This is a genomic window from Pseudomonas sp. J452, assembly GCF_024666525.1.
GTDB lineage: Bacteria > Pseudomonadota > Gammaproteobacteria > Pseudomonadales > Pseudomonadaceae > Aquipseudomonas.
The window spans coordinates 3743002-3798291 of the sequence record NZ_CP088294.1; the positions used below are offsets into that span (position 1 = coordinate 3743002).

The window sequence follows — 55290 nt, forward strand, 5'->3', positions numbered from 1 at the left end:
TCCAGCGGCGAAAGCCGTAGTCGCGCAAGGCGGCTCGCAAGTGGTGTCTGGATCGCAATATTCAAAAAAGGTGCCTATGGTGCCTTTTTTCGTTTCTGGCTACCGTTTGGTCGAAACTGGCTCCCCCGCATACACCTTTGAACACAGCAGACCAAACGCCATTCGGCCCGACAGCTGAGGCGCAGACATGCTCGGATCCTGCGGATAGGCGCTCTCAACCACTAGGTGCAGATCCTGTAGGCAGAGACTCCTGATCGGATAGATGCGCTTGTAAGCGCTTGGGATAGCGACGCTCCGAAGCCCCCAGCGAATTAACCTGTTCTCGCGCCTCGCCTGCCGCTACACTGGGCGCGCAGCCCAAGAGCTTCCTCTCCCGGGCGCTGTACCGGTGATGAAACTTGGTTCGAGGCGGCCCCTGAGGCCGCCTTTATCATTTCTGCCCAGCCGAAAGCGGCCCTAGCCTGTAATCGAGGAACTGAAGACGGGCCCCATAGCTCCCAGCGGCAAGGTCTCCGACTGCTCTTCTATTCGCCCCGCCAGGATCACATCGTCCTGTGTCGGGAAATGCCGCAAAAGGAACTTGGCATCTCGCCGCACCTTTTCAGGCAGGCTGCTATCTCGGGACAGTTCAACGAGAAAATCTCGAGTCTGCACCACAGCGCGAGAGCGCTCATTCGGCATTGTCATTCCCATCTCCATCAAAACCACGACTCCTCTGGCAGCATACGCCTGGATTCCTGATAAGTGGCTGATGCTGACGCAGTTGGACGCTGAGCCAAACACCCAAGACCTTTTGGCCGAGAGTAAGAGCAGCAACTTAGTCAAGCCGGCAGCCCGTACTCAATAGCGAGCAACACCTGGCGTACAGCTCGGCCACCGACCTCGGTGCTCAGCAGGGAAACGGGTTGCACGTTTCCTAACGCAATATTGGGCCGCGTGAGCCAGCGAGACGCCGCGACTTGATCTGACTCCAAGGCGTTCATCAGCACGTCGACAAGGTTAGCCAGTCGACAAAACGCATCGCCCTCAGCTGGCGTCATGAGGGAAGCCCTCTGGAGTAATACCGATCCAGCTTGCCACGACGCAGGGCTCAATCCCCAGCTCCTCCGCCAAGCGAGTGGTTAGCTCGACTTGGAGTCTTGCCATGGTCGCCTGATGCAGGCTCTTTTGGCTTTGGGGCAGCCCGAGTCGTTCAAGACTTTTCATCATGGCAACCACTGGTTGTGATGTTGGCACCAGCCCCGACACTGGTGCTGGTTAATTCATGGGCCGCCCTAGCGCTGCAGATGGAGGTTCATTTGTGCGCTGAAACTGCTCGCAGACCGCGGGTCTTATGCGAAGCAGCCTTATTTGAGCTGCTTCGCTTCACGCCCCTTGAATTCTGGCTTGATGGCCTCATTTGATCTTAAAGAGCCAGTACGTATCTGCGATCCAGATGCCCAAGGAGGGCAAGTGGAAAAACAAGAAAAGTCTAAGCCTGCCAACGGGCGGTACGATACCGATAATGAGACGAAGCGCATCGTCTGGATCCAATCAGCTGGTCATTGCGAGCTCTGTGGCACGGACCTCACGTACGATTATCGTGCAGGAAAGCCCATGAAATGGGGCGAGGTAGCCCACATCCTGCCAGCCAGCCCGAAGGGGCCAAGGGGGCGAGATGATCATGATGAGGCCAAGGCCGAGTCGCTCACCAACGATACCGCTAACCTCATGCTGCTCTGCCCTGGCTGCCATGAAAAAATCGATCGCGATGCTGATGGCTACCCAGAAAGCGATCTGAGCGGCCTGCACCAGGCATATTTGGAGCGAATCCGGTTGGCCGCAACCACGCCTGACGGCGGCAGAGCCATTCCGGTGATAGTGCAAAGTCAGCATTTCGCGACGATCAACGACATCCCTGTTCGTGATCTGTTGGGGGCAATGTCCGCAGAGGGACTAACTGCATTCGATCATGCCATCAAGATCACTTTCCCTGCCCCGAGTCATCGTGGCAGGGATGCCCACTACTGGCAGAGCATCCAGGACAGCGTTCAGCACGAGTTAGAGCAGCAGCTAAAGCGTCGTGGAGGAGCCTATGGCGATGCCCCTACCTTGGCCGTGGTGGGATTGGCAGACATCCCTGCGCTGATGATGCTGGGACAATCCTTGGGCGATCGATCCAAGCGTCTGCTCTTCTCGTTCAACCGCGAGCATCAGCTACGTTGGCCTAACCAGTCAGCTGAACCGCCGGAGTTTGTGTTTACCCCACCAGCGGATGGAGATGGTCCGCTTGCACTGGTGCTGTCTATTTCCGCTCAGGTCCCGCTTCGCGACGTCGAAGTGGCATTACCTGGCGCACGTATCGCAGAGTTAAGCATCCCAGAACCGAGTTACGCGATGGTTCAGAACCGTCGCGTGATTCACGCTTTTCGCGACGCCCTACAAATGCACTTGAGCCGACTTGAGGCCGCGACGGCAGACACAATTCATGTGTTTGCGGCCATTCCAGCTGCGTTGGCGATTGAGTTTGGTGCCTTGCTGACCACGCAACATCGGCATCCTTACCTGATTTTCGATCGAGACAAAGACAACCAAAACAGGTTCACGCCAACACTACAGTTGGGCCACCAGGCCCAGGAGGTCCGCTGATGTCCATGAGCAATGAGCAGAGCAAGCGCGGGAGCTGGGAACATTTTCTGCTCCGTGCAGCACGGGAGGTCTCACTGTCGGAAGCACAGTACGAGAAGATCAACGATCGATACTCCCAGCTGCAGAAAATCCTTAATGCATCCGACAATCCGCTACTGGCGGAGGCGCATATTTTTGTTCAGGGCTCCATGCGCCTGAAGACGACGATCAAACCCGTTTCTGGTGCTCCCGAAGATTTGGATACCATCGATGCGGACGCCATTATTTGGCTTCCCCATGCCCAGGGGGCTGGCGCTCAAGAAGTTCTGGATGCTATCGAAGAGCGATTCAGGACAGGCAGCCGCGTCCAAGAAGAAATCAAGCCGCTGCGTCGCGGCATCCGGATCGTCTATGCCGACGAAAACCCCGGATTCCATATCGATGTCACGCCAGCGCGTGCCATCAATGGGAACTCTCAAGGCAATGGCGAAGGTAAGCTGGAAGTGCCAGACCGGGAGACAGGATGGAAGGCGAGCAGCCCTATCCCCTACTCTAACTGGCTGCAGGTCGCTTCTACGCAGACGATCTCCTTCGAGGAGCATCTGGCTGTCGCGAAAAGTCAGCGTGCCTTTGATGCCGCCACTCAGGATCCGCTGCCTCAATATGAGGAGTACCTCGATCAAGACCCACTTAGGGCGACGATCAAGCTGCTGAAGCGGCATCGGGATGAGTGGGCCATTCGGACAAAGAATGAGAGCTTCCGACCTATTTCAGCAGTCATCACAACACTCGCCACTCATGCCTACCTGGACGTGGCGAAAGAGTCTCAGTCGAAACCGCTAAGGCCGCTGGACGCGATCCTCGAAATCGTACGGAGGATGCCGGATCACGTCAAACACCGGGGGAACGAATGCTTGGTCTGCAACCCCGCCGACAGCGGTGAAAACTTCGCGGAGAAATGGAATAGACCGAGCGAGGGGCATCGCTACCGCCGGGCGTTCCAAGACTGGCACTCGAATGCCAGCGCATCCGTATCACTGGGGCTTGAGAGCTTCGAGTCCGCAGAGGCCTTTGCCAAGGCGGTCAAGGAAAACTTTGGCATGGGGCCTGCCTTCATTTCTGCAGTAAATGGCGAGATTCCGTCCAACTGGACGATGCCAGGCCGCCCGGACGGAACCACCCGAAACTCCACGTCGATGGGCGCACTGTTTGGCGGTGTCAGCGGAACAGCGAACTCACAAGAGGATGTGAAGCCAGTTGGGCGTCTTGGTTGATCAGATGGAGACACCTCTGCAGCGGGGCATAGCCGCGCTGCGAGGCGCTCTTGGCGAAGATGCCGCACTTGCACTGCTTCAGCCTGTGACCACACGGTCTGACGAAGCCGCAAGTTATTACTTTCCTTTGCCCGTTGACTATACGGGCACGGAGCGGCGGCTACGTATCAGCTTTCCGAGGAATTTCCCCCGCGGCGGATTAAGGCTTACTGTCGAACCTTCGCCATGGCTTATATGGCCCCACGCCATGGAAGTCGGGCTCTGCCTGCATGGCTTCCAGGAGCGCCCAGTGATGGGCACCCCTGAATACGTGGTGTCGGATAGCCTGGCTCGGTTACGCAAGATCGTAAGCTTGTCCCAAATGGGGTCATGCGCGGCGGCGCGGGATGCCGAATTTCGGCGCGAAATCACATCCTACTGGTCGAGGCAGCAGGGACTGTCTCTACAGAACCTTATTCTTCTGGATCGCCCCCAAGCTGCCTCGCAGCTGTTTGCCCTAAGCGATCCTCGCCAAGCGTTGCCGTCCGGCCAGGAAACAGTCTGGCTCGCAACAGATCTGTCATCACTGAAAAGGCACTGCAAGCGCACGATTGGCCGATCCCCCAGGATGCGTGCTCCCGAGACCCCAGGCTTCTACGCAAAGCTTCAGAGTTATCCGGATCTGCGCATTCCGGCCCCTGAGTTACTGCTCACATGGCTCATTCCGCACCTTACTCCCGGCGACCGCACGCAGCTGTTGGCTTGGTTCAATGAGCGTGGCTCGCTACCTAACCGCTGGATCGCTTTGGAGCTTCCGGGAGATACCGGTGCTCCGATCTACTGCCTTAACGTTCGCGCTTACGGCCCACAGTTGGATCGAGGATCAAAGTTTTACCTACGTTCAGCGCGGCGCCGGCCAGCAGTCGCGGTAAGCCACCCCCCAGTTCTGATCCGAGCAACGACCCTGGATGTACTGGATCGGACAGAGATTTTGTCCCGTGACCTCAGCGGTGTGGCGCAGAACCTGGAAGCGGCTCGCGTAGTTTGTGTTGGGGTCGGCTCGTTGGGTAGTACGGTTGCCATACAGTTGGCGCGCTCGGGTGTTGGGCATCTGACACTCATTGACCCGGATCACTTGGTGTCGGCGAATCTCGGCAGGCATGTGCTCGGGGCCGATGACCTAGGCCTGGCCAAGGCCGAAGCGCTGCAGGAGCGAATTCGCAAAGACCTGCCTACCACGGAGGTCGCTGCGTTCGCAGACTTCGCTGAAGTGGTGATGTACCAGAATTCCGAGGTATTTGATAAAGCGGATCTGGTCGTAGTTACCACTGCGGATTGGCAGTCAGAGGTGGCTCTGTGGAGCGCCAAGTCGAATGGCACATCCTGGGGTCTACTCCAGGCCTGGAGCGAACCTCATACGCAGGTGGGGCATGTGCTCCTTGCACCATCGGGTGCATTTGATGCTCGAGGCCTATTCACAGAAAACGGTGAATTTAGGCACAAGTTCACCGAGTGGCCGGAAGGTGGTGTCGTCGCCCTTCCCGCCTGCGGAGAGAGTTTCATCCCAGGAGGTTCTCTGGGAATGGTGAACATTGCTTCAATGGTCTCTCAGGCCGCATTACGAGCATTGAGCGGCGGCACCGGAACCCCGATCTGGGTGAGCAGCATCAATAGCCCTCACGACGTGGCGACGCTGGGAGGGCAGTATCTGGGTCCTGAACTACCTACCGGCATGCAGCACGCTCAGGTGGAGCGCGATTGGCCGGAGCAATTGGAGACAGCTCGATGACGGCCATCGCCTGGCAATGGAGCTGGCCCGGGGTGGACACTCATCTGTTGGTATCGCAGGACGTTGCGAGCCTGTTGGAGCGCTATCGGCAGAGGCACTTCGATGTGGAGCGTGGGGGACAGCTATTCGTCGACCCCGCAAGCGCTGCCGGACTGGTACTTGCCTTAGCGACGCCCCCCCCATCGAGATGACCGGGCTGGAAGAACTTGGCTGGAGTTGAATGCTCACCGCTGCCGAGACGAAATTGAACGAGCCAATGCTGCCGGGCTCCGACTGGTGGGGTACTGGCATACTCACCCGCAAAGCATTCCTATGATCTCCCCCACTGATGTCGGGAGTTTTTCCAGGTTTGCCGCGCGCTACACACAAGATCTGCCGCGGCCGCTGGCAATCATCGTGGGCAACTCCAGCAGCCCTGAAGGCATAAAGGCTTGGTCCTTCAGGGAGGGGCGTTATGTTGAAGCTGCATGGGGTAGCTGGCCAGGTTAGCGGTTACACCCGCCTGCCAGCATTAGCGCGAAAAGCTCCGCCTGAAATCGTGCATCGTCCAACGCATTATGGTTGGGTGAGCTTTGGGGTTTGAGCCGAGCGGTCATTTGGGAGGATTTGGTTTCCTTCCAGCGGCAGCCGGTAGCCCCCATGTAATACGCCTTCATATCAATTGCGGTGAACCCAAAGGGGTTTGCCCCAGCATACTTGTGGAAGTAGTAATTGATGAAGGACCAGTCAAATGGAGTATTAAGCCCCACGAAAACGACTTTCTGATCTGCCGGGCATACCTGGGTCAGCCATTGCTCCAACTTGAGCATCGCGACCTGCGGAGCAAGCCCCTCGCTTTCTAGCCTTGTTAGATCAAGGCCAGTTACGGCCACTGCTTCCGGATCGTGCTGTATACCGTCAGGCTGAAGCTCAAGATAAATAGAGCTGGCAGGCTCACTCACGAGGCAGGCCCCAATGGAAAGCAAGCTATAGATGCCCGGCACCGGCCCGGAAGTTTCTACGTCGACGGAAACATAAAGCTCATCGCTCACCATTTTACCCCTTTATTTAGTCCGATCCATTCGGACAGTATGCGGTGAGTTGTATAAGCCGAACACCCACCCCCATGGAGACGTCAGCGTCATGGACAACGCTCGTGATCGTATTACACAGGAAATTGTTGAGGCCGAGGACCTTAAACTGCTGGTGGCAGTGGATACCTATGGCTACCAATGCCCTGGTTGCAAAACTCAGGCCTTCCCGCGCGCCTACCGCCAGGAGAACTTGGTTCGGGCTCACTTTCAACTTCGCGACCCTCACGTCTCAGGTTGTGAGGTGGAGGGCGAAACTAAGGTTATAGCGCAGGGCAAGCGCGGCAGTGTTCAGCAGGAATTAGAGACCTCGCCAGGTTTATCACCCGCCCGGCTGCAGCTGGTTGAAGACCGTACCATCGTCGATCCTGCGCTACCTCACACCGAGTGTCAGACACAGAGCGTCAGACGGTTGGATGGAGCTACTGGCCTGGTGCGACGAGAGGGACGACGCGCTGCGAACAGTATTCGTCCTATCTGCCGTGCTTTTTTGCGTTTCCCCTTCGATAGGCATCTTTCTTTAGCTATCCCGGGTATTGCCCCAACGACCTATCAAACCGCCTTCAAGAAACTTCGGGCGAAAGGGTTGGAGCCATGTCCGAATGCACGCATTTTCTATGGAGAACTGGCCTGGACGCCAGCCGCTGAATCGCCCGAACACATAACCATTTCACTCAACGCGGGCGAATGGGAGGAGAAAAAACTAACGCCTTACCAGGTGGTCGTCCTCTGGAGCGAGTGGTCAGCAGTTGCCTGCGGGCGGCTGAAAAACGAGCTGGAAATAGCCCGTCAAGAGAACATGAAAGCCAAAAAAGATAAGCAGGCATCCCGCAGTTACCTCTTCTTTGTGGGCGCCCAGGATGCTAAGAACCCTGCAATTTTCCATGTGCTGGACCATCGACTCATTTGCACCGCACATGACGAACTGGTGTTCCCAGTGCGCAGCTAGGGGCGGATCGGGGCCGCGGAAGGCGGTCTTATGGCAGTCCCTCGGGCCAGTTTGAGATGTGTTGTAGCGCACTCAGCTGCCCAGGGAACACCCCTGTGCTCTCGACATAGCGCAATGCCGATTGCCCATCGCTCCAGCCTACGTACTGCATCAGCGCTTTGAGATCCCAGCCGCTGCGGGTGGCCCAGGTGGCAAACCCGCGGCGCAGCGAGTGGCTACTGTACAGCTCCGAAGGCAGCCCTGCCGCCTGCAGTACGGCGCGCATGAGTGGGACAACGCTATTTGGGTGCAAGCCCTGCTCACCTAAGTGCCCCCAGCGATCAATTCCACGGAATACCGGCCCTCGAGCTATGCCCGCCACGCTGATCCAGTCGACGTAGGCTTGTACTGGGCACAGCCTGGCCAGCGCCGGGGCGTTGAAGGTCTGGCCTTGGTTGTCGCGATCACCTTTGCTCCAGGGCAGGAACAGTTGCATGCCCTCCCCGGTCCGCACCTGGATGTGTTCGACCTGCAGGCGGCACAGCTCATCGCTGCGAAACGCCCGCCAGAAGCCAATCAGCATCAACGCACGATCGCGACAACAGCGCAGCAACCGCGGCCAGTCGTCCTCCGCTCGTGCTCTCCCCTCGGCCTGCTCCAGCCACAGCACGCACTGCTCGAGTTGGCGTAATTGCAGCGGTTCAGCCTGCTTCTCCTGACGCGGATGCAGGGTACGGATGCCCTTGAGAATCTGACGAACCAATGGGGTCTTGGTCGGATCGGGGAAGCCTTGGCTGACGTGCCACTGCGCCAGTGCCGCCAGGCGCAGCTTGAGGGTGTTACTGGACAGCGTGGCGGCGTGATCGACCAGGTAGCGCACGATGGCATCGCTGGTCGCCGGCAGAAAGCCGCCCCAGGTGACTTCGAAGTGTTCGAGCGCCTGCTGGTAGCTGCGCCGGGTGTTAGCTCGGGTACCGGCCTGTAGGTACCGCTCGATGTCCTGGCTCATCTGAGCGCATCTCCCTGGTGTACCGGTGAGCGACTGCCAAACGACGAAAATGCCGCTTCACCTTGGATAATTCGTGATTACCCAATTCTAGATTATTGGCAGAAAAGAAGGGAAATTCTTGATAAAGTGCTATGTATCTACATGGTATGTACTACAGAACGAAATCGTTAGGAGTCCTCGTTATGGCCCGTGGTGGAATCAACAAAGCTGTCGTGAAGAAAGCGCGGAATGACCTCCTCGCCCGCGGCGTCCACCCCAGTATTGATGCGGTGCGTATCGAGCTGGGCAACACGGGCTCCAAGAGCACTATCCACCGGTACCTGAAGGAGCTGGAGGCCGAGAGCGAGCCGGCCTCGCCGGGAGATGCGTTGAGCGGACCGCTGACGAACCTAGTCGGCCATCTGCTGGATCAATTGAGGCAAGAAGCGCAGCAGTCCGTGGCCCAGACCCACGAAGCGTTGCTGCGCGAGCGCACGGCAGTACAGCAGCAATCGGCCGTACTCGAGCCTCGGATGCGAAACCTCGAATCACAGTGCTCGGGCCTGGCTCTACAGCTGCAAGCGGCCCAGGAGTTGGTTCTCCAGGAGCAGCAACAGCGGCAAACGGTCGAAATCGACAACGCTCGAATGGTTCAATCCCTGCGGGATCTGGAGGTACGCGTCAAGGAGCGCGAAGAGCGCATTCAATCGCTTGAAGACATGCATCAGCACGCTCGTGACGGCATGGAGCATTACCGCCAGGCCAGCAAGGAACAGCGAGAACAAGAGCAGCGCCGTCATGAAACCCAGGCCAGCCAGCTTCAGGCCGAGATACGCCAACTGCAACAAACGCTGATGATCAAGCATGACGAGCTGACACAGCTGAACCGTGACAACGCACGACTACTCACCGAGGCGCGACAACAGCAGAAAGATCAGCGTGCGCTGGAGCAGCTTCTCGCGCAGAGGAGTCAGGCGCTGGAAAACGCTCAGAGCACACTGGCTAGCATGGGGCGTACGAATGAAACACTCGAACAGCAACGCCAGGCCCTGCAGGGAGAAGTGACTCGGTTGGATGAAGCCCGCACAGCGCAAACAGAGCAAGTGCAGAGCCTGCAGCGACGGCTAGCCGAAACTACTGATCAATTGAAGGCACTCGGACATGTGTCGCCGCCAGCCCATGTGCCGATGCCTTCAAAGAGTTAGTACAGGCGACTGCCCTGATCAGTCCCTGCCCAAGTGACAACGATTATTGGCCCGCAACAGGAACATCAATGCCGACGAAAGACGAATTGCGAGAGATCCTCGCGCGCCAGGCAGGGGAATTTCAGCACGCCGGCGGTGAGGTTGTTCTCTATGCCGCCAAGAGCGAGCCCACCAAGAAGCCCTGGAAGAAGAGACCGAGCCTGCTCGATGAAGCCTTTCGCCGTGAGCTGGAGAAGTCGGAAAAGGAGCTTCGGGACAAAGAGTGCCCATGAGCCCGGAGCCCCACTCCTGCATCGCCGCCGGCCTGCACATCATCGTGGAGGCTATCGCCGTGTCAACCAGGTGGTTCACTGCAGATAACAAGCCCTGTGCAGTTGTCCAGGTCATAAGCAACAAAGGTGGGCCAATGGGCCATCAGATCCAGTCGCAGCCCTGCCCTGTCTTCGAGCTTGACGCCGAAATGGAGGCCTTCCGCGAGTTAGCTGTGTTCTTCGGCAGCCCCCAGCACGCCGGCCGGCGGTAAGTTCAGGGCCGATCTCAAGCCTGTGACAAGCTCGGGGCGCTACGTAGTGCATCTGCTCGAAGTGCCTGAGGTCCGCACCCCGGCCGAGCTATCCCCGCCCGCCCGATCCTCATAGGTATGCTCCGCGTCCAGTAAGTCATGATCGAGTCGCCATTGCTGCAAGCTGTGGCTTATGCCCCACCAGTTGGCGGCTTTCACCAAGCTTGCACTGGCCTGGATAGAGCAACTGCCAACTTTTCTTTCCGCATAGGCGGCCCGCTTGACGTTCTCCCCTGGAACCTTAGCCTCGCAGTGTGGGCACACATCACTCGGCATCATCGAGACCGGCATCCCGCAAGCTAGTAATTCAGTGCGAAGTGCCGCTGAGGCTAAGAGTGTTTTGTGGTGAAGCCAAAACGGCTCCCGGCTTGCTTCACCATTAATGATTAGCAGGGACGTGGCCTCATGGTCCCGCCTGCAGTAAAAGCAGTGCGCCGGCGAAGCGTACTGGTCGATCACCGCTTGCTCGCCTACCTGCATACTGCCAAACCAAAAACGCCGATTGAGTAATGCTCGTATGAACTGGGCTATGGGAATCCCACGCAAGCGGAAAATGGGGTTTGGTGGTGAGTCATCAGCTTTGTGATGGATCATCATCTGCTTGGCATAAACCTCATAAGTGCCGTCAGAGTGCACTCCGACTCTCACTGCGGGGATTTGCTCTCGCACCAGAAACTGCTCCTGGCGATGAAGCCAGAGGGCTTTTACACCAGCGGATTTGTATCTGGCATGCCGCTCAACAGTGACCTTGTCGCTTTGCCGGCTCCACTGAACCTCGATCGCAAACCTTGCCCGGCCGCGGGAAGCCATAACGTCGGCCACCCACAATTCGCCTTCGCGAGATTCACCCCGCACCTCCGTTTCAGCGTCCCATCCGCTCTCAATAAGCGCCTCGCACACCTGCAGCTTAATCTCCAAGTGCTCGGCAGACTCCGATGCCGAAGTGCAGGTACCTTTGACTTTGTGCGCGAAGAACCGGGTTCCGCGTTCGCTCTTCTTTAAGACTACGCCGCGGCCGCAGCAGGGCATGCTCAGGTGCCGAAATTGGGCATTGGACTGCCGCAGCGCCTCCCACTCCCACTCGCTCATCTTGAATGAATGGATGCTCTTCCTATCCGCGTCGACGCAACGTAGAGGCATAGCAACTCAACAGCCAGTAGGAGTGGGACGATCTGCCAGACCGGTAGCGATAAATGGAGGCGCATACCGGTTGTACTCTGGCGTTGGGCCATGGGCCAAGTGCAGACGAGCATCGCACCTACAACCGACACAATCATAGCTAAGCTCAAATACGAGCATGCGCACACCGCGAGGCCATGCCGTTTTCACAACAAGCGATCCTATAATGAACCAACCAGATGAAGACATACCCAGAGCAAGCGAGGCGGAACATTTCGCTTTGGACTTTCCTTATCGGAAGTCGGTAAGAATCCGACGCGATCTGAAGCACTTTGATCTCTGGTTACAAGCAACCTACGAAATCACGATCGATAGGCCAATCCCTTTAGCCTATATCTACAAAGACTTCTTTCTCAGCCACGTCGCGCTCTATCCAAGCTCGGCGATGCCAGGTCGCCTACTGTCGGCAGACTTGGAGAATGAATTGCTTGGGTCAGGGTTACTAGATGCTGATGAGCTCAGTTGCCAGCAAGTAGCCTCGATGGTTTTGTCCGTCCTTCGCTGGCAGCACCATCGATACAAGGCAATAGATGCTCAGAAACTGTTGCGCGAGTTGCTTCCTTTTTATCGGCAGGTCCAATGGATAACGCGCAACAAAGAACTCACCTATCAATCGGCACTAAAGTCTGCAAGAGTTCTAAATGTGTTCCGTCGCCATCAGGTAACAAGCCCTCAACCTGAGCGCGACCTAGCCATGATCTTGCTGACCTGGGAATACGACTTTAGTCCATCAGAACTGATTCAGTTGAGCTTTGATAGCATTCGAATAAACCGCAGACCTCTAGAGTGGATATACCTCCGCTCTGAACTTCCAGTAAAGCTGGATCATATGACAGCTGTAACCATCTTTACCCTCCTTTGCGAGAATGTTGACTTGATGGACCTCAAGTCCCACGGGTTTATGAACCGCCAGGATGGCGGGGCCTGGCGTGCCCTGACCGTAAGTGAGGTCGAGGTGATCCTGGAGCGCCATTACCGATATGCGGGTACCCTATATGGATTTGATCATTACTATGTCCCTGCCGGACCACCAACACCTGACCTCTTGCCGCAGGAGGAAGCGGCATTTACCAAAGCGTTAAAAAGGTTCACCAAGGATCTGTATGCTGGTCAGGGTTCGACTGAAGGGGAGCACGAGGACGATGACTGGGATGCAGCTGTCCGAAAAATGTCGCTACAGCGAACTTCAGCAGAGGCGGAATCCCGCATGAATGAAGAGCAAGTTGATTGGGATGCGGTCATCAAGAATATAGGCTCAAGCGTTAATTAGGCGGATAACCTTAAGCCAACTCTGACCATGAGGAGGACTTTCCTCGTCAGGTGGCAATTCCAAGGGACTTGGCTCGCGGCCCGTTTTCCATGAGTGAGCCGATATAAATGTCATGCTTGGTGGGCTCACGCTCCGCTCAGTGAGAACTACAGCCCAACATACGGGATGTAAAAGTCGCCGATATGGAATATCAGCATACTCCGGCGTGTCCACCCCCTTGGCCAGCGCCTCCCTCTGCTCCATCTGCCGCTTGAGCAGCGTAACAACTTCACAGCCAAGCATTTGTCGAAGCAACCAACGCTCGGCTGCAGGCGTTACCTGCCGGAACAGGCCATGCCCTTTCTTCTCCGCTATCCATGCGGCCACCTTCACCTTGCTGCCGTGCGTCGAATGCAGTAGTTCACGCGGCACTTTAGCCTGGCGCCAATAGCATAACCAATCAATGTAGACGAGCACGCTATAATAATTAGCGGGCAGCAAGGCCCCCCTCAATGTCGCGCCAAAACATTTCTAGCGAATTACTAGTTAAACAAATTTTCGAAATATAGTTTTTTTTGAAATTCCTAAAAATCGACTTCGAAATACTCACCAACTCATTGACTAAAATCTCACTGTCGGTGCCTGCCTCCTCTTGTTTAATTTTATCGGAGTGTAAAAATGTGGGGTATTGGCGCAGCGAAGATTGGAATGAAGGCGCACAAGCCATTGCTTGCAGGTCACGAAATAAATCTGCCTCTACTCGAGCAAACTGCTGAACGGAATGCGACAGTTGTAATACATTATCGCAATGCAGATCTGCGGGGCCGACAATATCGAACACAATGTGCTCGTTCTCTCCCCCCAGCATTCTATGGACCTGTCGCAAGCGCGACATACCCGGAGCGCTGATAAAACGCAACGATTGAGGGTCGCGCCCACTTCCAAGTTGGCGACCGCAGTGCCAACAGCCATAGAGATATTTAAATAAGGTAGCATTAAAATCGTAACTCATGGTTGCAGCGCAGTGCTGGCAATGATTAAGCAAGTCGATCGCATGTACTGGACATGTTTCAATGAGTTCATATTGAAATAGCGTATAATGCCGACCTTGCGACAAACAAATCGGACAATATCTAAGCTCAGAAGCCACGTGTCGGTCAGAGCCAATATAAGCAGGTGTAAGAAATAAGAATTTAGCCTGCTGCGAACTCAAGCCGAACAAATCTTGCAAACCAGCCATTCCCACAGACTCAATATGAGCTAGATTTTTGAAGTGTCTAGCCCTGGAGTGTTGAGAGCCGCAATGTTGTTTGATGATCTTAACTAGTGATCCACCCTTGACGACATTGAACAATCCAAATCTACAAATAACTGAGTAAATCGATTCATATGGAATATATCTTGGTCTTAGCCCACAGTATCTTTGGTTAGGACGTAGCAACTCTTCGCGCAGGGTGATAATCATATCTAGGCTAACGTGTTCGCCACTTTAGAGTTGCGAGCGGCAACCGCGAACCAGGACTCTTCGATGAGCGACATGCAGATCGCCGGGGACAGTGAGAAGCTCGCACTATCATTATCGCAGTATTCAGTTAGGAGGATTTCAATGGTTTTCGTAAAGTACTTCATCGGAATCTCCATATCAGCCTTTATTCCTAGCCCTTTGTAGGACTCTTTGAACGCATCCCAGAGCATATCTCCATAGTCTTGCAGCCGAAGTCCAGCCGCAAACGCATCAGGAAAGAAAAAACGCGTATATGTCCAATTACTTCCTTCCGGAAAAACGGCGCTATCATAATAACCAAGGCAATCTACGAAATCCTCTTTGCTGCGGATACCACGAAATGAGTGCTCATAAAGCAGAAAACGATTAACTATGGCTTCCCCTTCCTCACCAGATTTTAGCAAAGTTTCTTTATGGCCTAGCAACTGATTCTGCCCAACCAAGATAGGCAGCAACGTGACACTTTTCTCCATCAAAGCATTGTATATATCTTTGATCCAGTCATAGTGAATCGGAAGTAATCTTGATGCTTCATCAATGAACAAAATAAAAATTCTGCGCGGATCATTCAGCGCTGCGTCAATAATAAAGTTCTTTAACCTCGATTTTTTGATACTGATGCTGCAATAATCTTCCCATTTAGCATGACCAACGACTTCCAGTAGAGAGGTATAGAAGCCGCCCTTGCTGGGCGATATATCGCGTTCAGCAAAGAATATTGCCACTGGGATATTTGGGAAATCAATACTTAAACACTGCCTGCAGTAAAGCATAGCTCGCGTTTTGCCGTAGCGGACGCGTCCATAAATAACTAGCCCTGAGTCGAGTCGTTTGATTGCCTTCAACACCATGGCATAAGTTTCGCCAATAGAATACGTAGGCATCAAATAAGCTTTACTGCTAACAGGATGTTCTTCGATACGGATAGGCCGCATATCCTTGATATCCATATGCTATCCTCTCAGAGTGTAAAAACCTTGGTAAGTTTAATGCGCTCTGCATTAGTTCTCTCTGGCGCATCAGTGCCGCCAGTATTGCTTTGAGATGGCTCATCACTGACGCGCCCAGTCTCCTTATATAAGGTGGTAGCAACTCTTCGCGAAATCTCACCAGTAGACGATTTTAAACGCCGGAATGCCTCGACGGGAGCTTCGTCACGAGAAAATTGGAATTGGCCTTTCTTCGTTGCCTTCCACAATTCGCTTCGCACTTTAAGACTGTGCGGCTGTTGGTACCAAGGGTGAGGAGCTCTTAGAACTCCAACAAAAGCGCCATCCTCATCTAAGAGTCTGAGAAATGAAATATCGTCACGTGAATACTCTACGAACATATTTCTTCCAGCGGAGTCGCTTCTAAGGACATCGGGATTCTTGTACTTCAGATATGCAAAATTAACGTAAGCCCCGCCATATTTTGAAGAAGTTCGCACGACCACCGACTCCCGAGCCATTGCAAATAGAGTCGGATCCCTGAGAGCGTCAGGCAATGTGTTGGGTGGAAGAGAGTTCTGATCACCTCTCAGACAGAAAATCCCCAGCGGTGAATGCGCTTGCAACGATGAGTGAGGGCGACCATTGTAGTCAGAGATCAAGATATCAATGGTGCTTTTCAGCTCTTCTAGTGTCATTAGCAGTTTCAGAGGATTCTTTGACTTGGGAGATAAGCGTTCAATAATTTTATCTCGACTATCACTGCCGGTTGTGCCAATTATCCGGTGTGAATAATGTTGTACGACAAACAGGAAGAATCGCTCGATAATGGCTCGGTCATTAGGCGTATGGGGGCGCCCAAACTCAGTAACACACCCTACTCGATCGTGAAGAACCCGGACAACATTCGTGGCTTGGTGAGCCCAAGCATTATCAAGTTTGAGAGTTGACCATGTTTCCCAGGCATATCCGTGCTCACTTGGAAACCCGCCAGCGGTAGAGTAATGAATATCTGGAGTAACTTGGGACGGTCGTTGATGCGGTGTTAAGCTGTTAAATATAGCCTTTAAAAGGTCAATCTGGTCGTACGTATGGCCTAGAGCAATGGAGTATCCCAGCACACAGCGCGAAAAAACATCAATTAGCAAAATTAGCCAAACCCTTAAAATTTCGTATCTGATTGGCTGTCCAAAACTGTCTAATTCTTCAATGACTAATCGGATGTCGAGCATGTGGCCGTCAGTCTCCACCTGCTGCAGAATATCGGTAGGAGGAACATTGTCATTTATATCAGAGGCATTCCTATCTTTCTCATCTAACGCCTTTAATTCTTTGCTCTTCGACTTCAGATATTCTCTCAAGGCCGATCGGGCAAGTGTCTTTCGATTAAATGGATAATGATCTTTGCTGATCGACAATGATGTGCATTGCGCTAAAAAATTATTATGTACAACATCAAAGCTATCACCACCTTGGCTCCTTGGCTTATAACTTCGGGCAGTCTTATCTAACCATGATTGTATTTTTGGGTGTTCAGCTATTAGCTTGCTAAATGCCCCAGCATCTCCCTGAGCTGCTCCATCATTGGAGTCGCCTAGATCTTTCTCGCGATTATATTTTTTATCACCATTGCGTCTATATGGAATGGCTCCTTTGAAGCCAATAACCACTCCATCCGCATCCAATGCAAGACATCTATTAATAGATCTATACAGTGTTGATCGCGGTAGACCATACGTATCTTCTATCTCGCGCAGGGTTGCACCATTTTTCAGATAAGCTCTAATTGCTTTGATTCTATTGTCTGTCGCCCCTCTTATATTCTCGGCAACAAGCTCAATATCTATACCCCTCCACGCATCACATGAATACCCAGCGGCAAGGAATTCATTACGAGAAAAGCGAGTTGAGTCACTCATGCCTCACCCGAATTACACCTAGCTGAGTTAATCCGCTGATCCTTTTGTATCGAACATCAAATAGTTCTACCCTACCCCGCCTGACAAGCTCAAACAGTAGCGCCGCTGCGCCACCACCATATCCAGACTGCAAGTCACTTACTGAGTCGCTTATTGTTCCCTTGCTTCGATCAATCGAATGAAATGCAAATTCAAGGTTCTTCTCAGTAAATATCTCTCTATATTTGTTAATGTATGACAGCATGCAAAGCAGATTTTCTGCATACATCTGCTCTTCACTCAGGCATTTAGCCCCTAAGAACTCAGCTTTGATACCGTTGCTTTCGCAATACTCGACTATCTCAGCTTTAACATTTCCGGTGATTTCGCGGCTAGAAAAGACAAAATGTAAAACGCCATGCATTTCGCACTGAAGTGCAACTGATACTTTTTTGCGTTCCAGATTTAAAGTAGCCTGATTTACAAGTACATCTGTGGCATAGGGGTTAAACTCGAGCCCAGCCCAGCGCCAGAAGCTCGGTCGACAGTAAAGCCTTACCTGAGTATTCTTTTTAGGGCTGTATGCCAAAAACTCAGGCGCGCCCGCCGGCCTACCCTTTGCATCCAATGTAATAAAGGCTGCCATTCGTATGGCCTCTCAGCTTTTGCACTATAATTCCCTGGAAAATTAGCAATTTACGAAAGTTTCATATTTGCAGGGCAAGCGCGAAAGTTTCAAATTCCCAAGAATTATGGTGGCAATTTCTGCGCAACTCAGAATTTTTGGAGATAAGGAGGGGGTTGGTAATAATTAATTGAATTGAAAATCACCAAAAACTATCCAGTGAAAGGCGTTTTTAGCGACTAGGTGAAAGTTTCAAATTAAGTTGGTTGCACTATTACGGAGTCACAAGATGTCTTTGCATGCCGCCCCCCCCCCCTCTGATCAACCCTGCGCTTTGTCGCTCGGCAAATCGGCGCTGCCGTCCTCTACCTCTTCTGCATCGGTGTTATCCCAGATCAATCGCGGATCGAACGTCACTGCCGCGATCATGGTCAGGATCACCACGCAGCAAAACGCGATCGCACCGGGAGCCGCCTGGATGCTGGCGATGTTGCCGAAATTGACCAGTGCAACCAGGATTGCGATGACAAAGATATCGAGCATGGACCAGCGTCCAATCCACTCGATAAAACGGTACATCAGGATGCGCTGCTGGGCTGACATCGGCTGATGGCGTTGTACCGAGTACAGCAGCAAGGCGATACCCACCAGCTTGAAGGTCGGCACCAGGATGCTGGCGATGAACACCACCGCCGCGATTGGCAGCATATCGGCATGGATCAGTTCCAGTACGCCGCCCATGATGGTCGACGGCGCGCCGTTGCCAAAGAAGTTGATGGTCATGATCGGCAGCAAGTTGGCCGGAATGTAGAGAACCGCCGCGGTGATCAGCAAGGCCCAGGTCCGGGTGATACTGTCCGGGCGGCGCATATGCAGCCTGGAGCCGCAACGCGCACAGTGCTGTACTTGGTCTTCGATCAAGTATTCCAGCTGATGGCATTCGCCGCAGACCAGAATTCCGGCATCAAGTGCGCGCATGGTTATCTTCCTCTTCACTGAGTGCATCCCACACCTGATGCGGAGACATGGTCACCTCGAGCCACACCTGAGCCAGCATCAAGGCGATGAAACAGGCCATGCCAACGCCCAGATGCAGGTCGGCAAGACCGACCAGTTTGACGATCGAGACGATAATGCCGAACAAGTAGATTTCCAGCATGCCCCATTCACGCAGGTGGTGGTACGCCCGGTACAACTGTATGCCGAGGGGGCGCCAGCTTGGGAATGGCAAACTCAGCAGGACCAGAAGCTGGCACAGCAGCTTGAGCAGCGGGATCAGCATGCTGCAGAGAAAGACCACCGCGGCCACGGCTTTCATGTCGGACTGGTACAGCCCCACTACCCCGCTCCACACCGTGTCGACGGCGTTCTGGCCCAGCAGGTTGAGACTCATGATCGGCAGGAAGTTGGCCGGGATGAACAGCAGCAATGCCGTCAGCACCAGGGCCAGGGCGCGGCGCTGCATCTGCGCACGGTGCACCACCAGTTCGTAGCCACAGCGCGGGCAGCTGGCTTTCTGCTCCTCACCAACATGCGGGTGATGCATGAGCAGGTCGCACTCATGGCAGGCAATCAGATCTTTCAGCGGCGGTAGCGCTTGCCGGGTATCCACGGGTTGCCCCGAATCCTGAATCATCGTATTGCTCCGTACTCATCACAGGCCGGCTTGGCGGGTGCCATCATGCAGATATTACCTGCACAGGTGCAGGTTTAGCCCGCCTGGGGTTTAGCTTTCTGAATAATCTGTGCCGCTTTGCCACAGCCAGTGGGTGCTGGCTTCATGCTAGGGTTGGCCAATCGATAACCTGGAGACTTTTCCACGATGCGTCTGAAACCTGCCGCCCTTGCCTTGCTGGCACTGTTGGGCAACTGCGCACTGGCTCATGAGTTCACTGTAGGCGATCTGCACATCGAACACCCCTGGTCACGCGCCCTGCCCCCCAATGCCCCCAACGGCGGTGCCTATTTCGTCGTGCACAACCAGGCGCAAAGTGCTGATCGCCTGCTTGCCGTCAGCACGCCGCGAGCGGCCAAAGCCGAACTGCATACCCATCTGATGCTGGGTGAGGTGATGAAAATGCAGAAGGTCGACTCGGTCAGCATCCCCGCAGGTGGCGAAGTACGCTTCGCCCCAGGCGGAAATCACGTGATGCTGTTTGGCCTGACCCAACCACTGGTGGCCGGCGAGCGCTTTGCGCTGACGCTGGAGTTCGAGAAGGCTGGCAAGGTGGACGTTGAGGTGGCTATCGAAGCCGAAGCGCCTGTCGATGCACACGCCCACCATTGAGTGAAGTCGGCGCCTGGCTCAGTCGCGATCCAGCAAATGGAACTGCGGCAGGCCCAGGTGCCACTGGATGGCCGCCAGGCGCACACCGAGCACGGTCAGCATGGCTACCCCGGTATCCAGCCAGTGCGGTGTCTGCAGTTCACGCAGGCCAATGAACACCAGCGAGCCGAGAATGCAGGCGGTAGCGTAGATCTCTTTCTTGAAGATCAGCGGAATCTCGTTGCAGATAACATCGCGCATCACACCACCGGCCACGCCGGTCATCACGCCCATGATCACCGCAGTGCTGTAGGGCACGTTGTGCTGCAGGGCGACTTCTGTGCCGATCACGGTAAACACAGCCAGACCAAAAGCGTCCGCAATCAGCAGGCCGCGCTCGTGGATCGGACGGGTCAGGCGCACCCAGAGCACAGTGCCGATGGCTGCCAGCGAGGCAACCAGGATATAGGTGTCATTGCGAATCCAGCTGACCGGGTGGTTATCCAGGATCACATCACGCAGGGTCCCTCCCCCTAGCGCGGTGACGATGGCGATCACCAGCACACCGAACAGATCCATGGACTTGCGCCCGGCCATCAGGGCGCCGGTGATGGCGAATACGGCGACCCCGAACAGGTCGGCCAGGTAGAAAAGCTGTTGCATGGGAACTCAGGCGCTTACAGGGGTGCGCATGGTAACAAACTCCTCGGCGGCCGTTGGATGGATGCCCAGGGTCTCGTCGAAGATCTGCTTGGTCGCGCCAGCCTTGAGTGCCACGGCCAAGCCCTGGATGATCTCGCCCGACTCCGGGCCGACCATGTGGCAGCCCAGTACGCGATCGTTCTCGGCATCCACCACCAACTTCATCAGGGTTCGCTCCTGGCATTCGGTGAGGCTCAGCTGCATCGGCCGGAAACGACTCTCGAAAACTTTGACCACATGCCCAGCCGCCCTCGCCTGCTCTTCGCTCAGGCCTACGGTGGCGATATTCGGCAGGCTGAACACGGCGGTCGGGATCAGGTTGTAATCCACCTTGCGGTACTCCTGCGGGCGGAACAGCCGACGGGCCACGGCCATGCCTTCGGCCAGGGCCACCGGGGTCAGCTGTACGCGACCGATCACATCACCGAGGGCGAGGATCGACGGTTCGCTGCTCACGTAGTTTTCGTCGACCTTGATGAAGCCGCGCTCATCCAGCTCGACGGCGGTATTTTCCAGGCCGAGATTGTCCAGCATCGGCCGGCGCCCAGTGGCATAGAACACGCAATCGGTCGGCAACTGGCGACCATCCTGCAGCGTGGCCAGCAGGCTGCCGTCGGGCTGGCGGTCAATCCTGGCGATATCACTGTTGAATTGTAGGTCCAGCCCCTTGCGGGTCAGCTCGTCTTTCAGGTGCTGGCGCACCGCACCATCGAAGCCGCGCAGGAACAATTCGCGGCGGTACAGCAGTGATGTCTGTGCACCGAGGCCATGGAAGATCGAGGCGAACTCGACGGCGATATAGCCGCCCCCGACCACCAGCACGCGCTTGGGCAGCTCCTTGAGAAAGAACGCCTCGTTGGAGGTGATTGCCAGCTCCTTGCCGGGAATATCCGGCACTTGCGGCCAGCCGCCGATGGCGATGAGGATATTGGCTGCGCTGTAACGCTGGCCGTTGACCTCGACGCTGTGCTTGTCGAGCAGGCGGGCGTGCCCTTCCAGCAGCTCTACCCCGCTATTGAGCAACAGATTGCGGTAGATGCCATTGAGACGCTGGATCTCGCGGTTCTTGTTAGCGATCAGGGTGGGCCAGTCGAAGCTGGCTTGCTCACTGCTCCAGCCGAATCCCTGCGCCTGCTCGAAGGTCTCGGCCAAATGGGCGCCGTAGACCAGCAGCTTCTTCGGCACACAGCCAACATTGACGCAGGTGCCGCCTAGATAACGGCTTTCCGCTACCGCCACCTTGGCGCCGTAGCCAGCAGCGAAACGTGCGGCACGTACACCGCCGGAACCGGCGCCGATGACGAAAAGGTCGAAGTCGTAGGGCATGGGTTGTGATCTCCTTAGCAGGCTGCCAGCATACCCCAACGTCCTCGCCGAACGTTCGCCAGGAGTGCCTGAGATGCGCCCTAGCCTGACCCATATCGCCCTGCATGTGCCCGACTTGCAGGCCTGTATCGACTTCTATGAGCAATTCTGCGGCATGCGCATCATCCATGAGCGAGCCGGCAAGGGCTCGAAAATCGTGTGGATGGCCGAGCCGGGCAAGGAGCACCAGTTCATCTTCGTGATCATGCCCGGCGGAAGCGAGCGCCACCTAGCGGCGGACGACTACAGCCATTTCGGCTTCGCCCTGGACAGTCGTCAACAGGTCGACACAGTGGCCGAGCAAGCCGAACTGGCAGGCTGCCTGATCTGGGCTCCGCGTGAGGAACCCTACCCTGTCGGCTACTACTGCGGATTGCGCGACCCCGCCGGTAACTATGTCGAATTCAGCTATGGCCAGCCACTCGGGCCTGGTTCCGAGCACCTGCCAATCCCCTGAAATACAAAAGCCACCCGCAGGTGGCTTTCGCTGGCATGGCGCCTGAATCAGTAGGCCCGGCCGGTCTTGTACAGGTGTTCGAAGCAGAAGTTGGTCGCGTCGATGTAGCCTTCCGCGCCACCGCAGTCAAAACGCTTGCCCTTGAACTTGTAGGCGATCACGCAACCATCCTGAGCCTGTTTCATCAGCGCATCGGTGATCTGAATCTCGCCACCCTTGCCCGGCTCGGTCTTCTCGATCAGCTCGAAGATGTCCGGGGTGAGGATATAGCGACCGATGATCGCCAGGTTGGACGGCGCGTCTTCCGGCTTCGGCTTCTCGACCATGGTGTTCACCCGGTAGATGTCATCGCGGATCATCTCGCCAGAAATCACGCCATATTTCGAGGTTTCCTCCGGCGGCACTTCCTGGATGGCCACGATGGAGCAGCGGAACTGGTTGTACAGCTTGACCATCTGCTGCAACACGCCATCACCTTCGAGGTTGAGGCACAGGTCGTCGGCCAGAACCACGGCGAATGGTTCGTCACCAATCAGCGGGCGGCCGCTGAGGATGGCGTGACCCAGGCCCTTCATTTCGACCTGACGGGTATAGGCAAAGCTGCACTCATCGATCAGGCGACGGATACCGACCAGGTATTTTTCCTTGTCGGTGCCCTGGATCTGGTGCTCCAGCTCGTAGCTGATGTCGAAATGGTCTTCCAGGGCACGCTTGCCGCGGCCGGTGACCATGGCAATTTCAGTCAGGCCTGCTTCCAAGGCCTCCTCAACGCCGTACTGGATCAGTGGCTTGTTGACCACTGGCAGCATTTCCTTGGGCATGGCCTTGGTTGCGGGGAGAAAGCGGGTGCCATAGCCGGCAGCCGGGAAGAGACATTTCTTGATCATGGGAGTCCTGGATACAACTATGAATAAACTGTCGCGCAGTCTAATCAGGCGGCGCGGGCCTTACAATGGCACGGATAAGGACACTATCGATGCCAGGTAAATAAGATTATCTCGGGTACAAAAAACCCGGCCGAGGCCGGGTTCTTTGTGAGGCTACAGGGGCAATTACTTGGCCTGAGCTTCTACTTCAGCTTCTACGCGACGGTTAACAGCGCGGCCAGCTTCGCTAGCGTTGTCTGCAACCGGGCGGGACTCGCCGTAACCGACCGAGTTAACGCGCTCGGCGCCAACGCTGTACTGGTTGACCAGAACATCACGAACTGCGTTGGCACGACGCTCGGACAGTTTCTGGTTGTAGGCGTCGGTACCCACGGAGTCGGTGTGACCTTCCACGGTGGTAGCGGTTTGCGGGTACTGGTTCATGAAGTCAGCCAGGTTCTTGATATCACCGTAGCTTTCTTCTTTGACCTGGGCCTTGTCGAAGTCGAACTTCACGTCCAGTTCAACACGAACCACTTCAGCAACAGCCGGGCAGCCATCGGCGTCAACGGTGGTGTTGGCCGGGGTGTCCGGGCACTTGTCGACGTTGTCGCAAACGCCGTCGTTGTCGCTGTCGCTGCACACGTCAGCTACTGGCTCAACGGCCGGAGCCGGCTTGGAGCCGCCACCGAAGTTCAGGCCGATACCAACGCTCGGGGCCCACTCGGTGTCGCCCTGGTCGATGTTGTACTGAGCTTCAACACCAGCACGGGCGTAGAAATTCTCGGTGAAGTACATCTTGGCACCGCCGCCCAGGTTGGCGAAGGTGGAGCCGTTACGGCCGCTGTTGCCGTTCTGGCCGATGCTCTGATCAGAGAAACCAGCGGATACGTACGGGCGCAGGGTGTCGCCCGGAGCGTTGAAATGGTACAGGGCATCCAGAGCGGTGTTGGAGCCTTTGATGTTACGGCCGTCGTCGCTACGGGCGTTGTGTACTTCGTCGTAGCCCAGACGCAGTTCAACGGCATCGGTCAGGAAGTAGCCAACGGAGGCGCCGAACAGGTTGCCGTTGTTGTCGAAGTCGCGGGCGCTATCGAAGAACTCTTTCTTGGCAAAGCCTTCGATTTCTACAGCGCCTTGGCCTTGTGCCAGTACATTCAGCGAAGAAGCAGCGATCAGCGAGCCGATGACTACGCCCAAGGTATTTTTCAGTTTCATCCGTAAATCCCCATCATGATATTGCAGTGAGTTGCCCCTACGGTCATGCGGAGCAACTTGGCGGCGGAGTCTAGCAGAATGACCGGGCAGCGTGCTTGAGATAATTTGCCGCAGACTAAGTTTCGTCGACGCCAGCAAATTTCTCGCGCAGACGATCAAGTGCGCGCTTGTAGCGCATTTTGGTTGCGCTGAGGCCCATATGCATGATGTCGGCAATTTCCTGGAACTCCAGTTCGGCGACAAAACGCAAAACCAGGATCTCCCGGTCTATTGGATTGACATGCACCAGCCAGCGATCGAGACCACCACGCTCTTCGGCTTTGGGGGTCTTCTCTTCGGAGGCCTCTTCCAGCGGATCGAGACTTAGCGCATCAAGCAAACGGCGCTTGCGGCGCTCTTTGCGATATTGGGTAATGCATTCGTTATAAGTGATGCTATATAGCCATGTCTTGAACTTGGACTTGCCTTCGAAGTTCTTCAGGCCATACAGAACCTTGAGCATGACTTCCTGACAAACATCATCCGCATCACGCTCATTACCCAAATAGCGGGCACACACATTGAACAGGGTGCGCTGGTAGCGCCGCATGAGTTCTTCGTATGCGCGAGTGACGTGAAACAGCTCGACATGCGCCCGCTGCACCAACTCCTCATCCGAGAGTTCGCGCGGGTCGTAACGCATTGATAGCGATTGGCCTGTATTCAAAACGGGTCGTGCCGACAAAGAGGTCAGGTGGCAGCCAGCGCCCACAGAATGGGCACTGGCGGCATACATTAGCAGGGATTGACGGTCAGCGACTGCTGACGTGCTGCTCGAGCAGGGTGCGGTTAGCCAGCGAGACCAGCTCCCCGTCCTCGGTCAGGAGTACGGTTTTTACCGTACCAATCTCCTCGATCTGCCCTTCGACCTCACCCACCTTCACTTGTTGCCCGACTTCATAGAGTTCGCGCACATAAATGCCGGCGAGGATCTGCCCGGCGATATCGCGACTGCCCAGTCCCAAAGCCAGGGCGATAGCCAAGCCAATGGAGATCAACACGATGGCGATCACGTTGTTGAGCAGTTCGGTTTTCACTTCCAGCTGACCGATGGCCACCGAGATGCTGATAATGATCACCAGCCCCTGGGCAACGCGCCCCAGGCCGGCGGCGTAGTCCAGACCAACGCCTTCCGCGGCGCCGCGGACAATGCCACTGAGCAGCTGAGCCAACAGCACACCGGCCAGCATGATGGCTGCCGCGCCGAGAACTTTCGGCAGGTACAGGGCGAGTACGTCGAGGGTGGCGGATACGCGGTCCAGCCCGAGGGACTCGGCGGCGGAAACCAGGAAGATCAGCAGGACGAACCAGTAGACGATTTTGCCGATCAGGGTCGAAACCGGCACCTGAATGCCCACACGGGAGAGCATTTTGGTCAGCCCGGTACCCGACATCAGGCGATCCAGGCCAACCTTGGCCAGAAGCTTGGAGAGCAAGGTATCGAGCAGCTTCGCCACCACGAAACCGAGCAGCACCACCACCAGCGCACCGAACAGGCGCGGGATGAAGCCGGCGATAGGAGCCCACACCGAGCTCATGGCGTTAACGAGACTTTGAGTCCAGGGGTCGAATTCCATATTCAATCAGCCTTGTCTGCGGAGCGCGGGGATGAGGTGCGGGAAACCGGGGTTACATGGGCCGAGCCGTTGTTCAGCGCAATCATCAGGGCCTCGATACAGTGCCCCATGAGACTAAACAGATCGCCCACGCCAACCTGGCGGTTGGCCGTTTTCAGGACGCGACCGAGTGTGGCGTCGTCGTCATGGGTGGTCGTGTGCGACTTGAGCAAGTCGCGCAAGGATTCTTCGAACGGATCGTGCATGCGCACCTCGCGTGGATATGTTGCCTAGACGTGCCCCTGTCCGGCGGGGTCACATCTACAGCCAGCGTAATCGGCGGAACAGCCACCATTGGAATGTGGCAACAGCGCCGATCAATACACAGGCAATCAGGAAGCCATACGTACTGTCCGCACCAGGGATGCCGCCGACATTGATCCCGAGCAGGCCAGTGATGCAGCTGATCGGCAGGAAGAAACCGGTAATGATGCCGAGCCAGTACATGGTGCGTCCCATGTGCTCGCTCATGCGCCGGTGTTCGGACTCCAGCACCAGCCCTACTCGCTCACGAACCAACTCCAGCTCTTCCAGATAGCGAGTCAGGCGATTGTGCAGCTCGTTCCAGTAGCTGGTGTCGCTGGCAGCAAACCAGCTGAAACCATTGCGCAGCAACTGCGCATAGATATCGCGCTGCGGTGCGAGAAAGCGTCGTAACCCGGCGGCGCGCCGGCGAATCTGCAGCATCAGGCTGTGATCCGGTAGATAGCGCTCATTGCTGTCCAGACGCTCTTCTTGCTCGTCAAGCTGCTCGGACAGTTCGCTGACCAGGGTGTCGACACGATCCGTGAGGTTTTCCGCGAGGAACAGGATCAGCTCGGCCGGGCTCTTCGGGCCCAGGCCTTTCGCCAATTGTGCGATCAGCTCTTCGGTTGCGCGCAGGGGGCGCAAACGCAGGGAGATCACTCGCCGTGCATCAGCAAAGATGCGCACGGAGACCATGTCTTCCGGCTCTGCACCGGGGTTCAGGTTGATCCCGCGCAGAAACAGCAACAACTCATCGGCAGGCAGTGCCAGCACTCGTGGCCGGGTGTTTTCTTCCAGCAGCAGGTTGCAACTGAACTCGTCGAGCCCACTCTGGCTTCGCAGCCAGGCCTGCGCCTGCGGATGACTGCGATCCCAGTGTAGCCACAGGCTTTCCTCAGCCTTGAGCTGCAAGCCATCCAGCTCTGCACGGGTAATGCCACGCGCACCGCCCCGCCCATCGAGGACGAAGGCGTGTACCAGGCCCCACTGCAGGTTGTCCTGCTCAATCATCCGTAATCACTCTGTCTGGTGGCGAGCAAGCCCGCAGCCGGCCGGGCTTGGCACCTTTTATTCAGGCATCTTCAGGGCTTGCGGTGAAACGATGATGCCGTTGTTGTCGGCATACACGAACTCGCCCGGACGGAAAGTCACGCCGCCGAAAGTGACAACCACATTGAGATCACCGATGCCGCGCTTGTCGGTCTTCATCGGGTGGCTGGCCAGGGCCTGCACACCGAGATCGGTTTGCGCCAGGACATCGACATCGCGCACGCAACCGTAGATAACCATGCCTTCCCAGCCGTTCTTCGCGGCTTTCTCGGCGATCATGTCACCCAGCAGGGCGCGGCGCAGCGAGCCGCCGCCATCGACCACCAGGACTTTGCCCGCACCAGGCAGGTCGGCCTGGGACTTGACCAGGGAGTTGTCTTCGAAGCACTTCACCGTGACGATCTCGCCACCGAAGGAATCGCGCCCGCCGAAGTTGGCGAACATAGGCTCAACCACTTGCACCAGTTCCGGGTAGGCGTCGCACAGGTCGGGAGTGATGTATTGCATGGGAAAGCTCCTTTTAGTGAAGAACAGCGTCAGACGTCGATGCCTATGCGATCCCCCGCATAGGCCAGTTTCAGTTGCTTCAGGCCAGCACAGGTGGCATTTAGCGGCTGCCCGCTGAGCAGATCGAACTCGACCCCGTGACGCGCGCAGCGCAGCACCGTACCGACCAGCGTAGCGTTGTGCAAGGGTGCGCCCTGGTGTGGGCAGCGGTTCTCCAGCAGTACCGGCTGACGATCAATCACCAGCAACAACAGGCTGCGCCCGCTGACCTGAAAGGTCTGCCGATAACCATCATCAAGATTGATCAGGCGCTCAAGCGCTACAAACATGGCGGCACCATGCGGAGAATTGGCCGGCATTGCCCTTGCCTGCCATCTTAGCCGCAAGCTTGAGCGCTTGGCACCTCAGTCGTGAGCCAGCCCGGCCGGCAATTGCCCTTCGCGCAACCAGCGCTCAACCAGCGGCCAGACTTCCTGTTGCGCGTCCTTGCTGACCAGCATTTCAACGTGACCATAGTCGCTGTTGAAACCCTTGCTCTTGGCCAACTCGAGGAACGCCCGAGGGGCTGCGATGAATTGCTCATAGAGTTTGCGGCACGCCCAGGTCGGGTCCTGCATATCACCGGCGGCGCTCACCGCCAGCAATGGCATGCGCACCTCGGCCATGCCGGCCCACCAGTCGCGCTGCTTGTCGCCAAAGCGACCGAACAAGCGGTGCCAGCGCAGGCTCTCGCGCACCAGACCAATCGGCTCGTCTTCCGGGCCGCGTTTCAGGCGCGAACCGGAGACATGGCGAAAGCCCTTGAGTAGCAGACGACTGCCCCACTCCACCGGCGGCACCTTGAGCGGCCAGTAGATGCGACTGATCTGACTGCCAAACAGCGCCGCGGAAGCGACATCCTCCTCGCCCAGATAATGCCCGCCCAAGGCCGCCGCCAGGGTAATGCCACCCAGCGAGTGGCCAACCCAGTGGGGGGGCCTGGCCATTCTGCTCACGGACAAAGGCGGCAATGGCCGGCAGGTCGTAGCGGGCATAGTCGGCCACGGTGTTGCGACTGTAAGCCTGGTTACGTGGCGACAGGCCGTGACCACGCATTTCTGCGATCCACACATCGAAACCGGCACGCGCCAGATAAGGGCCCAGGCCGATGCATTTGGGCGAATACCAGAAACGTCGATTGGAGAAGCTACCGTGCAGCAGGATCACCGGCACGCCGCGATTTTCCTGGTTGGCATGACCGAGCCGGGTCAGCGCCAGTTCGACGGAATAGTCGGGGCTGTTACCCGGTTTGAGACGGTAGACATCCTCACTCAGATCGCCGCGTAATTCGGCGCTGATCAGGGCGACGGGGAATAACTCGCTACTGCTTTGCATAGTCGTTCTTGCACAAAAAAGTTGCCGGGAGCAATTGCTGGCGTTGCCCGCAGGGCCGGCCCAGAGGGTTTCTGCCACGGATGGCAGGACACAAAAAAGGGCGGAATTGCTCCCGCCCTTCAGTGCTGGTGGCGTTAACTCAGGCTGGCTGGCTTTCCGCGAGGAAGAACCAGGTATCCAGCACCGAGTCAGGGTTCAGCGACACGCTCTCGATGCCCTGTTCCATCAGCCACTTGGCCAGATCCGGATGATCCGAAGGGCCCTGGCCGCAGATGCCGATGTACTTGCCGGCCTTGTTGCAGGCCTGGATGGCATTGGCCAGCAGCTTTTTCACTGCCGGATTACGCTCGTCGAACAGGTGCGCGACGATGCCGGAGTCCCGATCCAGGCCCAGGGTCAGCTGGGTCAGGTCGTTGGAACCGATGGAGAAGCCGTCGAAGAACTCGAGGAACTCCTCGGCCAGGATGGCGTTGGACGGCAGCTCGCACATCATGATGACCTTCAGGCCATTCTGCCCGCGGGCCAGGCCATTGGCGGCCAGCAGATCGACCACCTGGCTGGCTTCGCCGAGGGTGCGCACGAACGGCACCATGATCTCGACGTTGGTCAGGCCCATCTCGTTGCGCACTTTCTTCAGCGCGCGGCATTCCAGCTCGAAGCAGTCGCGGAACGACTCGCTGATGTAACGCGAGGCGCCACGGAAGCCGAGCATCGGGTTCTCTTCTTCCGGCTCGTAGAGCTTGCCGCCGATCAGGTTGGCGTATTCGTTGGACTTGAAGTCCGACAGACGCACAATGACCTTTTTCGGCCAGAACGCTGCGGCCAGGGTGCTGATGCCCTCGACCAGCTTCTCGACGTAGAAGCCGACCGGGTCGTTGTAGCCGGCGATGCGCTTCTCCACGCTGTCCTTGATCTCCGCCGGCAGGCTGGCGAAGTTCAACAAGGCTTTCGGGTGCACGCCGATCATGCGGTTGATGATGAACTCCAGACGGGCCAGGCCCACCCCTTCGTTCGGCAACTGGGCGAAGTCGAAGGCGCGGTCCGGGTTGCCGACGTTCATCATGATCTTGAACGGCAGATCCGGCATGGCGTCCACGGAGTTCTTGCGGATATCGAAGCCCAGTTCGCCTTCGAAGATGAAGCCGGTGTCTCCTTCGGCGCAGGATACGGTAACGCCCATGCCGTCTTGCAGGACCTGGGTGGCGTTGCCGCAGCCGACTACCGCCGGAATGCCCAGCTCACGGGCGATGATCGCTGCGTGGCAGGTACGCCCGCCGCGGTTGGTGACGATGGCGCTGGCACGCTTCATCACCGGCTCCCAGTCCGGGTCGGTCATGTCGGAGACCAGGACGTCGCCCGGCTGCACCTTGTCCATCTCGGAAACGTCGTGGATTACCTTGACCTTGCCGGCGCCGATGCGCTGGCCGATGGCGCGGCCTTCGACCAAGACGGTGCCCTTCTCTTTCAGCAGGTAACGTTCCATGACGTTGGCGCTGCTGCGGCTCTTCACGGTTTCCGGACGGGCCTGAACGATATACAGCTGCTGGTCGTCGCCGTCTTTGGCCCATTCGATGTCCATCGGCCGGCCGTAGTGCTTCTCGATGATCAGCGCCTGCTTGGCCAGCTCGGTAACTTCGGCATCGCTAAGGGCGAAACGGGCGCGCTCGGCACGGTCGACTTCGACGGTTTTCACCGACTTGCCGGCCTTGGCTTCCTCGCCGTAAACCATCTTGATTGCTTTGCTGCCCAGGTTGCGGCGCAGGATCGCAGGGCGACCGGCCTCCAGGGTCGGCTTGTGCACGTAGAACTCGTCAGGGTTCACCGCGCCCTGCACCACGGTCTCGCCGAGGCCGTAGGCGCCGGTGATGAAGACCACGTCGCGGAAGCCGGATTCGGTGTCCAGGGTGAACATCACCCCGGCAGTACCGGTTTCCGAACGGACCATGCGCTGCACGCCGGCGGACAGGGCGACCAGTTTGTGGTCGAAGCCCTGGTGCACGCGGTAGGCAATGGCGCGATCGTTGAACAGGGAGGCGAACACTTCCTTGGCTGCGCGGATCACGTTGTCCACGCCACGGATGTTGAGGAAGGTTTCTTGCTGGCCGGCGAAGGAGGCATCCGGCAAGTCTTCGGCGGTTGCCGAGGAGCGCACGGCAACCGCCATATTGGCGTTGTCACCGGCCATGGCGGCGAAGGCGGTACGGATTTCGCTGTCGAGGCGCTCGGGGAACGGCGCGTCCATCACCCACTGGCGAATCTGCGCGCCAGTCTTGGCCAGGGCGTTGACGTCGTCCACGTCCAGCGCGTCGAGGGCGGCATGGATACGCTCGTTCAGACCGCTTTGATCGAGGAAGTCACGGTAGGCCTGGGCGGTGGTGGCAAAGCCGCCGGGCACCGAGACACCAGCACCGGCCAGGTTGCTGATCATTTCGCCCAGGGATGCGTTTTTGCCCCCTACGTGCTCCACATCGTGGACGCCGAGCTTATCGAGGGAAACTACGTACTCAACCAAGGTGAACTCTCCACTGTGTTCGGCCCAGCCGTGCAGCCATGCTGCGTCCTGGCTTTGCCTCAAGGAAATAAGTCACAATGCCGGCCAGTACGGGCCCGACAAAGGGGGCCTATGATAGCCAAGAATCGCTCCTGACTTAAGGCCTTTGGCGCAAATGAAACGAACCGCTTTCTTTATCTCCGACGGCACCGGCATCACTGCCGAAACCCTGGGCCAGAGCTTGCTGGCGCAGTTCGAAACCATCAGTTTCACCAAGCTCACGCGCCCGTATATCGACAGCGTGGACAAAGCGCGAGCGATGGTACAGCAAATCAATAATGCTGCCGAGAAAGACGGCGCCCGGCCGATCATCTTCGACACCGTGGTCAACCAGGATATTCGCGACATCCTGGCCCAGTCCAACGGCTTCATGATCGACATCTTCTCCACCTTTCTCTCCCCGCTCGAGCAGGAGCTGACGTCACACTCCTCCTACTCGGTCGGCAAGTCGCATTCCATCGCCAGCAGCAGCAACTACATGGAGCGCATCGAGGCGGTCAACTTCGCCCTCGACAACGACGACGGCGCCCGCACCCACTACTACGACAAGGCTGACCTGATCCTGGTCGGCGTATCGCGCTGCGGCAAGACCCCGACCTGCCTGTACATGGCCATGCAGTTCGGCATCCGCGCGGCCAACTACCCGCTGACCGAAGAAGACATGGAACGCCTGCAACTGCCGGCAGCCCTCAAGCCCTACAAGCACAAACTGTTCGGCCTGACCATCGACCCGGACCGGCTCACCGCCATCCGCCATGAGCGCAAGCCCAACAGCCGCTACGCCAGCTTCGCCCAGTGCGAATTCGAAGTCCGCGAGGTGGAAAACCTGTTCCGCCGCGAGAACATCCCGTACATCAACTCCACGCACTTCTCGGTGGAAGAGATTTCCGCCAAGATCCTGGTGGAGAAAGGCGTGGAACGCCGGCTCAAGTAACGCAGGCGCTACCGTTCAGCAAAAGCCCGGCCCAGTGCCGGGCTTTTTCATGCTTCAGAACGTGTCGCCTGGAACCCGCACCCAGCCTTCCATGAGGATGCGCGCACTGCGGCTCATGATGGCCTTCTTCACGACCCACTCGCCGCCAACTTGACTGGCTTCGGCACCGACCCGCAAGGTGCCGGAGGGATGACCGAAGCGCACCGCCTCGCGCTCGCCGCCACCGGCCGCCAGATTGACCAGGGTGCCCGGAACCGCCGCCGCCGTACCGATAGCCACCGCGCAGGTGCCCATCATGGCGTGGTGCAGCTTGCCCATGGACAGTGCGCGCACCAGCAGATCGACCTCGCCGGCCTCGACCGTCTTGCCGCTGGAAGCCTTGTAGCTCTTCGGCTGGCTGACGAAGGCGATCTTCGGCGTGTGTTGGCGGGTCGCCGCCTCCTCGGCCGTCTTGATCAGGCCCATGCGCAGAGCGCCGGCCACACGGATCTGCTCGAAACGCGCCAGTTGCGCTGGATCGCCATTGATCGCTTCACGCAACTCGGTGCCCTGGTAGCCGATGTCCTCGGCATTGACGAACACCGTGGGAATCCCGGCGCTGATCATGGTTGCCTTGAAGGTGCCAACACCCGGCACTTCCAGGTCATCGACCAGGTTGCCGGTGGGGAACATCGAGCCGCCCTCCTCGCCGTCGTCGGACGGATCGAGGAACTCCAGTACGATCTCGGCTGCCGGGAAGGTCACCCCGTCCAGCTCGAAGTCACCGGTTTCCTGGACCTGGCCATTGCTGACCGGCACATGGGCGATGATGGTTTTCTGGATATTGGCCTGCCAGATGCGCACCACGCACACACCGTTCTGCGGAATGCGCGCCGGATCGACCAGTCCGGCCTGCAGGGCGAAGGCGCCAGCGGCGGTGGACAGGTTGCCGCAGTTGCCGCTCCAGTCGACGAAGGCCTTGTCGATGGAAACCTGGCCATAGAGGTAATCGACGTCGTGATCGGGCTGGCTGCTTTTCGCCAGGATCACGCACTTGGAGGTCGAAGAGGTCGCGCCGCCCATGCCATCAATATGGGCAGAATAAGGATCGGGGCTGCCGATTACGCGCATGAACAGCTTGTCGCGCGCTGCGCCCGGCACCTGGCAGCGCTCGGGCAGGTCCTGCAGGCGGAAGAACACGCCCTTGCTGGTACCGCCACGCATGTAGGTAGCGGGGATCTTGATCTGGGGTTGCTGAGCCATGCTTCAGTCCTGGCTTGGTGAAGGTAGCCCGGATGCAATCCGGGATGGGGTGCTGCTCGCCACACCCGGATTGCATCCGGGCTACAGACTGACGACCCTCCCCCGTGAGAGAGGGTGTCAGCGCCGGCATCAGCCCTGGGAAGACTCGAGGAAGTCCTGGGCGAAGCGCTGCAGCACACCGCCAGCGTTGTAGACGTTGACTTCGGCGGCAGTGTCCAGACGGCAGGTCACCGGCACCTTGACCACTTCACCATTGCGACGATTGACCACCAGAGTCAGATCGCTACGCGGCGACACATCGCCCTGGATGTCATAGGTTTCAGTGCCGTCCAGGCCAAGGGTCAAGCGGGTGGTGCCCGGCTTGAACTCGACCGGCAGCACGCCCATACCGACCAGGTTGGTACGGTGGATGCGCTCGAAGCCTTCGGCGACTATCACTTCCACGCCAGCCAGACGTACGCCCTTGGCAGCCCAGTCACGCGACGAGCCCTGACCGTAGTCAGCACCGGCAACGATGATCAGGTTCTGCTTGCGGTTCATGTAGGTTTCGATCGCTTCCCACATGCGCATGACCTTGCCTTCCGGCTCGACGCGTGCCAGCGAACCCTTCTTCACTACGCCGTCAACAACGGCCATTTCATTGACCAGTTCCTTGTTGGCGAACGTAGCGCGCTGCGCCGTCAGGTGGTCGCCGCGGTGGGTGGCGTAGGAGTTGAAGTCCTCCTCCGGCAGGCCCATCTTGTGCAGGTATTCACCGGCAGCCGAGTTCATCTGGATCGCGTTGGACGGCGACAGGTGATCGGTGGTGATGTTGTCCGGCAGGATTGCCAGCGGCAGCATGCCCTTGAGGGTACGCTCGCCCGCCAGCGCGCCTTCCCAGTATGGCGGACGGCGGATGTAGGTGGACATCGGGCGCCAGTCGTACAGCGGGCTTTCCGCTTCCTCAATGGTGCCCAGATCGAACATCGGGATGTAGATCTGCTTGAATTGCTCCGGCCTCACCGAGGCGGCAACGATGGCGTCGATTTCCTCGTCACTCGGCCACAGGTCCTTCAGGGTGATCGGGTTGCCCGCCTTATCGGTACCCAGCACGTCCTGCTCGATATCAAAGCGCACGGTACCGGCGATGGCGTAGGCCACCACCAGCGGCGGCGAAGCCAGGAAGGCCTGCTTGGCGTACGGATGGATACGCCCGTCGAAGTTGCGGTTGCCGGACAGTACGGCGGTGGCGTACAGGTCGCGATCGATGATTTCCTGCTGGATCAGCGGGTCCAATGCGCCGGACATGCCGTTGCACGTGGTGCAGGCGTAGCCGACGATGCCGAAGCCGAGCTGCTCCAGCTCGGTCAGCAGACCGGCTTCTTCCAGATACAGCTTGGCGACCTTGGAGCCCGGGGCGAAGGAAGTCTTGACCCACGGCTTGCGCAGCAGACCCAGCTCGTTGGCCTTCTTCGCCAGCAGACCGGCAGCCACCACGTTGCGTGGGTTGGAGGTGTTAGTGCAGCTGGTGATGGCGGCGATGATCACCGCGCCATCGGGCAGCAGACCTTTGGCCTCCTCGACCTTGCCGGCCGCCAGCTTGGCTTCGTCGGCGATGCCGCGCTCATGCAGCGCCGAAGTCGGCAGGCGCTTGTGCGGGTTGGACGGGCCGGCCATGTTGCGCACCACGGTGGACAGATCGAATTCGAGCACGCGCTCGTACTCGGCGCTGACCAGCGCATCGGCCCACAGACCGGTCAGCTTGGCGTAGCTCTCGACCAGGGCCACCTGCTCCGGCTCGCGGCCGGTGAGCTTGAGGTAGTCGATGGTCTGCTGGTCGATATAGAACATCGAGGCAGTGGCGCCGTATTCCGGGCACATATTGGAGATGGTCGCGCGGTCGCCGATGGTCAGGCTGTCGGCACCCTCGCCGAAGAACTCGACCCAGGCGCCGACCACGCGCTCCTTGCGCAGGAACTCGGTGATGGCCAGCACGATGTCGGTGGCGGTAATGCCAGGCTGACGCTTGCCGGTCAGCTTGACCCCGACTATGTCGGGCAGGCGCATCATCGACGGCAGGCCGAGCATCACGGTTTCCGCTTCCAGACCGCCGACGCCGATGGCAATCACGCCGAGGGCATCGACGTGCGGAGTGTGCGAGTCGGTACCCACGCAGGTGTCCGGGAAGGCCACGCCGCCGCGCGCCTGGATCACCGGGCTCATTTTCTCCAGGTTGATCTGGTGCATGATGCCGTTGCCGGCCGGGATCACGTCGACGTTCTTGAACGCGGTCTTGGTCCACTCGATGAAGTGGAAGCGATCCTCGTTGCGACGGTCTTCGATGGCGCGGTTCTTGGCGAAAGCGTCCGGATCGAAGCCCGGAGCCTCCACAGCCAGGGAGTGGTCGACGATCAGTTGGGTCGGCACCACCGGGTTGACCTTGGACGGATCACCACCCTTCTCGGCGATGGCATCACGCAGGCCGGCCAGGTCGACCAGCGCAGTCTGACCGAGGATGTCGTGGCAGACCACGCGGGCCGGATACCAGGGGAAGTCCAAGTCGCGCTTGCGCTCGATCAGCTGCTTGAGCGAATCGGTCAGCGCCTCGGGCTCGCAGCGACGCACCAGCTGCTCGGCCAACACGCGGGATACGTAGGGCAGCTTGGCGTAGGCGCCCGGCGCGATGGCCTCAATCGCCTCGCGGGTATCGAAGTAGTCCAGCGCGGTGCCGGGCAGGTGCTTGCGGTACTGAGTGTTCAGCGGGCTGTTCATGATTATTTGCGATCCTTGAGCGGCACGAACTTGAGGTCCTCGGGACCTGTGTAGTTGGCGCTCGGGCGAATGATCTTGCCGTCGATGCGCTGCTCGATCACATGGCTCGACCAGCCAGAGGTTCGCGCGATGACGAACAGCGGAGTGAACATGGCGGTCGGCACACCCATCATGTGGTAGCTCACGGCGCTGAACCAGTCGAGGTTGGGGAACATCTTCTTGATTTCCCACATGGTGCTTTCCAGGCGCTCGGCGATGTCGAACATCTTGCTGTTGCTCTGCTCGGCAGACAGCTCGCGCGCTACCTCCTTGATCACCTTGTTGCGCGGGTCGGCCACGGTGTAGACCGGGTGACCGAAGCCGATCACCACTTCCTTCTTCTCGACGCGGGCGCGGATGTCGGCCTCGGCCTCGTCCGGGTTGTCGTAGCGCTTCTGGATCTCGAAGGCCACCTCGTTGGCACCACCGTGCTTCGGCCCGCGCAGGGCGCCAATAGCACCGGCGATGCAGGAATACATGTCGGATCCGGTGCCGGCGATCACCCGCGAGGTAAAGGTGGAGGCGTTGAATTCGTGCTCGGCATACAGGTTGAGCGAGGTGTGCATGGCACGTACCCAGGACTCGCGCGGCTTTTCGCCATGCAGCAGATGGAGGAAGTGACCGCCGATGGAGTCGTCGTCGGTCTCCACGTCGATGCGCTTGCCGTTGTGGCTGAAGTGGTACCAGTACAGCAGCGCCGAACCCAGCGAGGCCATCAGCTTGTCGGCGATATCGCGAGCGCCCGGGTGGTTGTGGTCTTCCTTCTCCGGCGATACGCAGCCCAGCACGGACACGGCAGTGCGCATCACGTCCATCGGGTGGGCCGACGGCGGCAGCTGTTCGAGGGACGCCTTGAGCGCCGCCGGAATACCACGCAGGGCCTTGAGCTTGGCTTTGTAGCCGGCCAACTCAGCAACGTTGGGCAGCTTGCCATGCACCAGCAGGTGAGCGATTTCCTCGAACTCACTGCGGTTGGCGAAGTCGAGCACGTCATAGCCACGGTAGTGCAGGTCGTTACCGGTACGGCCGACGGTGCACAGTGCCGTGTTGCCCGCAGTGGTGCCGCTCAGGGCTACGGACTTCTTCGGCTTGAAGCCGGTGGTGGTTTCGGGAGTGGCGCTCATAACGAATAGGTCCTCATCTAATCCGGTTGTTTCTTGTTGTGCGCCGGCCTGCCGGCTCGAAAGCGGGCGGCCGGCGTACCGGTCACTTCTTGGCGGCGAACAGCGCGTCGAGGTGCTGTTCGAAGGCGTGGTAGTTGATGCGCTCGTACAGCTCCATGCGCGTTTGCATGGTGTCGATCACGTTCTTCTGCGTGCCGTCGCGGCGCAGCGCGGTGTAGACGTTCTCGGCGGCCTTGTTCATGGCGCGGAAGGCCGACAGCGGGTAGAGCACCAGGGATACGTCGACGCCGGCCAGCTCTTCGGTGGTGTACAGCGGTGTGGCGCCGAACTCGGTGATGTTGGCCAGGATCGGCGCCTTGATGCGGTCGGCGAAGGTCTTGTACATCGCCAGTTCGGTGATCGCCTCCGGGAAGATCATGTCGGCGCCGGCCTCGATGCACGCGGCGGCGCGGTCCAGCGCCGAGTTCAGGCCTTCGACGGCCAGGGCGTCGGTGCGCGCCATGATCACGAAGCTGGGATCGGTGCGCGCATCGACGGCTGCCTTGATGCGGTCGACCATCTCCTGCTGGGTGACGATTTCCTTGTTCGGCCGGTGGCCGCAGCGCTTGGCGCCGACCTGGTCTTCGATATGGATGGCGGCGGCGCCGAACTTGATCATCGACTTGACGGTACGCGCCACGTTGAAGGCCGAGCTGCCGAAGCCGGTGTCGACATCCACTAACAAGGGCAGATCGCACACGTCGGTAATGCGGCGCACGTCGGTGAGCACGTCATCCAGGCCGGTGATACCCAGGTCCGGCAGACCCAGGGAGCCGGCGGCGACTCCGCCACCGGACAGGTAGATGGCCTTGAAGCCGGCGCGCTTGGCCAGCAGGGCATGGTTGGCGTTGATCGTGCCGACCACTTGCAGGGGATGTTCGCTGGCGACTGCGTCGCGGAAGCGCTGACCGGGAGTGCTCGAACTCATGATTCACCTCGTGCGGTTGAAGGAGCTGCGCCCTGCCCCGCTTGCGCGGTGTAGTGGCGTTCGATATTGCGTTTGGAAGCGGCGATATGGCGGCGCATCAGTAGCTCGGCCAACTCGCCATCGCGATCGGAAATCGCATCGAGGATGCGATGGTGTTCATTGAAGGCGTGACGTGGGCGATTGGGCGTAGCGGAAAACTGCAAGCGGTACATGCGCACCAGTTGGTACAGCTCGCCACAGAGCATCTGCGCCAGGGTCTTGTTGCCGCTGCCCTGGATGATCCGATAGTGGAAGTCGAAGTCGCCTTCCTGCTGGTAGTAGCCCACGCCAGCCTTGAAGGCTGCATCCTGTTCATGCAGATCGAGCACCCGACGCAGCTCGTCGATCTCGCCCTGGGTCATGCGTTCGGCGGCCAGACGACAGGCCATTCCCTCCAGGGATTCACGGATCTCATACAGCTCGATCAATTCGGCGTGACTGAGTGATACCACCCGCGCGCCCACATGGGGGACTCGCACCAGCAAGCGTTGACCTTCCAGACGGTGGATCGCCTCGCGCAGCGGGCCGCGACTGATGCCATAGGTACGCGCCAGCTCCGGCTCGGAGATTTTGCTGCCTGGTGCAATCTCGCCCTTGACAATAGCCGCCTGAATGCGCCGGAAGACATGCTCGGAAAGCGTGCCAGAGTCGTCGACAGCGGTGGCGGTGATATCGGAAGTGCCCAGCATTATTGTTGACACCTTTTGTTTCTGGTGCGGAAAAACTACGATCCAGGCGGATTTCTGTCAAACAAAAAACAATATTGTCGACAATATCTCGGCGGGTGACGCGCGCATAATCTGTGCACTTCACCTCTAGAAACGCGCGTAAGCGTCTGTCGCAGCTGAAAAAGCCCATGCTAGAATGCGCCCGCCAGCGCCGTCGCCACGCCTGTAGCGCCTGCTAGACTGCAGGGGCCGGCCGCCCCACCCTTGTGCCGATCACTCGAACCGACGAAACAAGCATCACAGGATTTATGAGACTCGAGCCCTTAGCCTTCTTTCTTTGCTGCACGATGTTCTCCGGCCTGAGTCTCGCCGCGGAAAAGACGGTCTATGGTCTGAATGAATACATCCAGCTCTCCGATCTCAAGCTGGAAGTCGCCGCCAAACTGGACACCGGCGCCAAGACCGCTTCGCTGAGTGCGCGTGATATCAAACGCTTCAAACGTGACGGCGAGACCTGGGTGCGCTTCTACCTGGCAATCGATGATGCACACGAACACCCCATCGAACGCCCCCTGGCGCGGATCAGCAAGATCAAGCGCCGTTCGGGCGACTATGATCCTGAAGAAGGCAAGACCTACACTGCACGTCCCGTCATCGAACTGAACGTATGTATGGGTAAAGCCCAACGCACCATCGAAGTGAACCTGACCGACCGTAGCGCCTTCCAGTATCCCTTGCTGATTGGCTCAGAAGCGCTCAAGCGCCTGGATGCCATGGTCGATCCAAGCCTTAAATATGCTGCCGGCAAGCCCGGCTGCTCCCTTACTACCGCTGCCGAGTAATTGCTCATGCGATCCTTGACCCTGCATCTGAAAGTCCTCATCACCCTTCTGGTGACGGTGGGCATTCTGGTTACGGCCTACCAGATCTTCATTCTCGGCATCCCGGTGACCGAGGACGAGACCGATGACCTGTGGAACATCGACGCCAAAGTCGAATTCCAGGCCAGCGGCCGCGAGCCGGTGAAGGTGCAGATGTTTGTACCGCCGCTCAACCAGGACTACGTCAGCCTCAATGAGAGCTTCATCTCGAACAACTACGGGGTGAGCATCAAACGCGCTGACGGTAACCGCAAGGTGACCTGGTCGGCACGGCGCGCCAGCGGCAACCAGACCCTGTACTACCGCCTGGTACTGACCAAGCGTTACAGCGGCGAGCAGCCCAAGGCCACAGGGCCGATCTACCGTGACAGCATCCCCGTCGACGGCGCCGAGAAGATCGCCGCCGAGGCCCTGCTGGCGCCGATCCGCCAGCACTCGGCCGACGTCGAGACCTTCATCAGCGAAACCATCAAACGGGTCAACAATAGCGGCGACGACAACGTCAAGCTGCTGCTGGGCGGCGATGCCTCGACCCCGAACAAGGCCAAAGTCATCGAGTTGCTGCTGTCCATCGCCCACGTACCGATGGAGCGCGTGCACACCATTCGCCTGGCGGCCGACATTCAGCAGACCCCCGAGCTGTGGCTGCGCAGCTTCAACGGCGAGAACTGGCTGTATTTCAATCCGGACAGTGGCGAGCAAGGCCTGCCGCAAGATCGCCTGGTCTGGTGGACCGGCGACGGCCAGCTGGTTGGCATCGAGGGCGGCAAGAAAGCCCTGGTCAGCTTCACCCTGAACAACAGCGAGATGAACGCCATCCGCCTGGCCAAGCTGACGGACGAGAACACCGACGTCGACTTCCTCGAATACTCCTTGTACGGCCTGCCGCTGCAGACCCAGCAGACCTATCAGATCATGATCATGATCCCGATCGGCGTGCTGGTGATCCTGATCCTGCGTAACCTCGGCGGCCTGCAGACCCTGGGCACCTTTACCCCGGTACTGATTGCCCTGGCCTTCCGCGAAACCCAGCTGGGCTTCGGCATCATGCTGTTCACCATCATTACCGCCCTCGGCCTGTCGCTGCGCTCATACCTCGAGCACTTGAAGCTGCAGATGTTGCCGCGGCTGTCGGTGGTGCTGACCTTCGTGGTGGTGCTGATCGCCGTGATCAGCCTGTTCAGCCACAAGCTGGGCCTGGAGCGTGGCCTGTCGGTGGCACTGTTCCCGATGGTGATTCTGACCATGACCATCGAACGCCTGTCGATCACCTGGGAAGAACGTGGCGCCTCGCATGCCTTCAAGGTCGCGGTCGGCACCCTGTTCGCCGCCACCCTGGCGCACCTGCTGATGACCGTGCCGGAGCTGACCTACTTCATCTTCACCTTCCCGGCTGTGCTGTTGATCATGGTGGGCTTCATGCTGGCGATGGGTCGCTACCGCGGCTACCGCCTGACCGAGCTGTTCCGTTTCAAAGCCTTCCTGAAGGATTGAGCCCATGTTCGGTCTGATCAAGAGATGGAAAGCCCTGGAAGCCAAAGGCATCATGGGTATCAATCGACGCAATGCGGACTACGTGCTGAAGTACAACCAACGGCACCTGTACCCGATCGTCGATGACAAGATCATCACCAAGGAGCGCGCGATCCAGGCCGGCATCCATGTGCCGGAGCTGTACGGGATCATCTCCACCGAGAAGGAAATCGAGAAGTTCGACGAGATCATCGCCGGACGCAGCGACTTCGTGATCAAGCCGGCGCAAGGCGCCGGTGGTGACGGCATCCTGGTTATCGCCGACAAGTTCGAGGGCCGCTACAAGACGGTATCCGGCAAGATCGTCAGCCAGGAGGACATCGAGCACCAGCTGTCGAGCATCCTCACCGGCCTGTACTCCCTGGGCGGCCACCGCGACCGCGCGCTGATCGAGTACCGGGTCACCCCGGACCCGATCTTCAAAAGCATCAGCTACGAAGGCGTGCCAGACATCCGCATCATCGTGCTGATGGGCTACCCGGTGATGGCCATGCTGCGTCTGCCGACTCGCCAGTCCAACGGCAAGGCCAACCTGCACCAGGGCGCCATCGGCGTCGGTGTGGACCTGGCCACCGGCCTGACCCTGCGAGGCACCTGGCTGAACAACAAGATCAGCAAGCACCCGGACACCACCAACGCGGTGGACGGCGTGCAACTGCCCAACTGGGACGGCTTCATGAAGCTGGCAGCCGGTTGCTACGAGCTGTGCGGCCTCGGCTACATCGGCGTGGACATGGTGCTGGACGAAGAGAAAGGCCCGTTGATCCTCGAGCTCAACGCCCGCCCCGGCCTGAACATCCAGATCGCCAACGACTGCGGCCTGACCCATCGCGCCCATGCGGTGGAAGCGCGGATCGCCGAGCTGGCGAAGAACGATGTAAAGGAAAGCGTGGAAGATCGCGTGCGCTTCTCCCAACAGCTGTTCGGCCACGTCAAACCGGCAGAGATCTGATTCGACTCCGCCAGAAAAAGCCCGGCTCCGGCCGGGCTTTTTCATTGCTGCGCCCTAGGCTCTAGTAGGGTGCGCAGCCTACAATCGGCTTTCGCGTTCGCCTGACCAATCCGCATGCACAGCTGCCTCGTTCACGCCCTGCCCTATCTGGCCGATCCGGCCGACTACTTTGCCCTCGTGCGCCAGGCACCCGGCGCCGTGCTGCTGGATGCCGGCCGGCCGCAGGCCGAGCGCGGGCGCTTCGATCTGCTCAGCGCCTGGCCCTTGCAGACGTTCGCGCCGAAGCCCGATGAATCCGCTGCGGCGTTCTTCCAGCGCCTGCGCAATGGCCTGGCTCTACTGGGGCGCGCCGAAGCTCCGGCGGATATCGAGCTGCCCTTCACCGGCGGCCTGATCGGCTATCTGGCCTATGACTTTGGCCGCCACATCGAACAACTGCCGGAACAGGCAGAGGATGACCTGCAACTGCCGGATGCTCGCTTTGGCCTGTATGGCTGGGCCCTGATCAGCGACCACCAGAAGCGTACCAGCCAGCTGGTGTTTCACCCGCAACTGGAGGCGGCCGAGCGAGTACGCCTGATCGCGCTGTTCAGCCAGCCAGTGCCTGTCGCGGCCGCCAGCTTCAAGCTGCTGCAGGCCTTTCGCGGTGATCTAGATGCCGAGCAGTATCGTCAGGCGATCGAGCGCATCCAGGCTTATATCCAGGCTGGCGATTGCTACCAGGTGAACTTCGCCCAGCGCTTCCAGGCGCCTTGTGTGGGCGATCCCTGGGCAGCCTATCAGGCCCTGCGCGCCGCCTGCCCGACCCCGTTCGCCGGCTTCCAGAGCCTGCCTGATGGCGGCGCTATTCTCAGCCTGTCGCCGGAGCGCTACCTGCAAGTCAGCCAGGGCCGGGTGGAAACCCGGCCAATCAAGGGCACCCGCCCACGCGGCGCCACGCCAGCCGCCGATGCTGCCGAAGCGCAGCAGTTGCTGGGCAGCCTCAAGGATCGCGCCGAAAACCTGATGATCGTCGATCTGCTGCGCAACGACCTCGGCCGCAGCTGCCGCATCGGCTCGGTGCGAGTGCCGGAGCTGTTCGCCCTGGAGAGCTACCCCAATGTGCACCACCTGGTCAGCGCGGTGACCGGTGAGCTGGCTGCGGGCAAGGACGCACTGGATCTGATCGCCGGCAGCTTTCCCGGTGGCTCGATCACCGGCGCGCCGAAGATTCGCGCCATGCAGATCATCGACGAACTGGAGCCGACCCGTCGCACCCTGTATTGCGGCTCCCTACTCTATCTGGACGTGCGCGGCGAGCTGGACAGCTCAATCGCCATTCGCAGCCTGCTGGTCAAGGATGGCCAGATCAGTTGCTGGGGCGGCGGTGGCATAGTCGCCGACTCGCAGTGGCAGGCCGAGTACCAGGAGTCGATCACCAAGGTGAAGGTGCTACTGCAGACCCTGGAACAGCTCTCCGGCTTGTAGTCCGGCACTGAAACGACAAGGCCCGCAGATAGCGGGCCTTGTTTTATGCGAGAGAGCCTTACAGGCTCAGATCGCGTACCGACGCCTTGAGGAACTCGCGCTTGAGGTCTTCATAGGTGTGCACCGCCGGGAACTGCGGGAACTCGCGGATCACGTTGTCCGGGGCATGGAACAGAATGCCGGCATGGGCTTCGCTGAGCATGGTGGTGTCGTTGTACGAGTCGCCAGCGGCGATCACGCGGTAGTACAGGCTCTTGAAGGCAATCACCGACTGGCGCTTGGGGTCCTTCTGGCGCAGCTGGTAACCCACAACGCGATCGGTTTCATCGGTGATCAGCTTGTGGCACAGCAGCGCCGGGAAGCCCAGTTGGCGCATCAGCGGCTGGGAGAATTCGTAGAAGGTGTCGGACAGAATCACCACCTGGAAGCGCTCGCGCAGCCAGTCGACGAACTCCACGGCGCCTTCCAGCGGCTTGAGGGTGGCGATCACTTCCTGAATATCGGCGAGCTTCAGCCCATGCTCGTCGAGGATGCGCAGGCGCTGCTTCATCAGCACGTCGTAGTCAGGAATATCCCGGGTGGTCGCCTTGAGGGCGTCGATGCCGGTTTTTTCGGCGAAAGCGATCCAGATTTCCGGGACCAGAACGCCTTCGAGGTCGAGACAGGCAATTTCCACGGGACACTCCTAGCTAGCAATTTGACAGAAGGCGGCACTCTAGCGATTCACCCGTTGCGACGCAACGCAGCACTTATATCCATAGTGGTTAGTCGTGCTGGCATATGGTTATTTAGACGCATATGCCCTTTTTGCTAACATCCTCGGCACAGAGCGTTCAGCGCCACCTAAACCAGGAAACCAGCCCGATGAGCCAAGCCTTCAACGTTGCCGAACTGGCAGCGGCCTATGCCAACAAATCGCCCCAGGACATTCTCAAACTGGCCTTCGAGCACTTCGGTGACGAGCTGTGGATCTCCTTCAGCGGTGCCGAGGACGTGGTGCTGGTCGACATGGCCTGGAAGCTCAACAAGCAGGTCAAGGTATTCAGCCTGGATACCGGGCGCCTGCACCCGGAAACCTACCGTTTCATCGAGCATGTGCGCGAGCACTACGGCATCGCCATCGAAGTGCTGAGCCCGGATGCCACCCGCCTCGAAGCCCTGGTGCGCGAGAAAGGCCTGTTCAGCTTCTACAAGGACGGCCACGGCGAGTGCTGCGGTATCCGCAAGATCGAGCCGCTCAAGCGCAAACTGGCCAGCGTCAAAGCCTGGGCCACCGGCCAGCGCCGCGACCAGAGCCCCGGCACCCGCAGCCAGGTCGCCGCTCTGGAGCTGGATGCAGCCTTCTCCACAGCCGACAAACTGCTGTACAAGTTCAACCCGCTGGCGCAGATGAGCAGCGAGGAAGTCTGGGCTTATATCCGCATGCTCGAGCTGCCCTACAACAGCCTGCACGAGCGCGGCTACACCAGCATCGGCTGCGAGCCCTGCACCCGCCCAGTCCTGCCCAACCAGCACGAGCGCGAAGGCCGCTGGTGGTGGGAAGAGGAAACCCAGAAAGAGTGCGGTTTGCACGCAGGCAACGTGATTGCCAGAGCCTGAATGAACAAGCCCGGCGAGTGCCGGGCTTGTTCTATCTGGACGACACTCAGTAGGTCGGTAGCTCGACCCCATCGAACAGCTCATCCAGCTCGGCCTTGGTATGGCATTGCACAGCCTTGGCCATCACCTCACGGGTCAGGTGCGGGGCGAACTTCTCGATGAAGTCGCACATGAAACCGCGCAGGAAGGTGCCACGGCGGAAGCCGATCTTGGTCACGCTGGATTCGAACAGGTCGCTGGCGTCCAGTACCACCAGATCACTGTCGAGCTTGGCGTCGACCGCCATGCGCGCGACGATGCCCACACCCAAGCCCAGGCGCACGTAAGTCTTGATCACGTCGGCGTCGGCCGCGGTGAATACCACCTTGGGCGTCAGGCCGCGATGGCTGAACGCCTCGTCCAGCTTAGAGCGACCGGTGAAACCGAATACGTAGGTGACGATCGGGTACTCGGCCAGGGCTTCCAGCGACAACTTCGGCAGTTTGGTCAGCGGGTGGCCCTGGGGCACCACCACGCAACGGTTCCAGCGGTAGCACGGCATCATCACCAGGTCACCGAACAGCTCCAGCGCTTCGGTAGCGATAGCGAAATCGACGGTGCCATCGGCGGCCATCTCAGCAATCTGCATCGGTGTGCCTTGATGCATATGCAGGGCGACTTCCGGGTACTGCTTGATGAAGCTACTGATTACCGGCGGCAGCGCATAGCGTGCCTGGGTGTGGGTGGTGGCGATGGACAGCGTGCCCTTCTTCTCGTTGGAGAATTCCTGGGCGATCTGCTTGATGCTCTCGACCTTGCGCAGGATCTCCCCCGCCGTGGTGATGATCCGCTCGCCAGCCGGAGTCACCCGGGTCAGGTGTTTGCCACTGCGGGCGAAGACTTCCACCCCAAGCTCATCCTCCAGCAAGCGGATCTGCTTGCTGATGCCGGGTTGCGAGGTATAGAGGCTCTGCGCAGTAGCGGAGACGTTGAGGTCGTGGTGCGCCACTTCCCAGATGTAGCGCAGTTGCTGGAGCTTCATAAATATCCCTCTAAAGCAGATAGACGCTGCTCGAATGTGCCAGCTGCGTTATATAACCATATTAATGGTTCAAGGAATAAAACTAGACGATTTTCTGAGTTATGCATGCCGTTCGTCTAACGAATCTTCATAACCCTCTTCAACTGCGGTGCTGCAGCATCGGCACCAGATAGACAGGTATCTCGGAAAGCTGCAGGACGCGAGCCGCTGTGCGCCCCAACGGGGTTTCCTGAGTCGCGCCATGGCTGTGACTGCCTACGACCAGCAGATCGACGGCAAGTTTGCGCGCCTCCTCGAGAATCACCTGTGACGAGTCGCCTTGAGCAACCCGCACGTTGCGGATCAACTCGATGTCATGCTGTGCATCGCCCAGCTCATCGCGAAAACCCTCAAGCACCCGCTGTTCGATACTCGCCATGACATTGCCCAGCCCTTTGCTGCGCAGTTCCTGCAGAGTCTTCTCATCCAGATAGGTCTGCAGTACGGACTCGGCGAACAGCCCCATGGGCTCGACCGCATGCACCACATAGAGCTCAGCCTTAAGGGCACGGGACAGGTTCAGCGCATGCTGCAGCACATAAGGAGCGTACAGACCGAGATCGGTGGCATATAGGATGGATCGGATCATGCGGCCTCCCCACTTCCTGCTGCGGCCCTGTTTTGAGCTTAGCAGCGTGTCACCACGCGCAAGGCTGCAGACCAGAGAGCAGACAGGCGGCCCTCAGAACCTGTTTACGATCTTTTGGACTAGAGCCAGACAAGGCGCTACGCCAGTAACAGCCTCCGGCTGGTCAAAACAGGCGAGGAAGCGGAGTTTACGAGCTGTAAATGAGTATGACTCGTTGCACTCGCCCTGCGGGTCGCGCTGAAGCGCGTTAGCCGCAAGCGGCTTGCCGAGCCTGTTTTTAACGCGGTATGGCCGACGGACAAGAGATCGTGAACAGGTTCTCAGAGCTGTATTTCGTTACTCACACCATGCGGCACATGACCGGTGGCCACCACTTCACGGGCTTTTTCACAGTGTCCGGCCTGATCATCGAAAAACACGTCAGCGGCAAAGGCTTCAAGAAACGCCGCTTTTTCCAGGCCACCGAGAAACAGTGACTCGTCCAGGCGAATATCCCACTCACGCAGGGTGCGGATGACCCGCTCATGGGCGGGGGCCGAGCGCGCGGTAACCAGTGCGGTACGAATCGGGCACTGTTCTTCGGCAAACTCGCGCTGCAAGCGGTTCAGGGCCGCCAGGAACGGCTTGAACGGGCCGCCACCCAGCAACTCCCGCGCGGAAGCCTTCTCATGGTCCTGAAACGCCGTGAGGCCGCCCTTTTGATAGACCCGCTCGGACTCATCGGAAAACAGCACGGCATCACCGTCGAAGGCGATGCGCAGCTCGGTGCTAGCTGCCCGCCGTGCCCCACCGGAAAGAATGGTGGCGGCGGCAAAGCCGGCATCCAGGGCACTGCGGACATCCTCGACATGGGTGGAGAGAAACAGGTGGCAGCCAAATGCAGCCAGATACGGATAAGGGCTGCGCCCACCGACGAAGGCGGCGCGGGAGATGCCCAGACCGTAATGCTGGATCGAGTTGAACACGCGCAAGCCGGTATCGGCACTGTTGCGTGACACCAGGATGACCTCGACACGGGCCTGGCCCAGGCTGGTATTGAGGCTAAGCAGTTTCTCCACCAGAGGGAAAGCGTCGCCAGGACTGAGAATCTCCTCCTCGTGGTCGATCTGGTACTGGCGGTAGGCGGCGACTCCTTCGCTCTCGTAGATGCGATGGCTGTCACTCAGGTCGAACAGTGCTCGCGAGGAAATCGCCAGCACCAGCTTGTCACCCAGTCCCTTGCTCATATCGACCTCAATGTACGTCCAGAAAACGCAATGCCTGGTACAGCATGCGGGTTTTCGGCAACTCACAGCCGGCGGCTGCAGCGGCTGCCAGCGGCGCCTCATAAATGGCCTCAAGCTCCAGCGGGCGCTGCAGCGTGAAGTCGTGGTACATGCTTGGCAGGTAGTCCGGCATACGCTCGGTGGCCGCCAGCAGTTTGTCGGCACAACCTTCCGGCAATACATGACCACAGGCGGCAGCGCCCTGCACCACCTCCAGCATGATGGCGTGGATCAACGCACGACTATCGGCGTCGGCCATCAGGCGGGTAGTGCCGGCGTTGAGCAGCACGGACAAGCCATTGTACGGCACGTTCCACACCAGCTTCTGCCAGCGCGCCTGTTCCAGTGCGGCCATTGCCGTGGCCTCCAGCCCGGCGGCGCGAAACATCGCGGCGCCCTCCTCGACTATCGCCAGGCGCTGCTCGGCACTGTTCGGCGGTCCCGAGTGGTAACCCAGACTCAGCGCCCCCAGTGCCTGATGTTCGATCACTCCAGGCGCGGAGCGATGCGCGCAGATGTAACAGAGCCCACCGAGCAGATGCAGGGAGTCCGGCAGCAGAGGGCGTAACTGCTCCTCCACCGCCAGGCCATTCTGCAACAACACGATTTTGGCGCCGGGTGCGGCAGCCTTGCCAAGCAGTGGAGCCAACTCGGCGTTGCTGGTGGTCTTGGTGCCCACCAGCAGCCAATCGCAGCGGGGCATGCCTTCTACGCTCGACCAGGCCTGTACCGACTGCAGGTGCAAGCGGCCATGCACGACGCTGTTGAGCTGCAGGCCATGCTCGGCAACCGCTGCATACTCGCTGCGCAGGAGGAAATGCACATCGAAACCGGCACGGGCCAGCATCAAGCCGTAGAAGCCGCCAATGGCACCGGTGCCGATAATGCCAATACGCGGGCGTTGTTGCTCTTGCATCAAGGTAACTCCTCAAACTCCAGCTGCAGGGCCTGCTGGATGGCCGCGTTCAGCCCGGTGGCGTTCAAGCGGCACTGTAATGCGCCAAAAAACTGGCCATCGCGGATCAGAAACAGGCTGGGAAGCTGGAAAACCTCATAACGCTCGACCAGACCGCCATTATCTCCGGCATCGATCCAGCACAGCTGCTCCACAGCCAGTGGCAAGCCGGGCAGCTCACGGCGCGCCCAACGGCAACTGGCACAACCTATGCTGGTGAATATGAGCAGGGACGTGCCGCTCAGCTGCAACAAGCGCTGTTCGGCATCGAAGTCGGTCAACTCCAGACTGGGCACTATACTGTTCATGTGTGATGTCAAATGAGTGGCATCCGGAGTAGTCAAAATGCGTCATTTCTTGCGTCACCCCAGCGACATGCCAGTCGAACTGGTTCAACGCAAACACGCCTTCCTGCCGCGACAAAGGCTGAACAATATCAGCCTCGGGGGCGTGGCGTGCAATTCCAACAAGGGCTTTCGCAAAGGCACTGCGGTGGAGCTGCGTATTCCACTGCTCGGCGATCAGGCGCGCTATCCAGGGGTCGTGGCCTGGTGCCGCAAGCAGACCGAGGACTACTTGGTCGGCATTGCCTTTATCGACGAAGACACCCTGTTCCGCGCGCGCATGGTCGAGCAGGTCTGCCAGATCGAGCACTACCGCCATCAGCGTGAACGCGAACTCGGCGAGGATCTTCCCGTCGAGGTGGTGGCTCGCGAGTGGATTGCCCTGCATGCCGAAGAATTCTCCGGCGCCAGCATGAACTAGTGTTTTCGCTCCAAGCGCGGCTTTTAAGCGGCCGCGCCCATTGTCGAGCCCGCCTGTTACGCGCTAAGGTTCCGCTTCCCCGCTGCGCCCATGATTAGCTGTGCCTCTGGCGCCCGGCACCCGTGACCTGATGACTCTGACTGATGAATAGCACGATGGCTGATTTACCGATCGACGATCTAAACGTTGCCTCCAACGAAACCCTGATCACCCCGGCGCAGCTCAAGCGCGAAATCCCCCTCACCGCCGCCGCCCAACGCACCGTCGCCCATGGCCGCGAAGTGGTACGCAATATTCTCGATGGCAAGGACCACCGCCTGTTCGTGGTCGTAGGCCCCTGCTCCATCCATGACATCAAGGCCGCCCACGAATACGCCGAGCGCCTCAAGGTGCTGGCTGCGGAAGTGTCCGATAGCCTGTTCCTGATCATGCGCGTGTATTTCGAGAAGCCGCGCACCACGGTCGGCTGGAAAGGCCTGATCAACGATCCGTATCTGGACGACTCGTTCAAGATCCAGGACGGTCTGCATATCGGTCGCCAGTTGCTGCGCGACCTGGCCGAGATGGGCCTGCCGACCGCCACCGAAGCCCTCGACCCGATCTCCCCGCAGTACCTGCAGGACCTGATCAGCTGGTCGGCCATCGGCGCGCGCACCACCGAATCGCAGACCCACCGCGAAATGGCCTCCGGCCTGTCCTCCGCGGTCGGCTTCAAGAACGGCACCGATGGCGGCCTGACGGTAGCGATCAACGCCCTGCAGTCCGTTTCCAGCCCACACCGCTTCCTCGGCATCAACCAGGAAGGCGGCGTCTCGATCGTCACCACCAAGGGCAACGCCTATGGTCACGTGGTGCTGCGCGGCGGCAACGGTAAGCCGAACTATGACTCGGTGAGCGTCGCCATCTGCGAGCAGGAGCTGGCCAAGGCCAAGATCCGCCCGAACGTCATGGTCGACTGCAGCCATGCCAACTCCAACAAGGACCCGGCCCTGCAGCCACTGGTCATGGAGAACGTGGCCAACCAGATCCTCGAAGGCAACAATTCCATCGTCGGCCTGATGGTGGAAAGCCATCTGGGCTGGGGCAGCCAGTCGATCCCCAAAGACCTCTGCGACCTTAAGTACGGTGTCTCCATTACCGATGCCTGCATCGACTGGGACGCCACCGAGAAGACCTTGCGCAGCATGCATGCCAAGCTCAAGGATGTCCTGCCCAAGCGTCAGCGCAGCTGAGTGGAGCAGGAATGAAAACGCCGGGCATTGCCCGGCGTTTTTGTTTGTTCTGGCCTGTCAGTGACTACGCTGACGCCGCTCCAGATAGCGCTCCACGTAAGAGCAGGACGGAATGACCGTGTAGCCCATGTGTTCTGCGTACTCCAGCGCCTGCTCGGTCAACGCCGCAGCGATGCCGCGGCCGCGCAGTGGATTGGGCACAAAGGTACGGTAGATATCCAGGGTCTGCTTGCCCAGATCCATATAGGCCAGGTACGCCCGATGACCATCGATGATGGCCTCAAACTGGTGACCCGCCAGGTCATGGTGGATGGACAACCCTTCGCTCATTGCTACTCCTCAGCGGGCTCTAGAACAGAACCCTTACCTTATCGATCTTTTCCAGGCGAAGAAACATCTCGGCCGAACCGCTACCAAACTGGACACTCAGAAAGACTTTGCCGTTCTCTACTTTGTGCAATAGGCCTTGATAGTAGGCACCGTCATAAGTAATGAACTGTAGTCGTTTTCCCGCATGTTCGGCCAGACTGGCGACTTCGACATAATCGTACTGGCGCAACTTGCCCGGCTGTTCGACCTCGGGCGCACGCACCAACTCTTCCTCTTCAGGTGCGGCCACGGCATCCGGGTCGACCCAGGAAAACGCCAAAGGATGCACCGCCTGCTGATTGATGAGCAGAACCGGACGCAGCATGGCCAGCACATCTTTGGGCTCGAAGAACTGCAAGCCATCCCAGCTCATGCCTTCCGTGGGCGCCAGCTCCAGGCGCAGCGCCTGTGGGTCTTTGTAGTACGCCCCAAGCGCCTTGAGCAACTCGGGGTCCAGAGCAATCCGCTGTGCACGCAAGGCGCGATCGAGCTGATCCAGGGTAGTCTGCAGGTAGGCTTCTTCAGTCTGGCCGAGTTTGCCGGCGCAATAGCTCTGGATCTTGCGCTGGTACTGATCATCATTGATCTCCACCGTAACGGTGGATAAGCGCGGTGGGTTGACCCGCAAATCACCAGGCCGCTCGGACATGTTGGCCAGTGCAAAATTGACACGGTACTCACCCATGTCACGGGTGTCGGCTGTGAGATTGAAGGTCAGCGTCTGGGCGCCTGGCTGGTACAGATAGGAAAACTGCGCATCGGTTTCCAGCGTGCGGTAGCCCATCTCAAGCAACTCGTCGCTGCCGATATACCGTGAGCTGCCGCAAGCTACCTGCGACAGGGCGGTATAGATAGACGACTCCTCTGGCTGCTGGCTTATCTGCGTCATGAAGGGGCCATGCACGTCGAACTCGAGACCCTTGATGTTGACCGCCATCTGCTCCGGAAACTTGCCTGCACTCATGCTCTCCTTGAAGCGCAACAAGTCCATAAGGCCCTTGAACTTCAACTCGGCATGTTCGATGCGGAAATTGTCGTGCATCAGCGGCACATGCACATTAATGCCGGAAATCCCGACCCGCCCATCGAAGGAGGAGGTAATCCCGGAATAACTTATACGCATGACGGGCGACATCTGCTCGACAGCGTCGTTCATGATCGTACGGACCGACAACCAGAGCGAGGCCTTGATAAGCAGTGCCAGGGCAAGAACACCCAGCAAGCCCCATTTAATCAGCTTCGACATATGCAACGTCCTTGAAGTATTTCGGGAGAACAGCCTTCCCGTTGGCCGCCCCGGATGTTATCAGGCAGGCAGGGTGCCAGCCACGATCTGAGCTAAATTGCTGGGCAAGACGTCACTCTAAGCGCCTGATCTGTATGTTTTTTAAGCAAAACATAGAGACAGAGCTAGATAAAAGAAAAAAGTGGCTTGTCTTGCGTTCGGTCAGTTTACTTACTAAAAGTAATGGGTAGTATGTAGCCCGGCTAATTTCCCAGTGTTGGGGAATTGCTTTTATGGAAAGTCCACCTCAAGGGGAACACGATGAACAACGTTCTGAAATTCTCTGCTCTGGCCTTGGCAGCAGTTCTGGCTACCGGTTGCAGCAGCATGTCCAAAGAAACTGAAGCCCGTCTGACCGCTACCGAAGACGCCGCTGCCCGTGCTCAAGCTCGTGCTGACGAAGCCTACCGTAAGGCTGATGAAGCTCTGGCCGCTGCTCAGAAGGCTCAGCAGACTGCTGACGAAGCCAACGAGCGCGCTCTGCGCATGCTGGAAAAAGCTAGCCGCAAGTAATACTTGCCAAGGCTTTGAAGAAGCCGACCTGTTCGCAGGTCGGCTTTTTTATTGCCTGCGAATTATCCAGGCCAATAAAAAACCCGCCGATGCGTGGCATGGGCGGGTTTCGGAACACGTAATCTAGATCAGAGCTGAACCTGTGCAGCATTGTCCGCCAGTGAACCCTGGCCTTGCTGCGGTACGGCGATCTCGATCGGCATACCATCTTCGGCAGCCACCACCTCGCGCACCACTTCCCAATCCAGACGCATCTGCCCGGCGACCTCATCGCGCTTGAGCAGCGCATTGATCACAGCCGTGTGCTTGTCCACCACCGAAGGCACGCCGTTATCATCCAGCGGGGCATGGGCCTCCAGGTAGACCTTGCCATTGCTCATACCGAATTTGTACGGCTCGTTGACGATGCGCACCGAGGTGCCTACCGGCGCCATCTTGGCCAGTTCCAGCACGTTGTGGTTGAGCATGCGGAAGCAGCCGTGGCTGACGCGCATGCCAATGCCGAACTTCTTGTTGGAACCATGGATCAGGTAGCCCGGAGTACCCAGGGTGAACTTGAACGGCCCCAGCGGGTTGTTCGGGCCTGGCGGCACATAGGCTGGCAGCGGATCACCGTCGGCGGCGTGCTCGGCGCGGATCGAGGCTGGCGGCGACCAGCCCGGATTCGGCACCTTGCCGGTAATGGTGGTGTGCGCGATCGGCGAGCCCCAGCCCTCGCGGCCAATACCCAACGGGAAGGTGTGCACCACATTCTGCCCTTTCGGGAAGTAGTACATGCGGTACTCGGCCAGGTTGATCACGATGCCCTCGCGCGGGCCTGGCGGCAGGATGAAGCGGGTCGGCAGCACGATTTCAGCACCCTCACCCGGCAACCAGGGGTCGACGCCCGGGTTGGCTACGACCATTTCCAGGTAGCCCAGATCATTGGCCACGCCCAGATCCGCGAAGGTGTCTTCGTACTTGGCTTTGATCACCTGCACCTGGCCGACGATGTCATCGCCTGGAGCAGGAAGCGGCA

The 55290-nt window shown here is 58.7% G+C and carries 55 protein-coding genes and 1 pseudogene (1 of these 56 only partly in view); 19 read left to right on the top strand and 37 right to left on the bottom strand.

Annotated features, from left to right (window positions below; translation table 11 throughout):
* Window positions 1–456 precede the first annotated feature (456 nt).
* Window positions 457–687: a BPSL0761 family protein gene (locus tag LRS11_RS16905; protein ID WP_260494056.1), complete on the bottom strand. Its 231-nt coding sequence runs from the start codon at window positions 685–687 to the stop codon at window positions 457–459.
* A 134-nt stretch (window positions 688–821) separates the two neighbouring features.
* The gene (locus LRS11_RS22540) at window positions 822–1040 is read right to left on the bottom strand and encodes an antitoxin Xre/MbcA/ParS toxin-binding domain-containing protein (protein ID WP_409519740.1); all 219 of its coding nucleotides are present in this window, start codon (window positions 1038–1040) and stop codon (window positions 822–824) included.
* A gap of 412 nt (window positions 1041–1452) precedes the next feature.
* On the opposite strand from LRS11_RS22540, the gene LRS11_RS16910 reads away from it, so the two are divergent.
* From LRS11_RS16910 to LRS11_RS16925, 4 genes are all read left to right on the top strand, one after another.
* Entirely contained in the window at window positions 1453–2628 is a 1176-nt protein-coding gene (locus LRS11_RS16910; protein ID WP_260494057.1) for an SAVED domain-containing protein, read from the top strand.
* The gene (locus tag LRS11_RS16915; RefSeq protein ID WP_260494058.1) at window positions 2628–3881 is read left to right on the top strand and encodes a nucleotidyltransferase; all 1254 of its coding nucleotides are present in this window, start codon (window positions 2628–2630) and stop codon (window positions 3879–3881) included. The genes LRS11_RS16910 and LRS11_RS16915 overlap by 1 nt, the downstream gene beginning before the upstream one ends.
* A complete protein-coding gene (locus LRS11_RS16920) occupies window positions 3865–5649 on the top strand; it encodes a ThiF family adenylyltransferase (protein ID WP_312026978.1) in 1785 nt (594 codons plus the stop codon). Before LRS11_RS16915 ends, LRS11_RS16920 begins: the two co-directional genes overlap by 17 nt.
* 276 nt (window positions 5650–5925) lie before the next feature.
* A complete protein-coding gene (locus tag LRS11_RS16925) occupies window positions 5926–6138 on the top strand; it encodes a hypothetical protein (RefSeq protein ID WP_260494060.1) in 213 nt (70 codons plus the stop codon).
* Here the strand turns inward: LRS11_RS16925 and LRS11_RS16930 are convergent.
* Window positions 6135–6683 (bottom strand): 3'-5' exonuclease, encoded by a 549-nt coding sequence (locus tag LRS11_RS16930; protein ID WP_260494061.1) that lies wholly within the window; start codon window positions 6681–6683, stop codon window positions 6135–6137. The genes LRS11_RS16925 and LRS11_RS16930 overlap by 4 nt on opposite strands.
* 88 nt (window positions 6684–6771) lie before the next feature.
* On the opposite strand from LRS11_RS16930, the gene LRS11_RS16935 reads away from it, so the two are divergent.
* Window positions 6772–7668, top strand: a complete 897-nt coding sequence (locus tag LRS11_RS16935; protein ID WP_260494062.1) for a hypothetical protein — start codon at window positions 6772–6774, stop codon at window positions 7666–7668.
* A 28-nt stretch (window positions 7669–7696) separates the two neighbouring features.
* On the opposite strand, the gene LRS11_RS16940 is transcribed toward LRS11_RS16935, so the two are convergent.
* Window positions 7697–8656: a site-specific integrase gene (locus tag LRS11_RS16940; protein WP_260494063.1), complete on the bottom strand. Its 960-nt coding sequence runs from the start codon at window positions 8654–8656 to the stop codon at window positions 7697–7699.
* Window positions 8657–8838: 182 nt separating this feature from the next.
* Here LRS11_RS16940 and LRS11_RS16945 point away from each other — a divergent pair, with 182 nt between their 5' ends.
* Window positions 8839–9840, top strand: a complete 1002-nt coding sequence (locus LRS11_RS16945) for a DNA-binding protein (RefSeq protein WP_260494064.1) — start codon at window positions 8839–8841, stop codon at window positions 9838–9840.
* 68 nt (window positions 9841–9908) lie between these two features.
* Window positions 9909–10112, top strand: coding sequence for a hypothetical protein (locus tag LRS11_RS16950; protein ID WP_260494065.1), 204 nt, complete (start codon window positions 9909–9911; stop codon window positions 10110–10112).
* Window positions 10113–10402: 290 nt separating this feature from the next.
* Here LRS11_RS16950 and LRS11_RS16955 read toward each other — a convergent pair whose 3' ends face one another.
* Window positions 10403–11491 (bottom strand): competence protein CoiA, encoded by a 1089-nt coding sequence (locus LRS11_RS16955; RefSeq protein WP_260494066.1) that lies wholly within the window; start codon window positions 11489–11491, stop codon window positions 10403–10405.
* Window positions 11492–11747: 256 nt separating this feature from the next.
* Here LRS11_RS16955 and LRS11_RS16960 point away from each other — a divergent pair, with 256 nt between their 5' ends.
* The gene (locus LRS11_RS16960; RefSeq protein ID WP_260494067.1) at window positions 11748–12851 is read left to right on the top strand and encodes a hypothetical protein; all 1104 of its coding nucleotides are present in this window, start codon (window positions 11748–11750) and stop codon (window positions 12849–12851) included.
* A gap of 466 nt (window positions 12852–13317) precedes the next feature.
* On the opposite strand, the gene LRS11_RS16965 is transcribed toward LRS11_RS16960, so the two are convergent.
* The 6 genes from LRS11_RS16965 to LRS11_RS16990 all read right to left on the bottom strand — a co-directional run bounded on the left by LRS11_RS16965 (window position 13318) and on the right by LRS11_RS16990 (window position 19422).
* Entirely contained in the window at window positions 13318–14295 is a 978-nt protein-coding gene (locus LRS11_RS16965) for a TniQ family protein (protein ID WP_260494068.1), read from the bottom strand.
* Window positions 14296–14297: 2 nt separating this feature from the next.
* On the bottom strand, window positions 14298–15284 hold the full coding sequence (locus LRS11_RS16970; protein WP_260494069.1) for an ATP-binding protein: 987 nt from the start codon (window positions 15282–15284) through the stop codon (window positions 14298–14300).
* Window positions 15285–15295: 11 nt separating this feature from the next.
* Window positions 15296–17182 carry an integrase gene (locus LRS11_RS16975; RefSeq protein WP_260494070.1) on the bottom strand — a complete coding sequence of 629 codons (1887 nt, stop codon included), beginning with the start codon at window positions 17180–17182 and terminating at the stop codon, window positions 15296–15298.
* Entirely contained in the window at window positions 17175–17807 is a 633-nt protein-coding gene (locus tag LRS11_RS16980; RefSeq protein ID WP_260494071.1) for a hypothetical protein, read from the bottom strand. The genes LRS11_RS16975 and LRS11_RS16980 overlap by 8 nt, the downstream gene beginning before the upstream one ends.
* Before the next feature lie 300 nt (window positions 17808–18107).
* Complete coding sequence (locus LRS11_RS16985; RefSeq protein WP_260494072.1) at window positions 18108–18764, bottom strand: paraquat-inducible protein A; 657 nt, start codon at window positions 18762–18764, stop codon at window positions 18108–18110.
* Window positions 18751–19422: a paraquat-inducible protein A gene (locus LRS11_RS16990; protein ID WP_260494073.1), complete on the bottom strand. Its 672-nt coding sequence runs from the start codon at window positions 19420–19422 to the stop codon at window positions 18751–18753. The genes LRS11_RS16985 and LRS11_RS16990 overlap by 14 nt, the downstream gene beginning before the upstream one ends.
* A 186-nt stretch (window positions 19423–19608) precedes the next feature.
* Here LRS11_RS16990 and LRS11_RS16995 point away from each other — a divergent pair, with 186 nt between their 5' ends.
* Window positions 19609–20073, top strand: a complete 465-nt coding sequence (locus LRS11_RS16995; protein ID WP_260494074.1) for a copper chaperone PCu(A)C — start codon at window positions 19609–19611, stop codon at window positions 20071–20073.
* Between the two features lie 18 nt (window positions 20074–20091).
* Here LRS11_RS16995 and LRS11_RS17000 read toward each other — a convergent pair whose 3' ends face one another.
* Window positions 20092–20715, bottom strand: a complete 624-nt coding sequence (locus LRS11_RS17000; RefSeq protein ID WP_260494075.1) for a trimeric intracellular cation channel family protein — start codon at window positions 20713–20715, stop codon at window positions 20092–20094.
* A gap of 6 nt (window positions 20716–20721) precedes the next feature.
* Entirely contained in the window at window positions 20722–22080 is a 1359-nt protein-coding gene (gene gorA / locus LRS11_RS17005) for a glutathione-disulfide reductase (protein WP_260494076.1), read from the bottom strand.
* A gap of 73 nt (window positions 22081–22153) precedes the next feature.
* On the opposite strand from gorA, the gene LRS11_RS17010 reads away from it, so the two are divergent.
* Window positions 22154–22576, top strand: a complete 423-nt coding sequence (locus tag LRS11_RS17010) for a VOC family protein (protein ID WP_260494077.1) — start codon at window positions 22154–22156, stop codon at window positions 22574–22576.
* A gap of 47 nt (window positions 22577–22623) precedes the next feature.
* Here the strand turns inward: LRS11_RS17010 and galU are convergent, their stop codons facing one another.
* The 10 genes and pseudogenes from galU to ppsA all read right to left on the bottom strand — a co-directional run bounded on the left by galU (window position 22624) and on the right by ppsA (window position 32004).
* The gene (gene galU, locus LRS11_RS17015) at window positions 22624–23463 is read right to left on the bottom strand and encodes a UTP--glucose-1-phosphate uridylyltransferase GalU (protein WP_173206387.1); all 840 of its coding nucleotides are present in this window, start codon (window positions 23461–23463) and stop codon (window positions 22624–22626) included.
* Window positions 23464–23628: 165 nt separating this feature from the next.
* A complete protein-coding gene (locus LRS11_RS17020) occupies window positions 23629–24660 on the bottom strand; it encodes an OmpA family protein (protein WP_260494078.1) in 1032 nt (343 codons plus the stop codon).
* Between the two features lie 115 nt (window positions 24661–24775).
* Window positions 24776–25366 (bottom strand): RNA polymerase sigma factor SigX, encoded by a 591-nt coding sequence (gene sigX, locus LRS11_RS17025; RefSeq protein ID WP_182833914.1) that lies wholly within the window; start codon window positions 25364–25366, stop codon window positions 24776–24778.
* An 85-nt stretch (window positions 25367–25451) separates the two neighbouring features.
* Window positions 25452–26276, bottom strand: a complete 825-nt coding sequence (locus LRS11_RS17030; protein WP_260494079.1) for a mechanosensitive ion channel family protein — start codon at window positions 26274–26276, stop codon at window positions 25452–25454.
* Between the two features lie 2 nt (window positions 26277–26278).
* Window positions 26279–26521 (bottom strand): CrfX protein, encoded by a 243-nt coding sequence (locus LRS11_RS17035; RefSeq protein ID WP_182833804.1) that lies wholly within the window; start codon window positions 26519–26521, stop codon window positions 26279–26281.
* A gap of 55 nt (window positions 26522–26576) precedes the next feature.
* Window positions 26577–27572, bottom strand: a complete 996-nt coding sequence (locus LRS11_RS17040; RefSeq protein WP_260494080.1) for a zinc transporter ZntB — start codon at window positions 27570–27572, stop codon at window positions 26577–26579.
* A gap of 57 nt (window positions 27573–27629) precedes the next feature.
* Window positions 27630–28118, bottom strand: coding sequence for a ribonuclease E activity regulator RraA (gene rraA, locus LRS11_RS17045; protein WP_260494081.1), 489 nt, complete (start codon window positions 28116–28118; stop codon window positions 27630–27632).
* Between the two features lie 29 nt (window positions 28119–28147).
* On the bottom strand, window positions 28148–28447 hold the full coding sequence (locus tag LRS11_RS17050; RefSeq protein WP_260494082.1) for a Rieske (2Fe-2S) protein: 300 nt from the start codon (window positions 28445–28447) through the stop codon (window positions 28148–28150).
* Window positions 28448–28522: 75 nt separating this feature from the next.
* Window positions 28523–29492 (bottom strand): annotated as a pseudogene (locus LRS11_RS17055) (alpha/beta fold hydrolase).
* 139 nt (window positions 29493–29631) lie between these two features.
* Window positions 29632–32004 (bottom strand): phosphoenolpyruvate synthase, encoded by a 2373-nt coding sequence (ppsA, locus tag LRS11_RS17060; RefSeq protein ID WP_260494083.1) that lies wholly within the window; start codon window positions 32002–32004, stop codon window positions 29632–29634.
* A gap of 154 nt (window positions 32005–32158) precedes the next feature.
* On the opposite strand from ppsA, the gene LRS11_RS17065 reads away from it, so the two are divergent.
* On the top strand, window positions 32159–32977 hold the full coding sequence (locus tag LRS11_RS17065) for a pyruvate, water dikinase regulatory protein (RefSeq protein ID WP_260494084.1): 819 nt from the start codon (window positions 32159–32161) through the stop codon (window positions 32975–32977).
* 54 nt (window positions 32978–33031) lie between these two features.
* Here the strand turns inward: LRS11_RS17065 and prpF are convergent, their stop codons facing one another.
* The 5 genes from prpF to LRS11_RS17090 all read right to left on the bottom strand — a co-directional run bounded on the left by prpF (window position 33032) and on the right by LRS11_RS17090 (window position 39828).
* The gene (gene prpF, locus LRS11_RS17070) at window positions 33032–34219 is read right to left on the bottom strand and encodes a 2-methylaconitate cis-trans isomerase PrpF (protein WP_260494085.1); all 1188 of its coding nucleotides are present in this window, start codon (window positions 34217–34219) and stop codon (window positions 33032–33034) included.
* 129 nt (window positions 34220–34348) lie between these two features.
* Window positions 34349–36958: a Fe/S-dependent 2-methylisocitrate dehydratase AcnD gene (acnD, locus tag LRS11_RS17075; RefSeq protein WP_260496941.1), complete on the bottom strand. Its 2610-nt coding sequence runs from the start codon at window positions 36956–36958 to the stop codon at window positions 34349–34351.
* Window positions 36959–36972: 14 nt separating this feature from the next.
* Window positions 36973–38133 (bottom strand): 2-methylcitrate synthase, encoded by a 1161-nt coding sequence (gene prpC / locus LRS11_RS17080; protein WP_260494086.1) that lies wholly within the window; start codon window positions 38131–38133, stop codon window positions 36973–36975.
* 82 nt (window positions 38134–38215) lie between these two features.
* Window positions 38216–39100, bottom strand: a complete 885-nt coding sequence (prpB, locus tag LRS11_RS17085; RefSeq protein WP_260494087.1) for a methylisocitrate lyase — start codon at window positions 39098–39100, stop codon at window positions 38216–38218.
* Window positions 39097–39828 carry a GntR family transcriptional regulator gene (locus LRS11_RS17090; RefSeq protein WP_260494088.1) on the bottom strand — a complete coding sequence of 244 codons (732 nt, stop codon included), beginning with the start codon at window positions 39826–39828 and terminating at the stop codon, window positions 39097–39099. Before LRS11_RS17090 ends, prpB begins: the two co-directional genes overlap by 4 nt.
* 287 nt (window positions 39829–40115) lie before the next feature.
* On the opposite strand from LRS11_RS17090, the gene LRS11_RS17095 reads away from it, so the two are divergent.
* The 4 genes from LRS11_RS17095 (at window position 40116) to pabB (ending at window position 44640) form a co-directional block, all read left to right on the top strand.
* A complete protein-coding gene (locus LRS11_RS17095; protein ID WP_260494089.1) occupies window positions 40116–40649 on the top strand; it encodes an ATP-dependent zinc protease in 534 nt (177 codons plus the stop codon).
* 6 nt (window positions 40650–40655) lie between these two features.
* Window positions 40656–42182 (top strand): inactive transglutaminase family protein, encoded by a 1527-nt coding sequence (locus tag LRS11_RS17100; protein WP_260494090.1) that lies wholly within the window; start codon window positions 40656–40658, stop codon window positions 42180–42182.
* A 4-nt stretch (window positions 42183–42186) separates the two neighbouring features.
* Entirely contained in the window at window positions 42187–43173 is a 987-nt protein-coding gene (locus LRS11_RS17105) for an alpha-L-glutamate ligase-like protein (protein WP_260494091.1), read from the top strand.
* 114 nt (window positions 43174–43287) lie between these two features.
* Complete coding sequence (gene pabB, locus LRS11_RS17110; protein WP_260494092.1) at window positions 43288–44640, top strand: aminodeoxychorismate synthase component I; 1353 nt, start codon at window positions 43288–43290, stop codon at window positions 44638–44640.
* Window positions 44641–44698: 58 nt separating this feature from the next.
* On the opposite strand, the gene thrH is transcribed toward pabB, so the two are convergent.
* Window positions 44699–45316, bottom strand: coding sequence for a bifunctional phosphoserine phosphatase/homoserine phosphotransferase ThrH (thrH, locus tag LRS11_RS17115; RefSeq protein ID WP_260494093.1), 618 nt, complete (start codon window positions 45314–45316; stop codon window positions 44699–44701).
* A 188-nt stretch (window positions 45317–45504) separates the two neighbouring features.
* Between thrH and LRS11_RS17120 the strand changes: the two genes are divergently transcribed.
* Window positions 45505–46239 carry a phosphoadenylyl-sulfate reductase gene (locus tag LRS11_RS17120; RefSeq protein WP_260494094.1) on the top strand — a complete coding sequence of 245 codons (735 nt, stop codon included), beginning with the start codon at window positions 45505–45507 and terminating at the stop codon, window positions 46237–46239.
* 46 nt (window positions 46240–46285) lie between these two features.
* Here the strand turns inward: LRS11_RS17120 and cysB are convergent, their stop codons facing one another.
* From cysB to LRS11_RS17145, 5 genes are all read right to left on the bottom strand, one after another.
* The gene (gene cysB, locus LRS11_RS17125) at window positions 46286–47260 is read right to left on the bottom strand and encodes an HTH-type transcriptional regulator CysB (protein WP_260494095.1); all 975 of its coding nucleotides are present in this window, start codon (window positions 47258–47260) and stop codon (window positions 46286–46288) included.
* A gap of 139 nt (window positions 47261–47399) precedes the next feature.
* Window positions 47400–47888, bottom strand: coding sequence for a universal stress protein (locus LRS11_RS17130; protein WP_260494096.1), 489 nt, complete (start codon window positions 47886–47888; stop codon window positions 47400–47402).
* Window positions 47889–48208: 320 nt separating this feature from the next.
* Window positions 48209–49114, bottom strand: a complete 906-nt coding sequence (locus tag LRS11_RS17135; RefSeq protein ID WP_260494097.1) for a 5'-nucleotidase — start codon at window positions 49112–49114, stop codon at window positions 48209–48211.
* A 7-nt stretch (window positions 49115–49121) separates the two neighbouring features.
* Window positions 49122–50069, bottom strand: coding sequence for a putative 2-dehydropantoate 2-reductase (locus LRS11_RS17140; RefSeq protein WP_260494098.1), 948 nt, complete (start codon window positions 50067–50069; stop codon window positions 49122–49124).
* Window positions 50069–50416, bottom strand: coding sequence for a thioredoxin family protein (locus LRS11_RS17145; protein ID WP_260494099.1), 348 nt, complete (start codon window positions 50414–50416; stop codon window positions 50069–50071). The genes LRS11_RS17140 and LRS11_RS17145 overlap by 1 nt, the downstream gene beginning before the upstream one ends.
* Before the next feature lie 37 nt (window positions 50417–50453).
* Between LRS11_RS17145 and LRS11_RS17150 the strand changes: the two genes are divergently transcribed.
* Together LRS11_RS17150 and LRS11_RS17155 are read left to right on the top strand one after the other, a co-directional pair.
* The gene (locus tag LRS11_RS17150) at window positions 50454–50873 is read left to right on the top strand and encodes a PilZ domain-containing protein (RefSeq protein ID WP_260494100.1); all 420 of its coding nucleotides are present in this window, start codon (window positions 50454–50456) and stop codon (window positions 50871–50873) included.
* Between the two features lie 155 nt (window positions 50874–51028).
* Window positions 51029–52105, top strand: coding sequence for a 3-deoxy-7-phosphoheptulonate synthase (locus tag LRS11_RS17155; protein ID WP_260494101.1), 1077 nt, complete (start codon window positions 51029–51031; stop codon window positions 52103–52105).
* Window positions 52106–52162: 57 nt separating this feature from the next.
* Here LRS11_RS17155 and LRS11_RS17160 read toward each other — a convergent pair whose 3' ends face one another.
* Together LRS11_RS17160 and LRS11_RS17165 are read right to left on the bottom strand one after the other, a co-directional pair.
* Window positions 52163–52435, bottom strand: a complete 273-nt coding sequence (locus tag LRS11_RS17160; RefSeq protein ID WP_260494102.1) for a GNAT family N-acetyltransferase — start codon at window positions 52433–52435, stop codon at window positions 52163–52165.
* A gap of 19 nt (window positions 52436–52454) precedes the next feature.
* On the bottom strand, window positions 52455–53720 hold the full coding sequence (locus LRS11_RS17165; RefSeq protein ID WP_260494103.1) for a hypothetical protein: 1266 nt from the start codon (window positions 53718–53720) through the stop codon (window positions 52455–52457).
* Window positions 53721–54020: 300 nt separating this feature from the next.
* Between LRS11_RS17165 and oprI the strand changes: the two genes are divergently transcribed.
* Window positions 54021–54272, top strand: a complete 252-nt coding sequence (oprI, locus tag LRS11_RS17170; RefSeq protein WP_003239826.1) for an outer membrane lipoprotei OprI — start codon at window positions 54021–54023, stop codon at window positions 54270–54272.
* Between the two features lie 128 nt (window positions 54273–54400).
* On the opposite strand, the gene LRS11_RS17175 is transcribed toward oprI, so the two are convergent.
* Window positions 54401–55290, bottom strand: partial view of a L,D-transpeptidase family protein gene (locus tag LRS11_RS17175; protein ID WP_260494104.1) — the 3' portion only. Its footprint extends 82 nt past the window's final position; the window shows 890 of its 972 coding nt (coding positions 83–972); its start codon lies off the right edge, out of view; its stop codon occupies window positions 54401–54403.

Excerpts from the sequence above, each read along its gene's own strand:
- LRS11_RS16905 (WP_260494056.1), bottom strand. The coding sequence starts at position 687 with ATGACAATGCCGAATGAGCGCTCTCGCGCTGTGGTGCAGACTCGAGAT.
- LRS11_RS22540 (WP_409519740.1), bottom strand. The coding sequence starts at position 1,040 with ATGACGCCAGCTGAGGGCGATGCGTTTTGTCGACTGGCTAACCTTGTC.
- LRS11_RS16915 (WP_260494058.1), top strand. The coding sequence starts at position 2,628 with ATGTCCATGAGCAATGAGCAGAGCAAGCGCGGGAGCTGGGAACATTTT.
- LRS11_RS16930 (WP_260494061.1), bottom strand. The coding sequence starts at position 6,683 with ATGGTGAGCGATGAGCTTTATGTTTCCGTCGACGTAGAAACTTCCGGG.
- LRS11_RS16935 (WP_260494062.1), top strand. The coding sequence starts at position 6,772 with ATGGACAACGCTCGTGATCGTATTACACAGGAAATTGTTGAGGCCGAG.
- LRS11_RS16940 (WP_260494063.1), bottom strand. The coding sequence starts at position 8,656 with ATGAGCCAGGACATCGAGCGGTACCTACAGGCCGGTACCCGAGCTAAC.
- LRS11_RS16945 (WP_260494064.1), top strand. The coding sequence starts at position 8,839 with ATGGCCCGTGGTGGAATCAACAAAGCTGTCGTGAAGAAAGCGCGGAAT.
- LRS11_RS16950 (WP_260494065.1), top strand. The coding sequence starts at position 9,909 with ATGCCGACGAAAGACGAATTGCGAGAGATCCTCGCGCGCCAGGCAGGG.
- LRS11_RS16955 (WP_260494066.1), bottom strand. The coding sequence starts at position 11,491 with ATGAGCGAGTGGGAGTGGGAGGCGCTGCGGCAGTCCAATGCCCAATTT.
- LRS11_RS16960 (WP_260494067.1), top strand. The coding sequence starts at position 11,748 with ATGAACCAACCAGATGAAGACATACCCAGAGCAAGCGAGGCGGAACAT.
- LRS11_RS16965 (WP_260494068.1), bottom strand. The coding sequence starts at position 14,295 with ATGATTATCACCCTGCGCGAAGAGTTGCTACGTCCTAACCAAAGATAC.
- LRS11_RS16970 (WP_260494069.1), bottom strand. The coding sequence starts at position 15,284 with ATGGATATCAAGGATATGCGGCCTATCCGTATCGAAGAACATCCTGTT.
- LRS11_RS16975 (WP_260494070.1), bottom strand. The coding sequence starts at position 17,182 with ATGAGTGACTCAACTCGCTTTTCTCGTAATGAATTCCTTGCCGCTGGG.
- LRS11_RS16980 (WP_260494071.1), bottom strand. The coding sequence starts at position 17,807 with ATGGCAGCCTTTATTACATTGGATGCAAAGGGTAGGCCGGCGGGCGCG.
- LRS11_RS16985 (WP_260494072.1), bottom strand. The coding sequence starts at position 18,764 with ATGCGCGCACTTGATGCCGGAATTCTGGTCTGCGGCGAATGCCATCAG.
- LRS11_RS16990 (WP_260494073.1), bottom strand. The coding sequence starts at position 19,422 with ATGATTCAGGATTCGGGGCAACCCGTGGATACCCGGCAAGCGCTACCG.
- LRS11_RS16995 (WP_260494074.1), top strand. The coding sequence starts at position 19,609 with ATGCGTCTGAAACCTGCCGCCCTTGCCTTGCTGGCACTGTTGGGCAAC.
- LRS11_RS17000 (WP_260494075.1), bottom strand. The coding sequence starts at position 20,715 with ATGCAACAGCTTTTCTACCTGGCCGACCTGTTCGGGGTCGCCGTATTC.
- gorA (WP_260494076.1), bottom strand. The coding sequence starts at position 22,080 with ATGCCCTACGACTTCGACCTTTTCGTCATCGGCGCCGGTTCCGGCGGT.
- LRS11_RS17010 (WP_260494077.1), top strand. The coding sequence starts at position 22,154 with ATGCGCCCTAGCCTGACCCATATCGCCCTGCATGTGCCCGACTTGCAG.
- galU (WP_173206387.1), bottom strand. The coding sequence starts at position 23,463 with ATGATCAAGAAATGTCTCTTCCCGGCTGCCGGCTATGGCACCCGCTTT.
- LRS11_RS17020 (WP_260494078.1), bottom strand. The coding sequence starts at position 24,660 with ATGAAACTGAAAAATACCTTGGGCGTAGTCATCGGCTCGCTGATCGCT.
- LRS11_RS17030 (WP_260494079.1), bottom strand. The coding sequence starts at position 26,276 with ATGGAATTCGACCCCTGGACTCAAAGTCTCGTTAACGCCATGAGCTCG.
- LRS11_RS17035 (WP_182833804.1), bottom strand. The coding sequence starts at position 26,521 with ATGCACGATCCGTTCGAAGAATCCTTGCGCGACTTGCTCAAGTCGCAC.
- LRS11_RS17040 (WP_260494080.1), bottom strand. The coding sequence starts at position 27,572 with ATGATTGAGCAGGACAACCTGCAGTGGGGCCTGGTACACGCCTTCGTC.
- rraA (WP_260494081.1), bottom strand. The coding sequence starts at position 28,118 with ATGCAATACATCACTCCCGACCTGTGCGACGCCTACCCGGAACTGGTG.
- LRS11_RS17050 (WP_260494082.1), bottom strand. The coding sequence starts at position 28,447 with ATGTTTGTAGCGCTTGAGCGCCTGATCAATCTTGATGATGGTTATCGG.
- LRS11_RS17065 (WP_260494084.1), top strand. The coding sequence starts at position 32,159 with ATGAAACGAACCGCTTTCTTTATCTCCGACGGCACCGGCATCACTGCC.
- prpF (WP_260494085.1), bottom strand. The coding sequence starts at position 34,219 with ATGGCTCAGCAACCCCAGATCAAGATCCCCGCTACCTACATGCGTGGC.
- prpC (WP_260494086.1), bottom strand. The coding sequence starts at position 38,133 with ATGAGCGCCACTCCCGAAACCACCACCGGCTTCAAGCCGAAGAAGTCC.
- prpB (WP_260494087.1), bottom strand. The coding sequence starts at position 39,100 with ATGAGTTCGAGCACTCCCGGTCAGCGCTTCCGCGACGCAGTCGCCAGC.
- LRS11_RS17090 (WP_260494088.1), bottom strand. The coding sequence starts at position 39,828 with ATGCTGGGCACTTCCGATATCACCGCCACCGCTGTCGACGACTCTGGC.
- LRS11_RS17095 (WP_260494089.1), top strand. The coding sequence starts at position 40,116 with ATGAGACTCGAGCCCTTAGCCTTCTTTCTTTGCTGCACGATGTTCTCC.
- LRS11_RS17100 (WP_260494090.1), top strand. The coding sequence starts at position 40,656 with ATGCGATCCTTGACCCTGCATCTGAAAGTCCTCATCACCCTTCTGGTG.
- LRS11_RS17105 (WP_260494091.1), top strand. The coding sequence starts at position 42,187 with ATGTTCGGTCTGATCAAGAGATGGAAAGCCCTGGAAGCCAAAGGCATC.
- pabB (WP_260494092.1), top strand. The coding sequence starts at position 43,288 with ATGCACAGCTGCCTCGTTCACGCCCTGCCCTATCTGGCCGATCCGGCC.
- LRS11_RS17120 (WP_260494094.1), top strand. The coding sequence starts at position 45,505 with ATGAGCCAAGCCTTCAACGTTGCCGAACTGGCAGCGGCCTATGCCAAC.
- cysB (WP_260494095.1), bottom strand. The coding sequence starts at position 47,260 with ATGAAGCTCCAGCAACTGCGCTACATCTGGGAAGTGGCGCACCACGAC.
- LRS11_RS17130 (WP_260494096.1), bottom strand. The coding sequence starts at position 47,888 with ATGATCCGATCCATCCTATATGCCACCGATCTCGGTCTGTACGCTCCT.
- LRS11_RS17135 (WP_260494097.1), bottom strand. The coding sequence starts at position 49,114 with ATGAGCAAGGGACTGGGTGACAAGCTGGTGCTGGCGATTTCCTCGCGA.
- LRS11_RS17140 (WP_260494098.1), bottom strand. The coding sequence starts at position 50,069 with ATGCAAGAGCAACAACGCCCGCGTATTGGCATTATCGGCACCGGTGCC.
- LRS11_RS17145 (WP_260494099.1), bottom strand. The coding sequence starts at position 50,416 with ATGAACAGTATAGTGCCCAGTCTGGAGTTGACCGACTTCGATGCCGAA.
- LRS11_RS17150 (WP_260494100.1), top strand. The coding sequence starts at position 50,454 with ATGCGTCATTTCTTGCGTCACCCCAGCGACATGCCAGTCGAACTGGTT.
- LRS11_RS17155 (WP_260494101.1), top strand. The coding sequence starts at position 51,029 with ATGGCTGATTTACCGATCGACGATCTAAACGTTGCCTCCAACGAAACC.
- LRS11_RS17160 (WP_260494102.1), bottom strand. The coding sequence starts at position 52,435 with ATGAGCGAAGGGTTGTCCATCCACCATGACCTGGCGGGTCACCAGTTT.
- LRS11_RS17165 (WP_260494103.1), bottom strand. The coding sequence starts at position 53,720 with ATGTCGAAGCTGATTAAATGGGGCTTGCTGGGTGTTCTTGCCCTGGCA.
- oprI (WP_003239826.1), top strand. The coding sequence starts at position 54,021 with ATGAACAACGTTCTGAAATTCTCTGCTCTGGCCTTGGCAGCAGTTCTG.